Annotated in this window: 57 protein-coding genes (2 of these 57 only partly in view); 18 read left to right on the top strand and 39 right to left on the bottom strand. The window is 59.8% G+C overall.

Annotated features, from left to right (window positions below):
- The 12 genes from rplV to rpsL form a co-directional block, all read right to left on the bottom strand.
- Positions 1-259, bottom strand: the 5' portion of a protein-coding gene (gene rplV, locus DMP17_RS11990) for a 50S ribosomal protein L22 (protein ID WP_337829303.1). The gene continues 119 nt to the left of window position 1, outside the view; 259 of the gene's 378 nt are visible here — the first part of the coding sequence; it begins with the start codon at positions 257-259; its stop codon lies beyond the left edge, outside the window.
- Entirely contained in the window at positions 259-537 is a 279-nt protein-coding gene (gene rpsS / locus DMP17_RS11985; RefSeq protein ID WP_337829302.1) for a 30S ribosomal protein S19, read from the bottom strand. The genes rplV and rpsS overlap by 1 nt, the downstream gene beginning before the upstream one ends.
- Before the next feature lie 3 nt (positions 538-540).
- Positions 541-1,377, bottom strand: a complete 837-nt coding sequence (rplB, locus tag DMP17_RS11980; RefSeq protein WP_337829301.1) for a 50S ribosomal protein L2 — start codon at positions 1,375-1,377, stop codon at positions 541-543.
- A gap of 14 nt (positions 1,378-1,391) precedes the next feature.
- Positions 1,392-1,706, bottom strand: coding sequence for a 50S ribosomal protein L23 (locus DMP17_RS11975; protein ID WP_337829300.1), 315 nt, complete (start codon positions 1,704-1,706; stop codon positions 1,392-1,394).
- On the bottom strand, positions 1,699-2,325 hold the full coding sequence (gene rplD, locus DMP17_RS11970) for a 50S ribosomal protein L4 (RefSeq protein ID WP_337829299.1): 627 nt from the start codon (positions 2,323-2,325) through the stop codon (positions 1,699-1,701). The genes DMP17_RS11975 and rplD overlap by 8 nt, the downstream gene beginning before the upstream one ends.
- Positions 2,326-2,328: 3 nt before the next feature.
- On the bottom strand, positions 2,329-3,087 hold the full coding sequence (rplC, locus tag DMP17_RS11965; RefSeq protein WP_443217857.1) for a 50S ribosomal protein L3: 759 nt from the start codon (positions 3,085-3,087) through the stop codon (positions 2,329-2,331).
- Between the two features lie 243 nt (positions 3,088-3,330).
- Complete coding sequence (rpsJ, locus tag DMP17_RS11960; RefSeq protein ID WP_129403764.1) at positions 3,331-3,642, bottom strand: 30S ribosomal protein S10; 312 nt, start codon at positions 3,640-3,642, stop codon at positions 3,331-3,333.
- 163 nt (positions 3,643-3,805) lie between these two features.
- Positions 3,806-4,996 carry an elongation factor Tu gene (gene tuf / locus DMP17_RS11955; RefSeq protein WP_337829298.1) on the bottom strand — a complete coding sequence of 397 codons (1,191 nt, stop codon included), beginning with the start codon at positions 4,994-4,996 and terminating at the stop codon, positions 3,806-3,808.
- A 116-nt stretch (positions 4,997-5,112) separates the two neighbouring features.
- Positions 5,113-7,206 carry an elongation factor G gene (fusA, locus tag DMP17_RS11950; RefSeq protein ID WP_337829297.1) on the bottom strand — a complete coding sequence of 698 codons (2,094 nt, stop codon included), beginning with the start codon at positions 7,204-7,206 and terminating at the stop codon, positions 5,113-5,115.
- Between the two features lie 5 nt (positions 7,207-7,211).
- Positions 7,212-7,436: a hypothetical protein gene (locus DMP17_RS11945; RefSeq protein ID WP_337829296.1), complete on the bottom strand. Its 225-nt coding sequence runs from the start codon at positions 7,434-7,436 to the stop codon at positions 7,212-7,214.
- A gap of 46 nt (positions 7,437-7,482) precedes the next feature.
- Entirely contained in the window at positions 7,483-7,953 is a 471-nt protein-coding gene (gene rpsG / locus DMP17_RS11940; protein ID WP_337829295.1) for a 30S ribosomal protein S7, read from the bottom strand.
- 23 nt (positions 7,954-7,976) lie between these two features.
- Positions 7,977-8,348, bottom strand: a complete 372-nt coding sequence (gene rpsL / locus DMP17_RS11935) for a 30S ribosomal protein S12 (RefSeq protein ID WP_294035978.1) — start codon at positions 8,346-8,348, stop codon at positions 7,977-7,979.
- Between the two features lie 652 nt (positions 8,349-9,000).
- Here rpsL and DMP17_RS11930 point away from each other — a divergent pair.
- The gene (locus tag DMP17_RS11930) at positions 9,001-9,738 is read left to right on the top strand and encodes a hypothetical protein (protein WP_337829294.1); all 738 of its coding nucleotides are present in this window, start codon (positions 9,001-9,003) and stop codon (positions 9,736-9,738) included.
- 683 nt (positions 9,739-10,421) lie between these two features.
- Here the strand turns inward: DMP17_RS11930 and DMP17_RS11925 are convergent.
- Positions 10,422-10,976, bottom strand: a complete 555-nt coding sequence (locus DMP17_RS11925; RefSeq protein WP_337829293.1) for a thiamine phosphate synthase — start codon at positions 10,974-10,976, stop codon at positions 10,422-10,424.
- Positions 10,977-11,132: 156 nt separating this feature from the next.
- Between DMP17_RS11925 and DMP17_RS11920 the strand changes: the two genes are divergently transcribed.
- Complete coding sequence (locus tag DMP17_RS11920; protein ID WP_337829292.1) at positions 11,133-11,843, top strand: YggS family pyridoxal phosphate-dependent enzyme; 711 nt, start codon at positions 11,133-11,135, stop codon at positions 11,841-11,843.
- A 103-nt stretch (positions 11,844-11,946) separates the two neighbouring features.
- On the opposite strand, the gene DMP17_RS11915 is transcribed toward DMP17_RS11920, so the two are convergent.
- Positions 11,947-14,811, bottom strand: a complete 2,865-nt coding sequence (locus tag DMP17_RS11915; protein ID WP_337829291.1) for a TonB-dependent receptor — start codon at positions 14,809-14,811, stop codon at positions 11,947-11,949.
- A gap of 123 nt (positions 14,812-14,934) precedes the next feature.
- Positions 14,935-15,687 carry a ligase-associated DNA damage response endonuclease PdeM gene (gene pdeM, locus DMP17_RS11910; RefSeq protein WP_337829290.1) on the bottom strand — a complete coding sequence of 251 codons (753 nt, stop codon included), beginning with the start codon at positions 15,685-15,687 and terminating at the stop codon, positions 14,935-14,937.
- 95 nt (positions 15,688-15,782) lie between these two features.
- Here pdeM and trhO point away from each other — a divergent pair, with 95 nt between their 5' ends.
- Positions 15,783-16,658 carry an oxygen-dependent tRNA uridine(34) hydroxylase TrhO gene (gene trhO / locus DMP17_RS11905; protein WP_337829289.1) on the top strand — a complete coding sequence of 292 codons (876 nt, stop codon included), beginning with the start codon at positions 15,783-15,785 and terminating at the stop codon, positions 16,656-16,658.
- Here trhO and DMP17_RS11900 read toward each other — a convergent pair.
- From DMP17_RS11900 to DMP17_RS11875, 6 genes are all read right to left on the bottom strand, one after another.
- Complete coding sequence (locus tag DMP17_RS11900) at positions 16,601-17,719, bottom strand: aspartyl protease family protein (protein WP_337829288.1); 1,119 nt, start codon at positions 17,717-17,719, stop codon at positions 16,601-16,603. The genes trhO and DMP17_RS11900 overlap by 58 nt on opposite strands.
- A gap of 76 nt (positions 17,720-17,795) precedes the next feature.
- Positions 17,796-19,352 (bottom strand): RNA polymerase factor sigma-54, encoded by a 1,557-nt coding sequence (gene rpoN, locus DMP17_RS11895; protein ID WP_337829287.1) that lies wholly within the window; start codon positions 19,350-19,352, stop codon positions 17,796-17,798.
- 8 nt (positions 19,353-19,360) lie between these two features.
- Positions 19,361-20,176, bottom strand: coding sequence for an LPS export ABC transporter ATP-binding protein (gene lptB, locus DMP17_RS11890; protein WP_337829286.1), 816 nt, complete (start codon positions 20,174-20,176; stop codon positions 19,361-19,363).
- Complete coding sequence (locus DMP17_RS11885; RefSeq protein ID WP_337829285.1) at positions 20,173-20,307, bottom strand: hypothetical protein; 135 nt, start codon at positions 20,305-20,307, stop codon at positions 20,173-20,175. Before DMP17_RS11885 ends, lptB begins: the two co-directional genes overlap by 4 nt.
- A 97-nt stretch (positions 20,308-20,404) precedes the next feature.
- Positions 20,405-20,785 (bottom strand): hypothetical protein, encoded by a 381-nt coding sequence (locus DMP17_RS11880; RefSeq protein ID WP_337829284.1) that lies wholly within the window; start codon positions 20,783-20,785, stop codon positions 20,405-20,407.
- Positions 20,782-21,546: an EI24 domain-containing protein gene (locus DMP17_RS11875; protein WP_337829788.1), complete on the bottom strand. Its 765-nt coding sequence runs from the start codon at positions 21,544-21,546 to the stop codon at positions 20,782-20,784. The genes DMP17_RS11880 and DMP17_RS11875 overlap by 4 nt, the downstream gene beginning before the upstream one ends.
- Positions 21,547-21,651: 105 nt before the next feature.
- Here DMP17_RS11875 and DMP17_RS11870 point away from each other — a divergent pair, with 105 nt between their 5' ends.
- Positions 21,652-22,647, top strand: a complete 996-nt coding sequence (locus DMP17_RS11870) for an adenosine kinase (protein ID WP_337829283.1) — start codon at positions 21,652-21,654, stop codon at positions 22,645-22,647.
- A gap of 5 nt (positions 22,648-22,652) precedes the next feature.
- On the opposite strand, the gene DMP17_RS11865 is transcribed toward DMP17_RS11870, so the two are convergent.
- From DMP17_RS11865 to tsaD, 3 genes are read right to left on the bottom strand one after another with little or no spacing between them, the layout of a single operon-like run.
- Entirely contained in the window at positions 22,653-24,179 is a 1,527-nt protein-coding gene (locus DMP17_RS11865; RefSeq protein WP_337829282.1) for a lipopolysaccharide biosynthesis protein, read from the bottom strand.
- Positions 24,176-25,168 carry an NAD(P)H-dependent glycerol-3-phosphate dehydrogenase gene (locus tag DMP17_RS11860; RefSeq protein WP_337829281.1) on the bottom strand — a complete coding sequence of 331 codons (993 nt, stop codon included), beginning with the start codon at positions 25,166-25,168 and terminating at the stop codon, positions 24,176-24,178. The genes DMP17_RS11865 and DMP17_RS11860 overlap by 4 nt, the downstream gene beginning before the upstream one ends.
- On the bottom strand, positions 25,165-26,199 hold the full coding sequence (tsaD, locus tag DMP17_RS11855; protein WP_337829280.1) for a tRNA (adenosine(37)-N6)-threonylcarbamoyltransferase complex transferase subunit TsaD: 1,035 nt from the start codon (positions 26,197-26,199) through the stop codon (positions 25,165-25,167). Before tsaD ends, DMP17_RS11860 begins: the two co-directional genes overlap by 4 nt.
- A gap of 54 nt (positions 26,200-26,253) precedes the next feature.
- Between tsaD and hemC the strand changes: the two genes are divergently transcribed.
- The 5 genes from hemC to metW all read left to right on the top strand — a co-directional run bounded on the left by hemC (position 26,254) and on the right by metW (position 30,934).
- Positions 26,254-27,228 carry a hydroxymethylbilane synthase gene (gene hemC, locus DMP17_RS11850; protein WP_337829279.1) on the top strand — a complete coding sequence of 325 codons (975 nt, stop codon included), beginning with the start codon at positions 26,254-26,256 and terminating at the stop codon, positions 27,226-27,228.
- A gap of 1 nt (position 27,229) precedes the next feature.
- Positions 27,230-27,910 carry a uroporphyrinogen-III synthase gene (locus DMP17_RS11845; RefSeq protein WP_337829278.1) on the top strand — a complete coding sequence of 227 codons (681 nt, stop codon included), beginning with the start codon at positions 27,230-27,232 and terminating at the stop codon, positions 27,908-27,910.
- Positions 27,911-28,089: 179 nt separating this feature from the next.
- The gene (locus tag DMP17_RS11840) at positions 28,090-29,073 is read left to right on the top strand and encodes a hypothetical protein (RefSeq protein WP_337829277.1); all 984 of its coding nucleotides are present in this window, start codon (positions 28,090-28,092) and stop codon (positions 29,071-29,073) included.
- Positions 29,074-29,117: 44 nt separating this feature from the next.
- Entirely contained in the window at positions 29,118-30,320 is a 1,203-nt protein-coding gene (locus DMP17_RS11835; RefSeq protein WP_337829276.1) for an acyl-CoA dehydrogenase, read from the top strand.
- 23 nt (positions 30,321-30,343) lie between these two features.
- Positions 30,344-30,934, top strand: a complete 591-nt coding sequence (gene metW / locus DMP17_RS11830; protein WP_337829275.1) for a methionine biosynthesis protein MetW — start codon at positions 30,344-30,346, stop codon at positions 30,932-30,934.
- A 29-nt stretch (positions 30,935-30,963) separates the two neighbouring features.
- Here metW and DMP17_RS11825 read toward each other — a convergent pair whose 3' ends face one another.
- The 4 genes from DMP17_RS11825 to DMP17_RS11810 all read right to left on the bottom strand — a co-directional run bounded on the left by DMP17_RS11825 (position 30,964) and on the right by DMP17_RS11810 (position 36,660).
- Entirely contained in the window at positions 30,964-31,692 is a 729-nt protein-coding gene (locus tag DMP17_RS11825) for an extensin-like domain-containing protein (RefSeq protein ID WP_337829274.1), read from the bottom strand.
- A 209-nt stretch (positions 31,693-31,901) separates the two neighbouring features.
- Entirely contained in the window at positions 31,902-33,719 is a 1,818-nt protein-coding gene (locus DMP17_RS11820; RefSeq protein ID WP_337829273.1) for an AMP-dependent synthetase/ligase, read from the bottom strand.
- Positions 33,720-33,775: 56 nt separating this feature from the next.
- A complete protein-coding gene (gene ggt, locus DMP17_RS11815) occupies positions 33,776-35,542 on the bottom strand; it encodes a gamma-glutamyltransferase (protein ID WP_337829272.1) in 1,767 nt (588 codons plus the stop codon).
- A gap of 71 nt (positions 35,543-35,613) precedes the next feature.
- A complete protein-coding gene (locus DMP17_RS11810) occupies positions 35,614-36,660 on the bottom strand; it encodes a quinone-dependent dihydroorotate dehydrogenase (RefSeq protein ID WP_337829271.1) in 1,047 nt (348 codons plus the stop codon).
- 511 nt (positions 36,661-37,171) lie between these two features.
- Here DMP17_RS11810 and DMP17_RS11805 point away from each other — a divergent pair.
- Positions 37,172-38,029: an AraC family transcriptional regulator gene (locus DMP17_RS11805; protein ID WP_337829270.1), complete on the top strand. Its 858-nt coding sequence runs from the start codon at positions 37,172-37,174 to the stop codon at positions 38,027-38,029.
- Between the two features lie 46 nt (positions 38,030-38,075).
- Here DMP17_RS11805 and gpmA read toward each other — a convergent pair whose 3' ends face one another.
- Positions 38,076-38,762: a 2,3-diphosphoglycerate-dependent phosphoglycerate mutase gene (gene gpmA, locus DMP17_RS11800; RefSeq protein WP_337829269.1), complete on the bottom strand. Its 687-nt coding sequence runs from the start codon at positions 38,760-38,762 to the stop codon at positions 38,076-38,078.
- 197 nt (positions 38,763-38,959) lie between these two features.
- Here gpmA and DMP17_RS11795 point away from each other — a divergent pair, with 197 nt between their 5' ends.
- Complete coding sequence (locus DMP17_RS11795; protein ID WP_337829268.1) at positions 38,960-39,508, top strand: hypothetical protein; 549 nt, start codon at positions 38,960-38,962, stop codon at positions 39,506-39,508.
- A gap of 27 nt (positions 39,509-39,535) precedes the next feature.
- Here DMP17_RS11795 and DMP17_RS11790 read toward each other — a convergent pair whose 3' ends face one another.
- From DMP17_RS11790 to DMP17_RS11775, 4 genes are all read right to left on the bottom strand, one after another.
- Positions 39,536-40,351, bottom strand: a complete 816-nt coding sequence (locus DMP17_RS11790; RefSeq protein WP_337829267.1) for a ferredoxin--NADP reductase — start codon at positions 40,349-40,351, stop codon at positions 39,536-39,538.
- 8 nt (positions 40,352-40,359) lie between these two features.
- A complete protein-coding gene (locus tag DMP17_RS11785; protein ID WP_337829266.1) occupies positions 40,360-40,806 on the bottom strand; it encodes a hypothetical protein in 447 nt (148 codons plus the stop codon).
- A gap of 407 nt (positions 40,807-41,213) precedes the next feature.
- On the bottom strand, positions 41,214-42,347 hold the full coding sequence (locus DMP17_RS11780; protein ID WP_337829265.1) for a M14 family metallopeptidase: 1,134 nt from the start codon (positions 42,345-42,347) through the stop codon (positions 41,214-41,216).
- 259 nt (positions 42,348-42,606) lie between these two features.
- The gene (locus DMP17_RS11775) at positions 42,607-43,212 is read right to left on the bottom strand and encodes a hypothetical protein (RefSeq protein WP_337829264.1); all 606 of its coding nucleotides are present in this window, start codon (positions 43,210-43,212) and stop codon (positions 42,607-42,609) included.
- 90 nt (positions 43,213-43,302) lie between these two features.
- On the opposite strand from DMP17_RS11775, the gene galE reads away from it, so the two are divergent.
- The 3 genes from galE to DMP17_RS11760 all read left to right on the top strand — a co-directional run bounded on the left by galE (position 43,303) and on the right by DMP17_RS11760 (position 45,241).
- The gene (galE, locus tag DMP17_RS11770; protein ID WP_337829263.1) at positions 43,303-44,280 is read left to right on the top strand and encodes a UDP-glucose 4-epimerase GalE; all 978 of its coding nucleotides are present in this window, start codon (positions 43,303-43,305) and stop codon (positions 44,278-44,280) included.
- A 96-nt stretch (positions 44,281-44,376) separates the two neighbouring features.
- Positions 44,377-44,502: a type B 50S ribosomal protein L36 gene (ykgO, locus tag DMP17_RS11765; protein ID WP_003046794.1), complete on the top strand. Its 126-nt coding sequence runs from the start codon at positions 44,377-44,379 to the stop codon at positions 44,500-44,502.
- A gap of 145 nt (positions 44,503-44,647) precedes the next feature.
- Positions 44,648-45,241 (top strand): HAD family hydrolase, encoded by a 594-nt coding sequence (locus tag DMP17_RS11760; RefSeq protein ID WP_337829262.1) that lies wholly within the window; start codon positions 44,648-44,650, stop codon positions 45,239-45,241.
- Between the two features lie 168 nt (positions 45,242-45,409).
- Here DMP17_RS11760 and DMP17_RS11755 read toward each other — a convergent pair whose 3' ends face one another.
- A complete protein-coding gene (locus DMP17_RS11755; RefSeq protein WP_337829261.1) occupies positions 45,410-45,727 on the bottom strand; it encodes a hypothetical protein in 318 nt (105 codons plus the stop codon).
- Positions 45,728-45,872: 145 nt separating this feature from the next.
- Complete coding sequence (locus DMP17_RS11750; RefSeq protein WP_337829787.1) at positions 45,873-48,158, bottom strand: S9 family peptidase; 2,286 nt, start codon at positions 48,156-48,158, stop codon at positions 45,873-45,875.
- On the opposite strand from DMP17_RS11750, the gene DMP17_RS11745 reads away from it, so the two are divergent.
- The 4 genes from DMP17_RS11745 (at position 48,157) to DMP17_RS11730 (ending at position 53,066) form a co-directional block, all read left to right on the top strand.
- Positions 48,157-49,980, top strand: a complete 1,824-nt coding sequence (locus DMP17_RS11745; RefSeq protein ID WP_337829260.1) for an aminopeptidase P family protein — start codon at positions 48,157-48,159, stop codon at positions 49,978-49,980. The two genes, DMP17_RS11750 and DMP17_RS11745, sit on opposite strands and share 2 nt — an antisense overlap.
- Positions 49,980-50,459 (top strand): acyl-CoA thioesterase, encoded by a 480-nt coding sequence (locus DMP17_RS11740; RefSeq protein ID WP_337829259.1) that lies wholly within the window; start codon positions 49,980-49,982, stop codon positions 50,457-50,459. Before DMP17_RS11745 ends, DMP17_RS11740 begins: the two co-directional genes overlap by 1 nt.
- A gap of 466 nt (positions 50,460-50,925) precedes the next feature.
- Positions 50,926-52,026, top strand: a complete 1,101-nt coding sequence (locus DMP17_RS11735) for a DUF47 family protein (protein WP_337829258.1) — start codon at positions 50,926-50,928, stop codon at positions 52,024-52,026.
- A 26-nt stretch (positions 52,027-52,052) separates the two neighbouring features.
- Positions 52,053-53,066: an inorganic phosphate transporter gene (locus DMP17_RS11730; protein ID WP_337829257.1), complete on the top strand. Its 1,014-nt coding sequence runs from the start codon at positions 52,053-52,055 to the stop codon at positions 53,064-53,066.
- Positions 53,067-53,073: 7 nt separating this feature from the next.
- On the opposite strand, the gene DMP17_RS11725 is transcribed toward DMP17_RS11730, so the two are convergent.
- The 4 genes in view from DMP17_RS11725 to DMP17_RS11710 are tightly spaced (at most 39 nt apart) and all read right to left on the bottom strand, a layout consistent with a single transcriptional unit that may run on beyond the window.
- Positions 53,074-53,373 carry a putative quinol monooxygenase gene (locus DMP17_RS11725; protein WP_337829256.1) on the bottom strand — a complete coding sequence of 100 codons (300 nt, stop codon included), beginning with the start codon at positions 53,371-53,373 and terminating at the stop codon, positions 53,074-53,076.
- A gap of 9 nt (positions 53,374-53,382) precedes the next feature.
- Positions 53,383-54,765: a phosphoglucomutase/phosphomannomutase PgmG gene (pgmG, locus tag DMP17_RS11720; protein WP_337829255.1), complete on the bottom strand. Its 1,383-nt coding sequence runs from the start codon at positions 54,763-54,765 to the stop codon at positions 53,383-53,385.
- A 39-nt stretch (positions 54,766-54,804) separates the two neighbouring features.
- Positions 54,805-55,080 carry a hypothetical protein gene (locus DMP17_RS11715; RefSeq protein ID WP_337829254.1) on the bottom strand — a complete coding sequence of 92 codons (276 nt, stop codon included), beginning with the start codon at positions 55,078-55,080 and terminating at the stop codon, positions 54,805-54,807.
- Between the two features lie 29 nt (positions 55,081-55,109).
- Positions 55,110-55,463, bottom strand: the end of a protein-coding gene (locus tag DMP17_RS11710) for a division plane positioning ATPase MipZ (RefSeq protein WP_337829253.1). Its footprint extends 477 nt past the window's final position; only the last 354 of its 831 coding nucleotides appear in the window; its start codon lies beyond the right edge, outside the window; it ends in the stop codon at positions 55,110-55,112.

The following is a 55,463-nucleotide window of genomic DNA, read 5'->3' as shown; positions in this document are numbered from 1 at the left end:
TGGCTTCCGACACGACAAGGCTGTCAACGTCGAGATTATGGTTGTTTTCCGCGTTAGCGATGGCCGAAGCCAGCACCTTGCGAACGTCAACCGCCATCGCTTTGGTGGAGAATTGAAGAATGTTCAGAGCATCTTCAACTTTCCGACCGCGGATCAAGGCTGCCACAAGGTTAAGCTTTTGAGCCGAACCGCGCACCGAAGTGTTCACGGCCAGCGCTTCCTTGTCACCTACGCGGCGGGGAGCGGATTGCTTGCCCATTAGCGTTTACCCTTCTTGTCAGCAGCATGGCCGGGGAAGAAGCGGGTCGGAGCGAACTCGCCCAGCTTCATGCCAACCATGTCCTCGTTCACCGAAACGGGAACGAACTTGCGGCCGTTATAGACGTTGAACGTCAGGCCAACGAACTGCGGCAAGACCGTCGAACGACGCGACCAGGTTTTGATCGGGCCAGCCTTGGCGCCGGCTTCTTGTGCAGCTTCTGCTTTTTTCAGCAGGTGCAGGTCAACAAACGGACCTTTCCAGACGGAGCGGGCCATGACTTACCTCTTCTTCTTCGCATGACGCGAACGGATGATCATACGATCCGTCGCCTTGTTCTTGCGGGTGCGCGCACCCTTGGTCGGCTTGCCCCACGGCGTCACCGGATGGCGACCACCAGAGGTCCGGCCTTCACCACCACCATGGGGGTGGTCGACCGGGTTCTTTGCAACACCGCGAGTCAGCGGACGACGACCCATCCAGCGGGTGCGACCGGCTTTTGCGAAATTCTGGTTCGCATTGTCCGGGTTCGATACCGCGCCGACGGTGCCCATGCACTCACCGCGAATGTAACGCTGCTCACCCGAGTTCAGGCGAACGATGACCATACCACGATCACGACCAACGAGCTGGGCATAAGTGCCGGCCGAACGGGCGATCTGGCCACCCTTGCCCGGCTTCATCTCGATATTGTGAATGATCGTGCCCACCGGCATTTGCGACAATTCCATCGCATTGCCCGGCTTCACGTCGGTCTTTTTGCCCGCGACAATCGTGTCACCAACAGCCAGACGCTGCGGCGCCAGGATGTAAGCAACTTCGCCGTCTTCATATTTGACGAGGGCGATGAACGCGGTGCGGTTGGGGTCATATTCCAGACGTTCGACAGTTGCCGGAACGTCCCATTTGCGACGCTTGAAATCGATGAAACGATAGCGTTGCTTGTGGCCACCCGCGATACCGCGCGAGGTCACATGACCTTTATTGTTGCGACCACCGGTCTTTTTCTTACCTTCGGTAAGCGCCTTGACCGGCTTGCCCTTCCACAGCTGCGAACGGTCAACGAGGACCAAGCCGCGGCGGGCAGGGCTAGTGGGGTTGTAATGCTTAAGTGCCATTGTCCATCCAGCCCTTAAATTCCGGTGGTGACGTCGATCGTCTGGCCTTCAGCCAGAGTCACAATCGCCTTCTTCACGTCGTTGCGCGTGTAGGGTTTGCCCTTCCAACGCTTAACCTTGCCCTTTTGGACAAGCGTGTTCACCTTGGTCACCGACACGTTGAAGAGCGCTTCAACGGCGGCCTTGATTTCCGGCTTCGACGCGTCACCGGCAACTTTGAACACAACCGCGTTATGTTCCGATGCCATGGTCGACTTTTCGGTGATGACCGGGGCGACAACCACGTCATAATGACGGGTTTCAACCTTCGCTGCTTGCTTCTTAGCCATTGAAACGGGCCTCCAGCTTTTCGACAGCGGCCTTGGTCAGCACCAGCGTGTCATGCTTCATAATGTCATAGACATTGGCACCGACAGCGGGGAGGACGTTGAGCTTGAACAGGTTGGCCGAAGCCTTTTTGAAACCGTCGTTAACGGCGTCCCCATCAATGAACAGCGTCTTACCGGCAAAACCGAGCTTTTCGATCTTGGCCTGCAATGCCTTGGTCTTGGCGTCTTTAAGTTCGAGGCTGTCGACAACCACGAGGTTGCCCGACTTGGCCTTGTCCGAAAGTGCCATTTTGAGGCCGAGAGCGCGAACCTTCTTGTTCAGCGATTGCTGGAAGGTGCGAGCGCGCGGGCCCATAGCCTTACCACCGCCCACAAAGATCGGGGCAGCGCGGTCACCGTGACGGGCAGTACCGCCACCTTTTTGACGACCGAATTTCTTGCCGGTGCGGGCAACGTCGCTGCGTTCGCGAGCGGCGCGGGCCGGGGCACGGCGATTTTCGAGCTGCCAGGTGACAACGCGGTGCAGAATGTCTGCACGCGGTTCAACGCCGAACACGTCGTCGTTGAGTTCGATGTCGCCGCCAGCCTTGGCATCAAGGGTCTGTACCTTGAGTTTCATGGCTTAGGCCTCCGTTGCTTCGGTAGCTTCGGGAGCCGCTGCATCTTCCGCAGGGGTCTCGGCCGGAGCCTGTTGGTTGCTGTTAGCCGCCGACTTCAAGCCTGCGGGATACGGCGCTTCCGGGTGACGGGCAACTTTAACGGCGTCCTTAACGAGGAGCCAAGCGCCCTTGTGGCCCGGAACCGAACCCTTGACGAACAGAAGGCCGCGCTCGGCGTCGGTCTGCACGATTTCAAGATTCTGCTGGGTGCGCTGACGGTCGCCCATATGGCCGGCCATCTTCTTATTCTTGAACACGCGGCCCGGATCCTGACGGTTACCCGTCGAACCATGCGCACGGTGGGTGATCGACACACCGTGCGAGGCGCGCATACCACCGAAGTTCCAGCGCTTCATCGCACCGGCAAAGCCCTTACCGACGGTGTGACCGGTCACATCGACCATCTGGCCAGCGACGAAGTGGTCAGCCGAAATATAGGCGCCCACATCAAGGATCGCATCGTCAGCAACACGGAACTCGACGACTTTCGCCTTGGGCTCGACTTCGGCCTTGGCAAAAGCACCGCGCTGCGGCTTGTTCACATTTTTAGTTTTCGCGACGCCCGCGCCGAGCTGAACAGCAACATAGCCATCCTTTTCAGCATCACGGACGGAAATAACCTGGCAACCTTCAAGGCTCAGAACGGTGACGGGCACGTGGCGGCCGTCGTCCTGAAACAGGCGGGTCATCCCCATTTTCTTCGCGATCACGCCAGTACGCATGATCAATACTCCCAAACAGAGGCCCCGAATGTTCCAACACCGGGGCGTGACACGAAAAACCCTCGAAGCTTTTTAGCAAAGCCTCAAGGGGTCAGCCCGGTTAGCGAATTTTGAAGCACCCCGTCCCGGGCTGGGCTTCCAGATTGTCTCCAATCAGGAAAGACGGGGGACTCAGGACCACGGATAAGTCCGTGCGGTATCCCTAATGTCTTCGAGGGACCCCAAGGAACCCCTCTAACCGGCTTAGGCCAGTTTGATTTCGACGTTCACGCCAGCGGCGAGGTCAAGCTTCATCAGCGCGTCGACCGTCTGCGGGGTCGGCTGCACAATGTCGAGCATACGCTTGTACGTACGGACTTCGAACTGCTCACGCGACTTTTTGTCAACGTGCGGACCACGGTTTACCGTGAACTTCTCGATGCGCGTCGGCAGCGGAATCGGACCGCGAATAAGAGCACCCGTACGGCGCGCCGTGTCGGCGATGTCACCGGTAGCCTGATCCAAGACACGATGGTCAAAAGCCTTCAGGCGAATGCGAATATTCTGCGTTTCCATAATTTCCGTTTACCGATGCGAAAGAGCCAAAAAACAAGCCGCCCCACCCTTCTCCCTTATGGGAGACTGCCGGGGCAGCGAAAATTCTTAATGTCGTTAGACAGCCAGCCGTCCGAATCAGTGAAACGAATCACCGATATGTCGAACGGCTGGCGGCCCTATATTACTTCGTGACGGTGCTGACAACCCCAGAACCGACGGTGCGGCCACCTTCGCGGATAGCGAAGCGGAGACCCGGGTCCATGGCGATCGGAGCAATCAGCTTCACGCCGATGGTGACATTGTCGCCGGGCATGACCATTTCGGTGCCTTCGGGAAGGATAACTTCACCGGTGACGTCCGTGGTACGGAAGTAGAATTGCGGACGATAGTTCGCAAAGAACGGCGTGTGACGGCCACCTTCATCCTTCGACAGAACATAAACTTCTGCGTTGAATTCGGTGTGCGGCGTAACCGAACCGGGCTTCGCGAGAACCTGGCCACGCTCAACATCTTCACGAGCAACGCCGCGGATGAGCGCACCAACGTTATCGCCAGCTTCACCCTGATCGAGCAGCTTGCGGAACATTTCAACGCCGGTAACGGTCGTCTTCGTGGTGTCCTTGATACCGACGATTTCGACTTCTTCACCAACCTTGACGATGCCGGTTTCGATACGGCCGGTCACAACGGTACCACGACCCGAAATCGAGAACACGTCCTCGATCGGCATCAGGAACGGCTTGTCGGTCGGACGCGGCGGTTGCGGGATAAATTCGTCCACAGCAGCCATCAGCGCAAGGATGGATTCCTTACCGATATTGTCGTCACGGCCTTCAAGAGCAGCCAAAGCCGAACCCTTGATCACGGGGATGTCATCGCCCGGGAAGTCGTACGACGACAGAAGTTCACGCACTTCCATTTCGACGAGCTCAAGCAGTTCTTCGTCGTCGACCTGGTCAACCTTGTTCATATAAACAACAAGAGCCGGAACGCCGACCTGACGTGCAAGCAGGATGTGCTCGCGGGTCTGCGGCATCGGACCGTCAGCAGCGTTCACAACGAGGATAGCGCCGTCCATCTGCGCCGCACCGGTGATCATGTTCTTCACATAGTCAGCGTGGCCCGGGCAATCGACGTGGGCATAGTGGCGGTTGCCGGTTTCATATTCGACGTGGCTGGTCGAAATGGTGATGCCGCGCTCGCGCTCTTCGGGAGCCTTGTCGATGTTGGCGAAGTCAACAGCGGTACCGCCCGACGTTTCAGCAAGCACCTTGGTGATTGCAGCGGTCAGCGTGGTCTTGCCATGGTCAACGTGACCGATGGTGCCGATGTTAACGTGCGGTTTGTTCCGCTCAAATTTAGCCTTTGCCATTATTCCTACCTTCTCAAACTTAAACGTATAAAATAGTGAGCGCGCCGCGTTCTCCAAGAGAGTTTCCAGAAATCCGGGCTCCAGCGTCCGGACGCGCTCATAGCATCAAAAATATTTTATGCCAGCTTTGCTTTCACTTCGTCTGCAACATTCTGCGGCACTTCTTCATAGTGGGAGAAGATCATCGAATATTGCGCACGACCTTGGGTGAACGAGCGGAGCTGATTCACATAGCCGAACATGTTAGCCAGCGGAACCATGGCTTCGACAACCTGTGCGTTACCGCGGCTGTCGGTACCTTGGATCTGGCCACGACGCGAGTTCATGTCGCCGATGACGTCACCCAGATATTCTTCCGGGGTCACAACTTCGACCTTCATGACCGGCTCAAGCAGCTTGATACCGGCCTTTTGAGCGACTTCGCGCATCGCACCGCGACCGGCGATTTCAAACGCCAGTGCCGACGAGTCGACATCGTGGTACGCACCGTCGGTGAGTTCGATCGAGAAGTCGATGATCGGGAAGCCGATGAGCGAACCGCCTTCAGCCGTTTCGCGCATACCCTTTTCGACCGACGGGATATATTCCTTGGGAATATTACCGCCCTTGACCGAATCGACGAACTGGATGCCCGAACCGCGTTCACCCGGCGTAACCGTGAGCTTGACGCGACCGAACTGGCCCGAACCACCCGACTGCTTCTTGTGGGTGTAGTCCACATCGACCTTCTTCGCGAGCGATTCGCGATAGGCCACCTGCGGCGCACCGACATTGGCTTCGACCTTGAATTCGCGCTTCATACGGTCAACCAGAATGTCGAGGTGAAGCTCGCCCATGCCCTTGATGATCGTCTGGCCCGATTCATGGTCGGTGGTCACGCGGAACGACGGATCTTCGGCAGCCAGACGGTTGAGCGCAACGCCCATCTTTTCCTGGTCAGCCTTGGTCTTGGGTTCCACCGACAATTCGATAACCGGCTCGGGGAATTCCATGCGCTCAAGGATGATCGGGTGGAGGTTCGCACACAGCGTATCCCCGGTCGTCGTTTCCTTAAGGCCTGCAATCGCCACAATGTCACCCGCGAAGGCTTCATCAATATCTTCACGGCTATTGGCATGCATAAGCAGCATACGGCCGATCTTTTCCTTCTTGTCCTTCACCGAGTTGGTGACGCTGCCCTTTTCCAGCTTGCCCGAATAGATGCGCGTGAAGGTGAGCGAGCCGACGAACGGGTCGTTCATGATCTTGAACGCGAGCGCCGACATCGGCGCGTCATCGCTGGCGGGGCGCTCGTCGGGGGTTTCGCCGTCAAGCTTGACGCCTTGGACCGGCGGAATGTCGAGCGGCGAGGGCAGGAAGTCCACCACCGCGTCGAGCAGCGCCTGAACGCCCTTATTCTTGAACGACGAACCGCACAGAACCGGAACGAACGACTGGTTGAGCGTGCCCTTGCGGATCAGCTTCTTGAGCGTTGCAACGTCCGGTTCATTGCCTTCGAGATAGGCTTCCATCGCTTCATCGTCCTGCTCGACAGCAAGTTCGATCAGCTTTTCGCGATATTCGGCAACCTTGTCGGCCATGTCGGCGGGAACATCGGTATATTCGAATTCGGCGCCGAGGCTTTCATCCTTCCACACGATGCCGCGATTGCTGACGAGGTCGACCAGACCGACAAAGTCCGATTCCGCACCGATGGGGAGATAGAGGACAGCCGGCGTCGCGCCCAGACGGTCGATGATCGTCTGAACACAATAATAGAAATTCGCACCCGTGCGGTCGAGCTTGTTGATGTAGCACATGCGCGGAACGCCGTATTTGTCGGCCTGACGCCATACGGTTTCCGACTGCGGCTCAACGCCCGCCACGCCGTCAAACGCCGCGACCGCGCCGTCGAGGACGCGCAACGAACGCTCGACTTCAATCGTGAAGTCAACGTGTCCGGGGGTGTCGATGATGTTCAGGCGGTGCTCGGGGCCTTTGCCTTCTTCGGCTTTCCAAAGACAGGTGGTAGCCGCCGACGTGATGGTGATACCACGTTCTTGCTCTTGCTCCATCCAGTCCATCGTCGCCGCGCCATCATGCACTTCGCCGATCTTGTAGGACTTGCCTGTATAATAAAGAATACGCTCGGTGGTGGTAGTCTTACCAGCATCGATGTGCGCCATAATACCGAAATTGCGGTATTTATCGAGCGGATGGCTGCGGGCCATATCGGTTACTCCGAAAGAGAGGGTTTAAAAAATGATTCCGGTTCCGCGAGCGCTTGGCTCTTGATGCGTCGCGCGAAATTTTTGCTTACCGTTCCGTCTTCTGATCCAAGCTGTTCCAACACAACATAGGATGTAGCAGTTTCCTGCAATTCTTCAGATGACACTTTACCGGGAAAATATCCCAGCTTCTTTGCAACATGCAAAAGAGCGCGCCGGACATTCTCGATCATACGATCTTGGTATTCTTCCCCTGTCACAGCAGCGCCCTTTACAATATTACCAACGGTAGTGGCTGAAAGCGCGGTTCGCTTCGGCCATACGGTGGGTATCTTCGCGCTTCTTGACCGCGTTGCCACGGTTGTTCGACGCATCGAGCAATTCGCCCGAAAGGCGCGCCGACATGGTGGTTTCGCTGCGGTTACGGGCCGCGGCGATGAGCCAGCGGATCGCCAGAGCCTGCGCACGTTCGGCGCGGACTTCAACCGGAACCTGATAGGTAGCACCACCAACACGACGCGAACGGACTTCGATGCCCGGCTTCACATTGTTGAGCGCGTCATGGAACAGTTCGATCGGGTTCTTCTTGGCTTTGGCTTCGACCGCATCAAGTGCGCCGTAAACAATGCCTTCAGCAACCGACTTTTTACCGTCAAGCATGACCGAGTTCATGAATTTCGACAGAACCAGATCACCAAATTTGGGATCGGGCAGGATGACCCGCTTTTCGGGACGACGACGACGTGACATATGATATATCCCTTCTTAAGCGATTACTTCGGACGCTTCGCGCCATATTTCGAGCGCGACTGCTTGCGGTCCTTGACGCCCTGCGTATCGAGTACGCCGCGCAGCACGTGGTAACGCACACCGGGAAGGTCGCGCACACGGCCACCACGGATGAGGACAACGCTATGCTCTTGCAGGTTGTGGCCTTCACCGGGGATATAGGTAATGACTTCGCGCTGGTTGGTCAGGCGGACCTTGGCAACTTTACGCAGAGCCGAGTTCGGCTTTTTCGGGGTCGTGGTATAAACACGGGTGCAAACGCCACGCTTTTGCGGGTTGGCATCCATTGCCGGAACCTTTGACTTCGCCTTTTGCGGAGTCCGGCCCTTGCGGACCAGCTGGTTAATTGTTGGCATGAAGACTTCACTTTCTTCGAGTTACTTTGCTGCACCCGCGAGGCCCCTGAACCCAAAGGATTCGGTCCAATAGAAAAAGACCCCGGGGGCTGAAAAACCAGCTCCGCAAGGCCCTCACACGCAACAGCAATGTTCAAGCTCTATTTATTTTGCGCGGCCCCCTGCGAAAAAACAGGAGCGGGTGACAGAATCATCCAAGGTCCAAAAGGGCTTCCGGCTGGCGCGCCTATACAGAGGTCGGAAAGCAGCGTCAACCGCCACCATTCTCGCGCCTTCCCTCACCCTTTTCGTGGCATACCGTTACGGCAAGGAAGGGGGTAAGAGGCATCCGTTCCCGATGCCCGGATGCGGGCGGTTCGTGGCGCGCGCGCCCAGCACGCTCTTCTATACCCCGATATTGCCCAAGTGATTCATCTCAGGCTCATTTCGCTTCGGCTAAAAGGCGTCACAATAATGCAACAGTCCCCCCATAAAGCGAGCCCGCAGCACAAGACTCCGGTTGGCGAGTCGGGGGGCAAGTGCTACATGAACAAAGAGCTTATGTGGAGTCGCCCGCGCACGCGATGCTTTCCCCCCGTTTTTATGACGGGATTTCAAGCGGATGCGAATAATGCGTGGAAGCTCCGGAACAGGGAAATGGGTCAGTAGGTCGATGAAACGGCTTGGAAGCATATGGACGGCAAAAAGCGCGCTGCTCGCAGCGACCGCGCTTGTCATGTCGCCCGCCCTTGCTGCCGGTTTTCTCGCCAGCACTGCGGCGCCCAAAGCGCCGCTGACCAGCATCGAAACGCCGATGGGCCGTTTCACGCCGGTGTCGGGCGATCCGGCGCTGATCCGTCAGCTTCAACAAATTTCCCATTCGTCGCACAGCGATTTCCGCTTCACCCCCGCTATGGCGAGCAAGGGCACGGAAAATCGCGCACTGACCGTTGTGGTGCGCGCGCCGTCTGCGCCGTCCGCCATCAACCGCCACCTCGGCGCGCTGAGCCCGACTTTGGGCGGCACGGGCGATACCAAACCGGTCGCAATTGCGCCGGTCGCTTATAATCTGGGCGCGAAGGTGGGCATGGACCGTTTTGCCGTGACCGACCGCACCAAGCTTGATTTGGCCGCAATGCCCAAGGTCAAGCCGGTAACCGCGCCCGCTGGCAAGCCGTCGCGCCTCGACACGGTGATGCGCGTCGATTCGGTTGAAAATGCCGCCACCGACCGTCCGCTCGATGGCGATCGCGCGGTCGAGGTTGATCTCGCCACCAGCTACAAGCTGACGCGCAACCTCAAGGTGACCGCAGGCGTCCGCTATAAGCAAGACAATGACCGTCTCCAGCCGATGACCGACACCCGCCGCGACAGCCAAGCGGTCTATATCGGCACGCAGGTCCGTTTCTAAACATCTCCGTTTTATGGGATGACTACGCCGTGCCCTTGGGTGCGGGCGTTGATGGTCGCCAATATCCAGTCAACTGACCCGCGTCTCGATGATTAACGCGATGGCGTTTGGGGGCAATGGTCCTTTGAAAGCTATTTGAAAACGCTTTTCCGCTCCCACTAAGGATAGGCGGTCAGGCGGCGCATCAATATGCCGTTGGCTGAATCGGCAGCCTAGTCCCTGAAAATGTTCACGCGGAGACGCGGAGGCGCGAAGGGTGGCAATAGGGAATGGTGGGCGATCCATGATTCGCGCCATTTCCAGCTATCATCGTTCTCCCGTAGGGAGGATGCTATTTTCCTACGTTGACAACGGAATTAAGGCTCACCTCAGCCCCGTCCCCCTCCGCGTCTTCGCGTCTTCGCGTGAATCATTTTTTCTCAAAAGCAGTGTGTGATTTGATGCACGCAGAGACGCAGAGATAAAAGAGACGCAGAAGGGGTGCGCCTTTGCCGGATGCAACAGGGGGATAGCCAACATTTGCGCCCGTCGGGCGCAGTCCGAATTATGGGGATCGTCAATAAGATAGCCGAAGTAGAGATAAGGAGAAAAAACCGCACATCCCCACCGCGTCTTTTTCTCTGTTGCCTCCCTTCCTCTGCGTCTCTGCGTGAACCAAAAAAAGCGCCAACACCTTTCCTACCTTATAACTCCGGCGTTTCCTCTTTAACCATCAGCGCATCAATCGCCGCCCAGCCATAGGCTCCATGCTCGATAAGTGCGGCAAAGCGCGCAGGCGTCATGCCGCCCAAGGCGATGACCGGTCCGCGCGCTTTCTGTGCCAAGGCGGCAAAGCCTTGCGCGCCCAACACTGCGCCATCCGGATGCGAGCGGGTCGGATAGACGGGGGACACCAGCGCCACCGCGCCGCCGCGATTGGCGCGCACCATTTCGCTGGCATCATGCACTGATTGGCTAACGCCCAGCCCCAAGCGCCGCGCCCACCGCGCGTCCCTGACCGCGCGCGCGGATTTGCCACTCAAATGCACGCCATCGGCTTGCCATGATAGGGATTTCAAAACACTATCCGCCAGATAAAGAAGGCACCCGCGCTTCCCCTTGCAAAGTCGCAGCGCAGCGCCAAACAGCGCCTTTCGCTCAGCGTCCGGCAGCGTATAGTGGCGGAATATCACCCCCGATCCCGGTGGGAGCGCCGCGACTGCATCGAGAAACCCCGCCCCCATCCGCTCGTCACTCATCAGCCATAAGCGCGGCAAGGGCATAGGCTGTGCGGCGCGGCCGATGTGTGCGCGTTCGACTCTAGCACGCCCGACTCTGGCACGCCCAAATCTGGCACGGTGCAACATAGGGCGGAAGGGCTGGCGGGACGGCATTGCTTTTCCTATAGCGCGGCCATGGAAAAATATGAAACGCCCCGCAAGACCCATGCCGCCCGCGCGCCGCTGGCAACGCTCGCCGACCGTTATGCCGATGTGACGCAGCGCATTGCCAAAGCAGCGGCTCGCGCCAAACGCGCGCCAGACGATGTTATGCTGATCGCGATTTCCAAAACTTATGACGAGGCCGCTATCCGCCCGCTGCTCGATCTGGGCCATACTATGTTTGGCGAAAATCGTGTGCAGGAAGCGCAGGCAAAATGGCCGGACCTCAAGGCCGATTATCCCGATGTTGCGCTCCATCTTGTCGGCCAATTGCAATCGAACAAGGCGGAGGATGCCGTCGCTTTGTTCGACGCAATCCATTCGGTCGATCGCCCCTCGCTGGTGGATGCGCTCGCCAAAGCGCGCGATAAAGCGGGCCGCTTGCCCTTATTGTTCGTGCAGGTGAATATTGGCGATGAGCCGCAAAAAGGCGGCTGCGCGATAGCCGACCTTCCCGCTTTGCTTGAACAGGCCAAGGCCAAGGATTTACCCATTGCGGGGCTGATGTGCGTGCCGCCGGTTGGCACCGAAGCGGCGCCTTATTTCGCGCTACTGCGTAAGCTCGCGCATGATCATGGCTTTAAGCTGCTCAGCATGGGTATGTCGGACGATTTTGAAACGGCGGTTGAAATCGGCGCGACCCATGTGCGGGTCGGCAGCGCGCTGTTCGGCGCACGGGGATAGGTGCAAGGGAATCGGGCGTAGGAGATAGGGACAAATCGGACCCATTAAAAAGGCCCCGTTCCCTTAACGGAAACGAGGCCTTTCTCCCCCCAAAGGAACCGGTTTAGAATTTACCGCGCAAGGTCACCCCATAGGTGCGCGGTTCGGCGAGGAACATACCGAAAATCTGGCGTCCGCCCGGATATTGCGGGTCGGCAAAGGCGGTATTGGCCGCGCCTTCCTGGAAGGGTGCGTTAAACGCGACCTGCGCATAATCCTGATTGAAGATATTCTGTCCCCAGACTTCAACCGCCCAGCGGCCATCCGGTCCGCGCAGACCCACGCGCGCATTGGCGACAAAATAGCCGTCCTGCGCTTTTTGCGGGAACAGGTCGGAACCGGTATTATAATCGCTGGTCATGCGGCCATCGATATAGAAGAGCGCCGACAGGCCGGACGTTCCGACATCGGGCGTCCATGACAGCGATCCGGTCGTAACCAGCTTGGGCGCGTTCGACATCTGGCTGCCGGGCAATTTGCGCAACGCCTGATTGAGCGGCGCGCCATCTTCGGTGCCGACGAGATTCTTCGAATATTTGGTATCCGAATAAGTGAGGCCCAGTCCGACGCGCAGGTTACGCGCGGGCACCAGCGAGGCTTCGAGTTCGACACCTTGCGAGCGCATACCGTGCTTCACATTATCAGGACTGCACGCGCCGCTGGCGGTCGCGCCGGCATTATAATTCGGCGTGCCAGGGAATTTCGACTGGTCGCGATCCGCGCCTTTGAGGTCTTCCGAACAGCCGTTCACATTCTGGACGATATAGACCGACCCGTCGAACGTGTTGAGCTGGAAATTGGTGAAGTCCTGACGGAAAATCGCCATGTTGAGGCTGAACGGCCCGGTCTGGTATTTCGCGCCAAGTTCGAACGCATGGACTTTTTCCGGATCGAATTGGAGATGGCCGACCAGTGCCTGCGCTCCGCCCGCTGCGGCAAAGGTGGTGGACGGCACAAAGGTTCCCGGCGTCGCGCCCGGCACCATCACCACACCTGTCGGCGATTTCAGCGCCGATTTGTCGAGGTTGAAGCCACCCGCCTTATAGCCGCGCGAATAGCTGGCATAGACCATGAGGTCATCGGTCGCCTTGTAAGACAAGACTGCCGTGCCGGTCCATTGGCTGTCCTTGCGGCTATCGGCAATCGACACACCGCTGAGCTCGGTGGTGTTATTGCCCTGACAGGTCAGGCCGATAAGCCCGCCTGCTATCGCGGACAGTGCCGGATTGGTGAGGAACTGATCCATCGCCTGACGCTGCGCAAGACAGGCTGTGTTATCATTATTGAACGTCGCGCTCAGCTTTTTCTTCTCGCTCGTGTAACGCACACCCAAGGTCAGATCGAGCTTGTCGGTGATGTGGACAATATTATGCGTGAACAGTGCCCAGTTTTTGCTGTTCTGATGGAAAATATCGAGCGTTGTGCCCTTGTCGCGCACCGCATCGAGCCGGTCGATGGCCGCAAGGATTGTGGGGCCAAGTTGACCGAAAGCGGCACCCACCGCTTGTCGGCCCGTCGCCCCGCCGAGCGCAGGTATCGGCGTTGTGCCGAGGCACCCTGTTGACCCCGGCGAATATGCGAACGACAGCGCCGTCCCCGAAATCAAACGACAGGTTGCAAAGCGGCCATATTGCGACCCGAACCGCAAATTGTCGGTGAGGTCGAGATCCTCATTGGCATAATAGCCGCCGACGAGCCAATCGAGCCGGTCGTCAAAGGCCGCCCCTTGCAGGCGTAATTCCTGACTGAAAGTTTCGAATTTGCGTTCGTTATTGCCGTCCGGGGCGCGGTAGAGAATATCGACCGCACTATAATCAAGGTCGCCGCCCTGATCGCTCTTATATTTACGCCAAGCGGTAATCGAGGTCAGCTTTGCGCCGCCGAAATTCCAGTTCAGCTCGCCCGAAATCCCCATATCGGTTGTTCTGCCGCCATAGCCCCGGCCCGGCGATACATTGATATTACGGTCATAGCCATTGTGGAACGAGGCGAGCGGCTGGCCCAGATCGCGCAGCACATTGACAATATTATTGCCATTGGGCGAGTTCAGCGGGGTCGCCAGCTCGTTGAGATTGCCGATATAGGGATTGGCGCTGCCATCGACATAGACCGCGCCGCAGCAGCGTTCCTTGCGATTGGTATAATCGCCGATCAGGCGGAAGCTCACATCATCGGACGGTTCGAACAAGAGTTGCCCGCGCACGAAATAGCGGTTGCGGTTGTTGACGTCGGTGTCGTTATTATGATCCTTGTAGAAGCCGTCGCGCTTCACCCACACGCCATCAAGGCGCGCGGCGAGTGTTTCGGTAATCGGGCCGGTGATGCTGCCCGATGCGCGCCACATATCATAATTGCCGTAGGTGAGTTCGGCAGTGCCGCCGAAGGTGAAGCTCGGCTTTTTGGAAATGATATGGATAAGGCCCGCCGACGCGTTGCGGCCGAACAAAGTGCCTTGCGGCCCGCGCAATACTTCGACGCGCTCAATTTCGCCCAGTTCGTTAAGGCCGATGCCCGAACGCGACCGATAAACGCCGTCGATAAATACCGCGACCGAGCTTTCCAGCCCCGGATTGTCGCCCACCGTGCCGATGCCGCGCAGACGCGCCGAGCCATTGGCTTCGGAGCCGGTCGAGGAGACGAGCAGCGAAGGCGCGACCTGATTAAGCTGGCGGATGTCATTGGCGCCCGAATTTTGCAGCGATTCTGCGCTCACCGCCGAAATCGCGAGCGGCACTTCGGACAATTGCTGTGCGCGGCCCTGGGCAACGACGACAATATCCCCGCCGACATCGCTTTGCGGTTCGGCCTGCGCAGCAGCAGCCGTCGCTTCCACAGCATCCTCCTGCGCATAAGCGGGTGCGGACAAGGCCATCAGCCCTGCGGACACCATTAATGTTGACGTGAAAACGCGATTGCGAAAACGCGACATCCTCTTTCTCCCTGTTCCCGGCCCCATTATTCAGGTACCGATATCCTCCATAATGCTTCTACGGTCAGCCTTGTAGCTTTGCTACAATATCAGCTGCAAATCCGCACATTTCTTATAGCTGCGTTATTTTTGCCACAGCGAAAGTTGCGCCTTTTCTTCACTTTCCGCTACGGAAAATGGAAAAGTAACCAATTTGTCGCGCGTCGGGACGAGGGCCTGATAGCCGCGCGGGAATAAAGCGGCGATGGCATCACTCGTCACATCAAGCCCGCCGGTAAGCGCGCCAAAAGCGGGAAGGATGAGGCGCCCACAGCTTAACCCGTTGGAGTCGCACCATTGTCCGCGCACGAAACAGGGACGCGCAATAATCCGCCCCGCAGCGCGGATGCGCGCTTTGGGATGATAATGGCCCGACACTTCGCCGCCTTGCGCAAAGGCTCCGGCTTCATGGCGCAGCAGCAAATCGCCGATGCGTAATTCTTCGGACACCGGCCCCGGCACACGGGCGCCAAGCCCCGGATCATGATTGCCGACAATCCAATGGAGACCATGCCGGTCAGCTAACTCATGCAGCATAGCGCGCGCGGCTTCGGGCAGGCGCTCCACACCGCCATCATCATGGAAATTATCGCCGAGGCAGTAAATATGCGCGGCATCCAATGTCCGCGCCAGACCGGCGAGCCGCTCCAAGGTCGCCATAGAATCATAAGGCGGCAACATCTGCCCGCGTACCGCAAACCAGCTTGCCTTTTCAAAGTGGAGATCGGCGACCAGCAAGGCGCGCGCCTGTGGCCACCATAAGGCGGTTTGCCCGACTACGCTGAAATGCGCACCGGCAAAGGGAAAGCTGCAGAGGTCCGGATCGTCCGACGTCATGACGCCTCTATGTGAGGAACAAACAGGGAAAACAAGGGCGTTGTGCCCGACACAAAACTCGACTTGGGGCCGAAGCGGCGCTATGGGCCTGCGCCATGTCCGCACCGTCCGATCCCCTTGATAATGCCGCGCCGCTGACTGTCGCCGCGCTATACCGTTTCGCGCCCTTTGCCGAACGCGATGCGATTGCAGACAGGTTGAAACAGGTGTGCGCCGATGCTGGCATAAAGGGGACGTTGCTGGTCGCCGATGAAGGGATTAACGGCACGATTGCGGGAAGCGGCGCGGGCATCGCCGCGATCATCGACCATATTCGCACTTTGCCCGGATGCTCGGACCTGGAAGTCAAATATTCGACCGCCGACGCGCCGCCCTTCAAACGGATGAAGGTGCGGCTCAAGAAAGAGATTGTGACGATGGGCGTTGCGGATATTGATCCGGTCGGCGGCGTCGGCACGCATCTGGCGAGCGCAGAATGGAACGCGCTCATCGCCGACCCCGACACTGTCATTATCGACACGCGCAATGATTATGAGGTGGCCATCGGCAGCTTTGAACGCGCGATTGATCCCGGCACGCGCTCGTTCCGCGAATTTCCCGGCTGGTTCGACGAATTTTCGCAAAAGCTGGACAATGCCAATCCGCCCAAAATCGCGATGTTCTGCACCGGCGGCATCCGTTGTGAAAAAGCGACCGCTTATGTGAAGGCCCAAGGCTTTGGCGAGGTTTATCATTTGGACGGCGGCATCCTCAAATATCTGGAAGAGGTTGCGCCCGAACAGAGCCGTTGGACCGGCGAATGTTTCGTGTTTGACGAACGGGTGAGCGTTACCCATGGGGTCGAACAAGGCACCCATATCAGTTGCAAAGGCTGTGGCCGCGCCCTTCCGCCTGCCGAGTCGGGCTCCCCGCTCTATGACCCCGGCAGCGCCTGCCCGCATTGTGCGCGCGCGGCACAACCGAGCGCATAGCGCGTTTCGCTCGCGCGCAGCACGCCGCCCGGCGTGATGAACCGCACCCGACGATTGGTAAAATCCACCTCGACTCGCCGGAACGCGCGCAACGTGTGCATGCCCAGCAGCATGGCGGGCTTTTTATCGAGCTTCAACGTTGTGAATGCCGACGATTCGGCAAATGCGATTGGCATATCGCGTAACGACATATTTCCGACTTCGACCTTGCGCGCCTGTGCCATAGTAGCAGGCAATTGTTGCCCCGTTACGCTGTATAATATCGTCGGAACCGCATTTTTCAGTCTTTTGCGTTTTTGTAACCGTTCAAGCAACGCGATATTGCCGATACTATATTGTGCACCGCTGTCGATCACGACAGTTACAGGAACCCCTTCAACGCTGGCTTCGGTAATGATGAGGCGCCCCATCCTGCGATTAGCGGTGACAACAATTTCACCTTTTTCCAAGGTCGCGGGTCTGCTTTCCCAGCGGGCTTTCTTCACTTCCATACGGTGGTTGTCAAAATCGAACACGACCAGCTTTTCCTGCAAGCTATCGACGCCGATCAACCCGTCCGCCCCCATATCCTCATCTTTGAGAATAGGCGCGACAAATTGCGAAACGCGCACATTGGTGAGGTCAAGACCATTAACATGGGCCGACGGCACAGACATGAAACCAGCGACCCCTGATATCGTCAAAGGCCCCGCAGAAGGAAGGCCGAGTTCGCTCGCCAGCTTATCCGAAATAACCGTGCGCTCTGACCCCGTGTCGACCAGAAAGGGCACCATGTTCCGATTATTTACCCGGACCGTGACCGTCATCCGGTTGGCACGATCATATTCTATGGCAGCGTGCCGTTCTGCTTCCGCCTGTTCGCTCGCCTGTACATCCGCCCGCTGGTTTGTGGCCGATTGTGCCGGGCTGGTTGCAGATTGCGAAGCACTTTGCATATCCTGACTTGCCACCGGTGTGCTTACAGCGAACAAGGCAAATACCGGCACCCCGAATAGCGCCATCATTGCGCCCGACAGCCTTTTCAGACGGGATGCTTCTGTCACACCCAAAGCTTTTTTCATGACAGTCTCTCCTTCACACTGCCAAGATTTACCGGGTGATGATACGCCTCATCCTACGATGATGAAAGGGAAAAACTTACCCCGCAAGCGCCTTTTGCCGCCGGCGCTGGACCGAAGAGCCAAGCCCCATGGATTCGCGATATTTGACCACGGTGCGGCGCGAAATGTCGAAGCCTTTGGCTTTCAGCAATTCGGCTAGTTTTTCATCGGACAGGATAGCGTTCGCATCCTCGCCCTCGATCAGCGCCTTTAGCGCCGATTTGACCGCCGTGGCCGACACCGCCTCGCCGCCATCGGCCGCCTGTATGCCGCTGGTGAAGAAATATTTAAGTTCGAATAATCCGCGCGCGCAGGACAGATATTTGTTCGACGTGACGCGGCTCACGGTCGATTCATGCATTTCGATCGCTTCGGCAATCGAACGCAGGGTGAGCGGCTTCAGATGCGATACGCCGTGGCGGAAAAAGCCTTCCTGCTGCTTCACAATTTCGGTTGCGACCTTGATGATGGTGCGTTGCCGCTGGTCGAGCGCGCGGATTATCCAATTCGCGCTGGCTAATTGTTCGGATAGCCATCCCTTGGATTCCGCCGTGCGCGCGCCGCCCGACAATTCGGCATAGTAGCTGCGATTGACAAGCAATTTGGGTAAGGTTGCGCTATTGACCTCGACTGCCCATCCGGCCTTGCGTTGTTCGACAAACAGGTCGGGGACGACCGCCTGCACCGCGTCAGAGCCAAAGCGTAAGCCGGGCTTCGGGTCATAGCTGCGCAACTCGCGGATCATGTCGGCCATATCTTCATCATCGACGCCGCATATGCGTTTAAGCTGGGCGAGCGCGCCCTTGGCGACCAGATCAAGATGCGCGATCAGCACCGCCATGCACGGATCATAGCGGTCGGCTTCTTTGGCCTGGATGGCGAGACATTCGGCCAAGCTGCGCGCACCGACGCCTGCGGGGTCGAAACGGTGGATGGCGGCGAGCGCCTCTTCGACCATATGGAGCGGCACGCCTAGCCGGTTGGCGACATCGAGCAAATCCGCGTCGAGATAACCGGCCGGGTCAATCTGGTCGATAAGATAGAGCGCGACCGCATGGTGGATGCCAGACAAAGCCTCACCCGCTTGCGCAATCAAATGGTCGGCAAGGCCGATATCGGGCGCGCTGAACATATCAAAGTCGATGCCGTCATCGCCGCCTGCCCCGCCGCTCAGCCCTCCTGCGCCGGACAATCCCCCGGATAGGCCTCCGGACAACCCTAACGCGCCGTCCATGCCCGGCCCTGTGCTGTCGCCCAGCCGGTCCGCAACGCTATCATGGTGGAAAGTGTCCGCGCCCAGATCTACGTCGAGCGTATCGGCAGCATGGACGCCGCGTTCGATCAGCTCGTCGGCGCGGCTCGGATGGTCGGAGGCGAGGCTTGCGCTGTCAGCCTCTGCGCCAGCATCACCCTCGCCGCGATTATCGCCATCATCGCGCACCGCTTCTAACAGCGGATTTTTGTCCAGCTCTTCGGAAATATAGGATTCGATTTCAAGGTTGGACAGCGCCAGCAGGCGGATCGCCTGCTGCAATTGCGGGGTCATTACCAGCGACTGGCTTTGCCGGAGATCAAGGCGCGGTCCAAGGGCCATAGCGGGGCTTAGAGGCTGAACTCCTCACCCAGATAGAGACGACGCACATCGGGGTCGGCGACCAGTTGTTCGGGGCTACCCGCGAACAATACTTTGCCGTCATAGATGATGCAGGCGCGGTCCACGATGTCCAAGGTCTCGCGCACATTATGGTCGGTGATCAGCACACCGATGCCGCGCTTTTTAAGATCTTTGATGAGGTCGCGAATGTCCGAAATGGACAAAGGATCAATCCCCGCAAAAGGTTCGTCGAGCAGCATGATCGACGGATTGGCCGCCAGCGCACGGGCAATTTCCGCGCGGCGACGCTCGCCCCCTGACAGCGCCATCGCGTTCGAGGTGCGCAGCCGCGTCAAGCCGAACTCTTCGAGCAATTGTTCCAGCCGCGCCGCGCGCGCCGCGCGGTCGGGTTCGACCATTTCCAGCACCGCGCTGATATTCTGTTCGACCGTCATACCACGAAAAATAGAGGTTTCCTGCGGCAAATAGCCCAACCCCAAAATCGCGCGGCGATACATGGGCAGGCCGGTAATATCCTGCCCGTCGAGCATGATGCGGCCATGGTCGGGCTTGACCAGCCCCATCACCGAATAAAAACAGGTAGTCTTGCCCGCGCCATTGGGGCCGAGCAGGCCCAACACTTCGCCCTTATCGACCGATAACGAAATATCTTTCAGCACTACGCGCTTGTCATAACTTTTGCCGATCGACACGACCGCCAGCCCGTGCGCCAGATTTTCTTCCGTAATCGGCGGCGCATGATGCAGCGCCGCTTTGGGCTTGGCGTCAGCGTCGGTCGCGGCATCCTGATGGTCGAGTGTCATTGATGATCCTTATTGATGCATAACAAGGCGCGGAAGGTTTGGAACAAACCACCGGCAAGATAGGGCGCGGGATTTAAGTTTACATTATCCCCGCCCGCTTTTGGCAGATATTTTGCTCCGATATTTTGCACCGGTATTATGCTCCGGTATTTCGCGCCGCTACTTTCAAGGCCTTTTGCCTCAAAGCGCGGCGAATGGAAAGACGCGGAGTCTTCAGCGCTTGAGCCCTTACCTTCTAAGTAACACGCTACAGGACGAGGCGGACATGTCGATGCCTGCGCGGTCGCGGGCTTCGGCATAGGTGACGACGGCCTCCGCTCCCGCGCGCGGGGCATAAAGATAGGCGTCGAGCACACAGCGGTCATTGACGAATTGCAGCTTGCGCCCTGCCCCTTCGCGCACATCAAGGCGCGGCTTGCCGAACAGGTTGCCGAGCGCGCGCGCATCCTTTCCCGCCAGTTCCACCGGCGCGCCGGGGCCTGCGCCAAGATAGGGATTGGGCGCGGGCCGCACCGCTGCGGGTGCCGTCTTGGGCGGAGGCACCGCCGCGCCGCACGCCGACAAAGCCGCCATCGCGACCAGCGGGACAATCAGGCGGGAAGGCGTCATATCATATCCTTTCGGGAAATCCTGTCCGTTCGGGTGGACGCACGGCCCTCTCGCGCATGAACGAGATGCACCGCCATCGCCGCCCCCAACACGGGCGCGAGCAGATTGACGAACGGCACCAGAAAAAGCAGCGCAACGATAAGGCCGAGCGCGATGCGCGTCGGGCGCGCGAGCGGGCGCATCATCGCGTCAGGGCTTATTTCATCCCGGCTTATGCCGCTCTGGCGTCCTTGCCCGCGCTGCTCGCCGCGATGGCGCGCCATCACCATATCTTGCAAATCGCGCCCCAATAGCAGGCCATTCACTGCAATCACCGCGACAATCATCCCGACGCCGGTCACCAGCAACCCGATATATACGGGCAGCGCAAGCAGATTATAGCCAATCGCGCGGCCTGCGGAGGCAAGGCCGAGCCTCATCCCCCGACCAATGCCGACCGGCTTGGCCCGCGCGGCAGCAGCGGGGAAATATTTGCGCTCGACCAAGTCGACCACCTCGTCGGAAAAAATCCCCATGACGAAAATCGCGATCGCGCGGAACAGGAACCAGCCTAGGCCGAACGTCACCAGAAAGGCGATCAGCGCCGATTCGCCCTCGCCCATCTTGTAGCCAAGCTGCGGTGCGACCGCGAGCAGCGCATAATAGCCCGCCACGCCCAGCAAAAGGAACAGGCCAAGCGTCAGCAGCACGACTTTGGCCACCACCCATAAAATGCGCGGTTCGAATAATTGCCGCAAGGCGAGAAGAAAGGCTTGCACCATCACGGCTTGGAATGACCCGCTAATAGTCAAAGGTCAACAATAGTTGCGATAATCGGCGACACCGCTTAGGGGCGGACAAAAGTTTTAACCGAGGTGATCCTGTAAATGACTGCTCCCCGTTATGACATTGTCGCCGTCGGCAATGCGATTGTCGATGTTCTGGCCCGCGCCGAAGATGCTTTCATCGAAGAACGCGCACTCGTCAAAGGCTCGATGCGCCTGATTAATGATGAGGAAGCCGCCGACCTTTATGACGCGATGGGGCCGGGCATGGAAATGTCGGGCGGTTCTGCCGCCAATACGCTCGCCGGCATGGCAGCTTTGGGGGCGCAATGTGCGTTTATCGGGCAGGTCGCCGATGACCAGCTTGGCGGGGTGTTCCGCCATGACCTGACCTCGCTCGGTGTCGCTTTCGCGACAGCCGCGCGCGCAGGCGAACCGGCCACCGGCCGCTGTCTCATCCTTGTGACGCCCGACGGGCAGCGCACGATGAACACTTTCCTTGGCGCAGCACAATATCTGCCCGAAAGCGCGCTTGATGCCGATGTGATCCGCGCAGGCGATATTCTCTATCTCGAAGGCTATTTGTGGAACGCGCCGCAATCGCGCGCCGCGATGGAAGGCGCCATTGCTATCGCCAAACAAGCGGGCCGCAAGGTCGCTTTCACTTTGTCCGACACTTTTGTCGTGATGGGCCATCGCGACGAATTTCTGGCGCTGATGGACGAAGGCAAGATCGACATCATGTTCGCCAATGAACATGAGCTGGCAGAGCTTGCCGGCACCGGTGATTTTGACGCAGGCGTTGCGGCGGTCGCGGCAAAAGTCCCGCTGCTCATCGCCACGCGCGGGGCCAATGGCGCGGTCGCGGTAACGGGCGGCGAACGCTATACGGTCAAGGCCGAACCGATTGATGCGGTGATCGACACCACCGGCGCGGGCGACCTGTTTGCCGCAGGTTTTCTGGCCGGTCTTGCGCAGGGCCGCTCGATTGACGATGCGCTCACCATGGGTGCGGTCAGCGCCCGCGCGGTCATCGCCCAGGTCGGCCCGCGTGTGCAGGGGGATTTGAAGGCGTTGGTCGCGAACGGGTTAGGCTGAACGCCTTACGCCCCGTTCGTCTCTTCGGTGATTTTGGAGCCTTTGCGGAATAGCTCGCGGTCGGTCGGGCCGAATCCGCGTGTCCAGATCCACCAGCCATAAACCGCCAATATCGTCGGGATACCGAACAACAGTTCCGCCCATTCGGGAAGATAGGTGAAGCCTATCCCGACGACGCTGGCAAATAGCGCGGCGACGACTAGCGACCAGCGCCAATTATTGACGCTCGCACCGAGCAAGTGAGTGAGCAAGCGCGCTTTGACGATCGAGGCAAAGGCGAGCGCGCACATGAGGGCCGCAGCGACCGCAACCGCCATCAGGATCGGCATATCGGGTTCGACCCGCTTGGCGACCATGATGAAAATGACCGACAATAAGGCCTGCAATATCAGCATCGCGACCGAGATCATCAGGTTGCGGTGGCGCGCGACATAGACCAGCACCGATTCGCTGACGACGGCGGTGGCGGCGACCACTTCGGCGGCGAGCAGGAAAGCGAGCGCGCCGGTGCCGATGACAAATTCGCGGCCCACAAGCCCCATCACCCCTTCACCGGGGATGCCGAGCGCGAGCGCGATTCCGGCCTGCATCGCGATAATCCAGAAACCGACCTGGCTTACTTGTGCGGCAATTTCCTTGAGCTTGCCTTCCTTGAGGTTGCGCGTGATGACCGGCCCCAAAATCGGGTCAAAGCTGGTTTTGAGCTTTTGCGGCAGCGAGGCGACTTGCTGGGCGACATAATAAATGCCGACCACCGCAGGGGTCGCAAACAGGCCGAGAATGGCAAGGTCTAGGCGGCGCGAGCCCCATTCAATCGCATCGGCAGCGGCAAGCGGCGCATTTTTGCGCGCTATCTCCCAAAGCCGGGAGGGACGCGGTTGCCAGTTGCGCGGAAAGCCATAGCTTTTGAGCATCGGGATGAGCGCAGTGACGAACGCCGCGAGCATCGCGACGACATAGGATAAAATAAGCCCGTCCCGCAGCGAATAGAAAGCAAAGCCGAACGCCGCGAGGCTGATCGCCCACGGTTCGACCACCGAGCGCGCGCGCACGGTTGCGCCGATATCGAAGCGATAGGCAAGCGCCGCCAAGGCAATATCCGCGCCCGAAATCGCAAAGATGATGAGCGGGAAGAAACGGTCGAAATCGTTGATCCGGCTGTTCGGGAACATGATGTGCGGGAACAGGATCAATATGCCGCCCGCGACCACCGAGACGATGAAGGCGAGCAATATCCCGTCCCAGACGACACAGGCCGGATCGCGGTCGGTCGAGGATAATTGTTCGGCAAGGCCGCGCTTCAACCCTAATGTCGCAAGCTGGGCGGCCAGTTCGACCACCAGCACCGCATAGGCAAACCGCCCCAACGCTTCCGGCCCGTACCAGCGTCCGGCGAAATAGAGGAAGGGCAAACGCGCGGCGAGGCGGAGCAGAAAGCCCAGAAAATTGGTGCGCCCGCCCTTGGCCAACGCCTTGACGTCGCCGCCCTCCATTTCGGTCGGATCAGGCGGGATCGGTTTGGCCGTGGTCAAGCGTTTTCGCTCCGAAGCGGACGCGCTTGCAGGTCGGCCATGACCGTGCGGACATCGGCTTCACCCGACAAAAGCTGGTTCACCGCCTCGACAATCGGCATGTCGATGCCGAGCGCATCGGCCGCTTCCAGCACCACCGGCGCACTATGCGCGCCTTCGGCCACGGTGCGGCGGTCGGCGAGCAATTCGGCGGCACCTTGCCCTTCGCCCAAGCCTTTACCGAGCGAGAAATTGCGCGACGAAGTGGACGAACAGGTCAGCACCAGATCGCCCAATCCGGCTAGGCCCGACAGGGTTTCGGCCTTGGCACCCTTGGCGAGACCGAAGCGCGTCATTTCGGCAAAGCCGCGCGAGATTAAGGTTGCGCGCGCATTTTGGCCCAGCCCCGCGCCTTCGGCAACGCCGCACGCAATCGCGATGACATTTTTGATCGCGCCGCCAATTTCCGCGCCAATCACATCGCGGCTCAAATAAGGCCGGAAGGCTGCGCGGCGGATCGCATGGGCGATGTGCGCGCCCAAAGCCTCATCTTCGCAGGCGAGCGTGACCGCGGTCGGCAATCCGGCGGCAACTTCATGCGCGAAGGTCGGGCCGGACAATACGAGAATCGGCGCGTCCGGATGCACCTCGGCGGCGACTTCGCTCATCAACAAACGGCTGCCCGCTTCCATGCCCTTGGAGCAGAGAATGAGCGGGCGCGCGCCGACTTGGAAGCGTTCAAGGCTTGCGCGCATATGCTGCGCAGGGGTGACGACGAGGAGCGCACCCACATCATCAAGATCGCGCACATCGCTGGTCGCAACAATCGACGGATGAAGCTGTTGCCCCGGCAAATAAAGTTTATTTTCATGGGATTCGGCAATATCGGCGGCGAGTTCCAGTTCGCGCGCCCATAGCGTCACGCGGCTGCCGTCAGAGGCCAGCATTTGTGCGAGCGCGGTGCCCCAAGCACCCGCGCCGATCACTCCGAAGCTCACCCCTTCGCTCATGCCTTGACCCCGGCTCCCCTTACCTTATCCGCATCCGGATCGAGCGGCCAACGCGGCCGCGCCATGACGTCAAGCGGATCGGTCAAACCGAGCGCGAAGCGTTCCGCGCCTGCCCAGCCGATCATCGCCGCATTGTCCGTGCATAGCCATAAAGGCGGCGCAACGAAACCGAGCTTATGCTCTCCCGCCAGCTTTTCAAGCGCTGCGCGCACCGACGCATTGGCCGCAACCCCGCCCGCGACCACCAGAGCGGTGACATCGCCGCTCGCCTGCAAAGCCCGCTTTGTGCGGTCGATAAGGCAATCCACCACCGCCTGCTGGAAGGAGGCGGCAATGTCTTCGGGCTTATATTGCCCGCTTTGCGCCGCGCGCATCACCGCGCTTTTAAGGCCGGCAAAACTGAAATGCGGTTCGCTGGTGCCGACCAAAGGCCGGGGCAGCGGCACCGCTTTAGGGTCGCCTGTACGCGCGGCTTTTTCTACCGCAGGCCCGCCGGGAAAACCGAGTTTCAGCAATTTAGCAGTCTTGTCGAACGCTTCGCCCGCCGCATCGTCAATCGTGGTCGCAAGCCTTTTATAACGCCCGACGCCTTCGACCTTCAAAATCTGGCAATGCCCACCCGACACCAGCAGCAGCATATAAGGATAGGCCAGAGTCTGGTCCGCCAAACGCGGCGATAAGGCATGGCCTTCGAGATGATTGACCGCAATTAACGGCTTGCCCGCGCCATGCGCGAGCGCCTTGGCTGTCACAAGGCCGACAATCACGCCGCCGATGAGGCCCGGCCCTGCGGTCGCGGCAATCGCATCGACATCGGCAAGACTCAATTCCGCATCGGCCAATGCGCCTTCGATGAGCGGCCCCAATTTTTCGACATGCGCGCGCGCGGCAAGTTCGGGCACCACCCCGCCATAGGGGCGATGTTCTTCTTCCTGCGTTGCGAGACGGTGCGCCAATATCCGCCCGTCGCTTGAGACAAGCGCGGCGGCGGTTTCATCGCAACTGGATTCAATGCCGAGAATGATGGCCATCAGCCCCTTTAGCGCCCCCTTCCGTTCCGACGCAACTGCCGCTAGGGGGTGGTCATGCCTGTCCCCGACTTGTCCCCCCTCCATGCCGCTGATCTTTCCGCCCGTTTTCCGTTGCGATTGGGGACGCGCGCGTCGCCTTTGGCGATGGCGCAGGCGCATCAGGCCAAGGCCGCGCTGACGGCCAAGCATGGCTGGGCGGACGATGCGGTCACCCTTGTCCCGATGACCGCAAGCGGCGACAAAATCCAGGACCGCGCGCTCGCCGAAGTCGGCGGCAAGGCCTTGTGGACCAAGGAATTGGACGCGAGCCTTGGCACCGGCGAGATCGACTTTTCGGTCCATTCGATGAAGGATGTCGAAACCATCCGCCCGACCATGTTTGTCGTCGCAGCAATGTTAAAGCGCGCCGATGTGCGCGACCGGCTGATCGGCGCGGAGAGCATCGCGAGCCTCCCCCAAGGCGCGACCGTCGGCACCAGCAGCCCGCGCCGCACCGCGCAGCTTTTACGCCTGCGCCCCGATTTCAACATCATCCTGTTTCGCGGCAATGTCGCAACAAGGCTCGGCAAATTGGCCGCAGGCGAAGCGGATGCGACCTTGTTGGCCGCAGCAGGGCTGGACCGGCTCGACATGAGCGATACCGGCGCTGCTATCAGCATAGACGAAATGCTCCCCGCGCCCTCGCAAGCCGCGATCGGCCTTGAGTGCCGCGCCGACGATGCGGTGGTGCGCGCCGCGATCAGCGCGGTCAACCATGCGCCCACTTGCATGGCGGTCGAAGCCGAACGCGCCTTGCTTGCGGAACTGGGCGCGGATTGCCAATCGCCGGTCGCCGCGCTTGCGGTGCAGCAACAAGGCGGCGCGCTCAAATTACGCGCCGAGCTTTTGTCGCTCGACGGCCAGCATCGGGTCGACGGCGAAATATTGCTTGGCAGCACCGCTGACGCCACCCCCGAAGCCCTAGCGCGCCTATTGCTCGACCGCGCGCCGCCGCCGGTGCGCAAGCTGTTTGCGGGGCGCGCGAACTGATATGGCACTGCCGGTCATCATCCTGCGCCCCGAACCCGGTGCAAGCGCGACCGCCGCACGCGCGCACGCTTTGGGCTATCACAGCATCGCCGCGCCCTTGTTTAGCGTCGCGCCTATCGCTTGGACGCCGCCAGCGCCCGACCGGTTCGACGCGCTATTGCTCACCAGCGCCAATAGTGCGCGCGAGGCGGGTGCGGCCTTGGCCCTTTATGCCAATCTTCCTTGCCTGTGCGTCGGCGAAGCGACCGCCAGCGCCGCGCGCGCAGCGGGGCTTGACGTTGCGTGGGTCGGCGATAGCGATGGCGGCGCGGCTTTGGCCGAAGCGAGCCGCCAGAACTGGCAACGCCTACTCTGGCTATGCGGCAAGCAGCATACCCCGCTCGTCCATCCGCGCATCAGCTTGACCGTCGTGCCGGTTTATGAAGCCGCGATGTTGGAGCCCGCGCCCGAACTCGAAGCCGCGCTCGCCCATCCGGCGATTGTGTTGTTGCACAGCCAGCGCGCGGCTTGGGCGCTCGCAGACCTTGTAAAAAGCCGGGCGCATCTGGGGCTTATCGCGATCAGCCCCGGCGTAGCGGCGGTCGCGGGCGAAGGCTGGGCGTGGGTGCGCTGGCCCGATGCGCCCAATGACCAAGCAATGCTGGAATATATGCACGCACTGTGCAACAACGCGAAGCCATGAACGATAGTCCGGATTTTTCATCGGCGAATCCGCCTGCCAACAACCCGTCTGCCAGCCCGTCCAACCCTGCGGGCAGCGCATCATCCGGTGGGCCTTCCTCCGGTGGGCCTTCTTCCGGTGGAGCTGCCTCCCATGATAGCCCCGGCGCATCGCGTCTGTCGCCCGCTTCGTCCAGCTATGTGTCGCCGCGCCCTGTAGGCAAGGGCCGCACCACCGCTGCGGTGCTGGGCGTGACCTTGCTCGCCGGAATGGTCGGCGGGGCATGGCTGATGAAAAGCTATGGCCCGCGCGGCGTGGTCGAAGTGCCAATAGCGGGCAGTGATGCGGCGGGCAGCGATGCGGGCACCAACCCCGCTGCGGCCCAAGGCGGCAGCGAGCCTTTCGCTTATGCAGCGCCCGCAAGCAGCGCGACCGGCGATAGCACCGCGGGCAATACAGCAAGCGGCACCGTGCCGCCGTCGTCCGAAACCGTCTCCGCCTTTGAAAGCGGGCGGATAGCCGCGCTTGAACAAAAGGTTGACCGCATCAATGTCGCATCGGGTGATGCTGGAGCCAACGCCTCGCGCGCCGAAGGGCTGCTGGTCGCTTTTGCCGCGCGCCGTGCGGTCGAGCGCGGCCAGTCTTTGGGCTATATCGAAAGCGAATTGCGCCAGCGGTTCGGTAGCGCAATGCCGCGCGCGGTCGCGACCATTATCGAAGCGTCGAGCCTCCATGTCACCGCCGACAAATTGCGCGAGCGGCTGGAAGTATTGGAACCGGCGCTCATGAGCGCGGACGGTGCAACGCCGGGTTTCTGGTCAACCTTGTCCAACCTGTTTGTCGTGCGGCCTGAAAATGCGCCGTCGGTCGATCCGACCCAGCGTATGGCGCGGGCCAAGCGCGCACTCGACATCGGGCGGGTCGACCGCGCGATTGTCGAGGTGGAACAGCTTCCCGGAGCCAAGCGCGCCGATGCCTGGCTGGTCCTTGCCCGCCGCTTTAACGAAGCGCAAAAGGCGCTCGACCTGATCGAATCGGCTGCCATCCAGGATCCGCGCAATTTGCAGGATTATGGCGCGCCCAATCCGCTCGCTCCGGCGGCGACACCGCCTGCCGCGCCTGCGCCCGCACCATCGGGGGCGCGCGACAAAGCAGGCAGCAAAGCGGGCGGCGCGGCCCGATAGCATCCGGTTACACCCCCTTATTTTCGCATTTTTCGAGGAACTTCATGGCGCACGATCCCAACCCCACCCCGCAGGCTTTGAACTGGGCCGACCCGTTCCAGCTTGATGGCCTGCTCACCGATGAAGAGCGGATGGTGCGCGACACCGCGCATGATTATGCGCAAAGCCGATTATTGCCGCGCGTGACCTCGGCCTATCTCGACGAACGGTTTGACCGCGAGATTATGAGCGAAATGGGCGCATTGGGCCTGCTCGGCGCGACCGTGCCGGTCGAATATGGTGGCGCAGGCCTTGGCTATGTGAGCTATGGCCTTGTCGCGCGCGAAGTCGAGCGCGTCGATTCGGGTTATCGTTCGGCCATGTCGGTGCAAAGCTCGCTCGTGATGCACCCGATCTATGCCTATGGATCGGAAGAACAGCGCCACAAATATCTCCCCAAGCTCGCGACCGGCGAATGGGTTGGCTGTTTCGGCCTCACCGAACCCGATGCAGGCTCCGATCCTGCCGGGATGCGTACAAAGGCCGAAAAAATCGACGGCGGCTATCGCCTGACCGGCAGCAAAATGTGGATTACCAATTCGCCTATCGCCGATGTGTTCGTGGTGTGGGCGAAATCCGCTGCACATGGCGGGGCGATTCGCGGCTTTGTGCTGGAAAAGGGCATGAAGGGCCTGTCCGCGCCCAAAATCGAAGGCAAGCTTTCCTTGCGCGCGTCGATTACCGGCGAAATTGTGCTCGATGGCGTCGAAGTGCCGGAGGACGCTTTGCTCCCCAATGTCGAAGGATTGAAAGGCCCGTTCGGTTGTTTGAACCGCGCGCGTTACGGCATTGGTTGGGGCGCGATGGGCGCAGCCGAAGCCTGCCTTGCCGCCGCACGCCAATATACGCTCGACCGCAAACAATTCGGTCGCCCGCTCGCCGCAACGCAATTGGTGCAATTGAAACTCGCCAATATGCTGACCGAAATCAGCCTTGGCCTGCAAGCGGCCTTGCGTGTCGGTCGCCTCATGGACGAAGGCCATTTGTCGCCGGACATGATCTCGATCATCAAGCGCAATAATTGCGGCAAGGCGCTCGATATTGCCCGCGTCGCGCGCGATATGCATGGCGGCAACGGCATTTCAGCCGAATTCCATGTGATCCGCCATGCCGCCAACCTTGAAACGGTCAACACCTATGAAGGCACGCACGATATTCACGGCCTGATCCTGGGCCGCGCGATTACGGGGATTCCCGCGTTCGGCTGAGCGCGCTTTTACCGGTTTGCCTCATGACCAAGCTGCGCCCTGACCTTGCGATCATTGCCGACCATGTGCGTGAAGGCGCGCGCGTGCTCGATGTCGGGTGCGGCGATGGCGCGTTGATGGCGGCTCTACGTGACACCAGACAGGTGGATGCGCGCGGGCTGGAGCTGGAACCGGCCAATGTGTCGGCAGCGGTCGCGCGCGGGCTTTCGGTGATACAGGGCGATGCCGACACCGACCTTGCGGACTATCCCGATAATAGTTTCGACTATGCGATTTTGAGCCAGACGCTCCAGACCACCAAGCGGCCCGACCTTGTAATGGACAATTTGCTGCGCATCGGCGCGCGCGCCTTTGTGTCCTTCCCCAATTTCGCGCATTGGCATATCCGCATCGCGCATATGTTCGGCGGGCGGATGCCGGTCACCGAAGAGCTTCCGTACCGCTGGTATGATACGCCCAATATCCACCATGTGACGATCGACGATTTCCGCGCCTATCTTGATAGCCGCAAGCTTAGGATCGAAGGGCAATGGTTCCTGTCGGGCAACCGGCCGCGCGGCAAAGGCATGGCCAATCTGTTGGCCGAACATGCGGTGTTTTTGCTGAAACGATAAGATAAAAATTCGCGCAAGCGCGCTGCGTCCTACCGGCAAAACCCCTTGCCGCTCATGTCGAAATGGAAATGGTCGGCATGGGCAGCATTATATTCGGGCGACAATACGGTGCCGAATCGGCGACAGGCGGAGCCGTGGATCAGGCGCAGGAATTTTTTTTCGCGCGAGCCGCCTTCCCAGTCATTAAGCACACTGACGCGCCGCCCGTCGGCAAGGATGAAGGCCGACACATCGACCGCATTGGCAAAAGCGTGCTGCGACAATCGCCCCGACCGACCTCCATAAATGTTGCGGCAGCTATAGGTGCCCATCGTTTCAATCTTCACCACCGGGCTGCCGAAGGTCATCTGCGCGGCGGGTTGGACCGCATAGCGCGCCCAAGCCGCGAAATTTTTGGCGAGCGGGCAGGTCATCGCGGTTGTGTTGGTGGTCGGCGTGCCGAAATCCATCACCTTAATGCTGTTGATCGTGCTGCAACCGCTGCCTTCATGCTTGTCGGGGAGCGGGGTGAAGCGCACGCCTGCAGCATGGAGCTCGCTCACGCATTGGCGCGCATCGGCGGTGGCAAAAGGCGCGTTGGGGATGGCCGCCCCTATGCGTGGGCGCGCGGCTTGTGACGGGCTGGTGGGCATCCGCTCGGCCTTGGATTGCGCGCGGCGCGCTTCCTTGCCCTCGGGCACCAGCGACCCACCCGCGCAACCGGCCAACGCAAGTGCTGCGCACATGGTCAATGATAAATTAAGCGGTTTCGGTGTCATTTGATTGACCCTAACGGTTCACCATCACCATATTTTTAAGGAATCAGGTTAATAAATCGTTACCATCGCTCTTTGGCGGGACACAATGGTTAATGGCTGAGCGGAATATGCGGGCTTTTACCCACACCTACCGCACGCTCCAGTCGGATAATATCGGGCCGTCTATACCGACAGGCTTATATAATAGGCCTGAAACTTAAGGTCAGGACCTACTCCTTACCGCCATAGAGCGCGGCGATTTTGTCCGCATAGACCTGTTTCAGTATATGGCGGCGGATTTTCATCGAGGGGGTCATCTGTTCATTTTCGATGGTGAAGGCTTCATCGGCAAAGTCGAATTTGCGCACTTTTTCCACCACCGACAAATTGGCATTGACCCGGTCAATCGCGGCGCGCACGGCGGCGCGGAATTTGTCATGCTGTTCGAGCAGTTTCAGATCGGTCGGAAGCCCGTGGATTTCGGCCCATTCCTTTGCCCATTCGGGGTCCGGCACGATGATCCCGACAATGTGCGGGCGCTTGTCGCCATAGACCATCGCCTGCAGGATTTCCGGCTGGAGCGTCAGCATCCCTTCGACCCGCTGCGGCGCAACATTGTCGCCCTTGTCGTTGACGATAAGGTCTTTTTTTCGGTCGGTAATGACGATGCGGCCCTGTTCGTCAAAATGGCCGATGTCGCCGGTGTGGAGCCAGCCATTGACCAGCACGCGGTCGGTTTCGGCCTGATTGCGCCAATAGCCGTGCATGACGAGTTCGCCGCGCACCAATATTTCGCCATCTTCGGCAATTTTGACCTCGGTATTGAGCATCGGCGGGCCGACTGTGTCCATCTTCAAACCGGCGGCGGGGCGGTTGCAGCTAATCACCGGCCCCGCTTCGGTCTGGCCATAGCCTTGCAGCAAGGTCAGGCCCAAGGAGTGGAAGAATATCCCGATATCCGGATTGAGCGGTGCGCCGCCCGACACCAACGCCTTGATGCGTCCACCGAATTTCTGCTGGATTTTGGGCTTGAACAAGCGGTCCACGGCAAATTGCACCGGCTTGTCATAGAAAGGCAGGCCGCCCTTGGTATAGCTTTTTTCGCCCAGGGTGAGCGCGCGGTCGAGCAATATATTGGCAAGCTTGCCCTGCTTTTCGACCGCCTTCAACATGCGCGCGCGGATGACTTCGAACAGGCGCGGCACCACGACCATGATGGTGGGTTTGACTTCCTCGATGTTGGAAACCAGCTTTTCCAGCCCTTCCGAATAATAAATCTGCCCGCCCAAAGCGATCGGCAGGAATTGCCCGCCCGAATGTTCATAAGCGTGGGACAGCGGCAGGAAGGACAGGAACACCTCATCATCCCAGCCGAAATCATTCTCGATAATGTCGATACAGCCTTCGACATTGTGGAGGATCGCGCCGTGATGCTGGCGCACCCCGCGCGGCGCGCCGCCGGTGCCGGAGGTATAGATAAGGCAGGCAAGCTCGTCGCGCGTGACTTTGGCGGCGCGGTCGCGGATCGCGGCAAGATGCTTTTCGCCATCACTGACCAGATGATTCCAGTTGCGGATTTCGACATCGCCTTGCTGGCCGATGCGCAAATCCTGCATCCCGATGGCCAGCCTTGCATTGGAGCGCATGACCGCGGGCATCAAGGTTTTGGCGAGTTTGGCATCCGACACAATCACCGCGCTCGCGCCGCTATTGTCGAGGATATGCTGGTGATCGCGTTCGGTGTTGGTGGTGTAGGTCGGAACGGTCACGCACCCCGCTGCCATGATGGCAAGGTCCGAAATACACCATTCGGGCCGGTTTTCGCTGACCAGCATGATGCGGTCGCCATTTTTGAGGCCCAGTTCGTTGAACGAATGGGCGAGCGCTGCGACCATATGCGCTGCCTCGCGCCAGCTTATCGGCGTCCATGCGCGGTCCTTTTTGGCCCATAGGAAAGGTTTGTCGCCCTCTTCTTCGGCGCGGGTGAAGAACATCGAAACCAGATTGGGAAAGCGTTCCATCGGGCGCTCTTTGGTGCTGCGCTTCATTGATTTTGGCCTTTATCCATGGGGAAGAGGGGTAAGCGGACGTGCGCGGGCGGCATTTATTGCGCCAGCGCATTGCCTTGGCTGCGCGGATCGGCCGCGCCGGTCCATCCCGACGCGGTGCGTTCGGCGGTGGTCAGTTTGGACCCCAGATCGATCACCCGCACTTTCTGCCCGAAGGCCGAAATGCGCGGCGCGAGACTGTTACCGAGCGGAGAATTTTCCATCTGCAACCCGTCCTTGTCATAGAAAATATTGGGGAGCGCGATGGCTTCGCTGGCGGGCATCCCGAAATCAAGCACACCGACCAATGTTTTGGTAACGTGCATGATGATGCGCTTGCCGCCTGCCGAGCCGACCGCGAGGATCGGCTTGCCGTCGGGACCGTAAACAATGGTGGGGGCCATTGACGATAAAGGCCGCTTGCCCGGCTCGACGCGGTTGGCGACCGGCGCGCCTTTTTCTTCGGGCGCAAAGGTGAAATCGGTCATCTCGTTATTGAGCACCACGCCGTTGGCGACCAACTGGCTGCCGAATATGCCTTCGATGGTCGATGTCATCGAGGCAAGATTGCCCGCTTTGTCGCTCGCGACGAAATGGGTGGTGCCGGAAACTTCACCCGGAGGCGCGGCGGTGCGCGGCTTGGCGCCCGGCGGCGTCCCCGCCTCATAGGTGCCAAGCGCCCGCAACGGCGAAATCAGATGCGCACGGCTGGCTATATAGCTTTTGTCGAGCAGGCCCTTGACCGGCACATCGACAAAGCCGGGATCACCCAGATATTTGGCGCGGTCGGCATAGGCCAATTGCATCGCTTCGCCGATCAGATGCCAGCTCATCGGGCTGTCCTTGCCCATCGCCTTCATGTCATAGCCTTCCAGCATCCCCATAATCTGGAACACTGTGGTCGCACCCGACGAAGGCGGCCCCATGCCGCATAATTTATATTGGCGATAGCTGGTGCAAACCGCTTCGCGGTCCACCGCCTGATAGCTTTTAAGATCATCCAGCGTCATCACCGCCGGATTGACCGACGCCTTGCCGACTGCATCGACAATCGCCTGCGCATTGCTGCCGGTATAAAAAGCGTCGGGGCCTTTGTCGGCAATGTCGCGCAGCAATTTTCCAAGCGCGGGGTTGTGGATGGTCACGCCTTCGCCAATCGGCTTGCCGTCGCGGAAGTAAAGCGCGCGGGTGGCGGGCTGTTCGGCGATGGTTTTGGCGTTCATCGCAATTGCGGCGGCGGTCCAGGCATTGGTGACATAGCCTTGTTCGGCCAAACGGATGGCTGGTTGGAACAAGGCTTGCCATTTTAGCTTGCCCCATTTTTTATGCGCCATTGCCGCCAGCCGGATATTGCCGGGAACGCCGACCGACTTGCCGCCGGGATAGGCTTGGACGAACGGGATGGGCTTGCCGTCTGCGCCCATGAACAGGTTGGGGGTAGCCGAAGCGGGGGCTTTTTCGCGCCCGTCAATCGTGCCGGTGGTGCCGGTGCTGGCGTCATTATAGACAAAGAAACCGCCCCCGCCGATGCCGCTCGATTGCGGCTCGACCACGCTCAAAGCGAGCATGGTGGCGATGGCCGCATCCGCCGCAGACCCGCCTGCGCGCAGCATCTCTTGCCCTGCGGCGGTGGCGCGCGGATCGGCGGATGCAACGACAGCGGCCCCGCTCGCGGTTTTGGCGGCGGGCAAGGTGGCGGCGGTTTGCGGGACCGTATTATTGGGATCGATTTGTTGGGCGTAAACGGGCTGTGCGAGCATTGCTATTGCAACGACGCCCATGCCTTTCATCCCCTGCATTTTTGTCATTTTCATGCGCGCCATAAAAGCAGCGTCCCGCGCCAAGGGCAAGCACCTAATGGTGTAACAGAATAAGGAGGCGATGATGCGCGGGCTTATGCGCCCACGGCATCGGCCAGCCGCGCAAAGCCGTCGCGTTCGAGCAGGCGCTTCAAGCCTCTATTGATGCGGCTGGCGAGCATCGGTCCTTCATAGACCATCGCGCTGTAAATTTGCACGAGCGATGCCCCGGCACGGATGCGGGCATAGGCTTCCTCTGCGCTCGCGATACCGCCGACCGAAACGAGCGGGATGGTCCCGCTTCCGGCTGCGACAAAATCCTTGAGCCGCTGGCGGGACAGGGCGCACAGCGGCGCGCCGGATAGGCCGCCTGCTTGTTGCGCATGGGACGAACGCAGGTCGGCAGGGCGGCTGATCGTCGTATTGCTGACAATCAGCGCATCGAGCCGATGCTGGTGGGCGAGGGCAATAATATCGTCAATATCGGCAGGCTCCAGATCGGGCGCGACCTTGAGGAAGACGGGCGGGGCGTCATTTCCCCGCGCCGCCATGACCGCAGCAAGAAGCGCGTCCAGCGCCCCCTTATCCTGCAAGGCGCGCAGCCCCGGCGTGTTGGGCGAGCTGATATTGACGGTGAGATAATCGGCGAGCGCGGCCATGTGTTCGACCCCGCGCACATAATCTTGCGCCGCGCGGCCCTCGGCGGTGCTGTCCTTGTTCGCGCCGATATTGATGCCGATGAGCGGCACCGGTCCGGAGCTACGCAAGGCCTTGATGCGCGCGGCGGCGGCCTCTTGCCCGTCATTGTTAAAGCCCATGCGGTTGATAACCGCGCGGTCCTCGACCAGCCGGAACAGGCGCGGGCGGTCATTGCCGCTTTGCGCGCGCGGGGTGAGCGTGCCGACCTCGGCAAAGCCGAACCCCAGCGCGGGCATCGCGTGGATGACCTCGGCATTTTTATCGAAGCCGGGCGCCAAGCCCACCGGATTGGGAAAGTGCAGCCCCGCAACCGCCATCGCAAGCATCGGGTCGGCAGCCAATGGCCGCGCGCGGTGACGCAGCTTGAGCGCCTTGATCGTCAGGCTATGGGCATTTTCCGCATCGAGGCCGAACAGGACGGGCTTGGCAAGACTATAGAGCATCGCCGCCCCATGCGGGAGGTAGCCCGCTAATGCAAGCGGTCATACCGGACGGGCAAGATGCGCAAGGAAAGCGGTTCCGATACAATAATGTTGCCGAGTCGCGCCGATCGATGAACGATAGTTGACCGGACAAAAATGAATGAATGATTACGCGAAAACGTAATAATCAGCCATATCCCGTGCTATCCACTACATAATCATTGTGAGATTCCGCACCATGTCGATTTTATACAATACTTTGAAAGGCGACTCGCTCATATCCGCCCTGCGACCCGAAGGGCTCTGGCGTCGTTATACGACAAGAGGGACCTTTTCCCTTAAGACCTGATCCGGCACCCGCCGGTTCAGGTCTTTTTTTTCCGGCAGAACACGCGCGCTTTTACGCAGGGGTAAAGCGCATATCAGCCGCATTATTGTAAACGCATGTATAATGTAGAAATCGTGCAAATATCATGCTATAGCGCGCGCTTCTCGACGGGTCGCAACCTTAGTCGAACAGGGACCATACCCCATGGAGCAGAAGCTGGTTTATGCCGCGCCTGCAGAAGATGTCCGGGACATTGTCTCGGCTTATTATTTTGCCGATTTTCCGCGCGAAGCTTTGCCCGAAGGCGGCATAATCGCGCATGAACGCGCCGCGATTGCGCAAATCCGTATCATATTCAGCGGGTCGGCGATTGTCATGCCGCCGGGCGGCGCGCGCATCTTTGTCGACGGCCCGGTCGTGGTCGGGCCTACGACCGGCCAGACAAGTTATGAAATTGTCGAAGGCGTGCGGCTGGTGGGGGCGGGGTTGCTGCCATGCGGCTGGCACGCGATGACGCGGCGGTCTGCGGCGGACTATCTCAACACCACCATCGCCATCGACCGGCATTTCCATCCGATGATGCACGAAGCGGTCGCCAAATTGCGTGGCATGACGGACTTTGCCGACATGATACGCCTGCTCGACGAAGGCGCGCGCGCGCTCAACCATTATGTCGATCCCGATGTGCGCCAGTTCGTCCATATCGTCGATAATTGGCTGATCAGCAGTATCGCGCCCGAAGTGGGCGATCTTTACGAAAAATTCGGCCTGTCGCGCCGCCATGTCGAGCGGCTGGTCAAACATTTATACGGCGTCCCGCCCAAAATGCTCGCGCGCAAATATCGGGCGCTCAGGACCGCCAAACTGCTCCACGCCCGCAACGCGCCGACCGAAGATTATGCCCACGCCTTTTACGACCAATCGCATATGATCCGCGAAATCAAGCATTTCACCGGCCAGACCCCGCGCGAAATCCGCTTCGACATGACCGAATTCAGCCGCACCTTGGACGCCCGATCAGACCTTGTCGGCCAAATCCACCCGCTGACCGCTTTGATTTGAGGCCCGGATTGGAAAAGGGCGCGCTTGGCGCCTCACCCTTGGCCCTTTACCGTTCGTTCAGATAATAACGGTCCACCGCGTTCAGATTGTCGTCCAGTTCATAGACAATCGGCTGGCCGGTCGGGATTTCCAGCGACGTGATTTCATCATCGGGAATGTTCGACAGATGCTTGACCAACGCGCGCAGGCTGTTGCCGTGGGCGGAGATGAGGACGCGCTTGCCCGCTTTGAGATCAGGCGCAATATTCGCCTCCCAATAAGGCAACACGCGCTCGATTGTATCCTTGAGGCTTTCGGTGTCGGGAATGGCGATGCCGTCATAACGGCGGTCCTTGCTCAAATCGAATTCCGAACCGGCCTCCAAAGGCGGCGGCGGAATGTCGAAGCTGCGGCGCCAGATATGGACCTGTTCATCGCCATGCTTGGCCGCGGTTTCGGCCTTGTTGAGACCGGTTAGCCCGCCATAATGGCGCTCGTTCAAATGCCAGTCCTTTTTGACCGGCAGCCATAAACGGCCCATTTCTTCGAGCGCCAGATTGAGCGTCTTGATCGCGCGGCTTTGCACCGATGTGTAGCAAATGTCGAAATCGAGGCCCTTATCCTTCATCAAACGGCCCGCCGCGCGCGCTTCTTCTGCGCCCTTTTCGGTCACATCCACATCCCACCAGCCGGTGAAGCGGTTTTCCAGATTCCATTGCGACTGGCCATGACGGATGAGAACGAGGGTGGGCATGAACTAACTCCTGTGATGCAAAACGCACGCGCCAGCCCATAACGGCGCGCAGCCTGCCCGCCAAGAGGCATATCGTGTCCGGCTCCAAGGCGGGGCCTTAAGCCCGACGATAAGTTGAGGCATGGTCATTGCCACAAGCCTGTATTAAGAAACGCAAAAGCATAGGTTTTTCAACGCCACATGGGGAGACAGGCAGAATGATGAAGGCAATCCGGACGGCAAACAGAAGAAGCGCGCGGGCCTATCTGGGCGGCGCATTGGCGCTTGGCCTGATGGTCGGCGGCCTTGCGGGGGCGGGTGCGCTCGAAGCTAAATCGCCAGCCAAATCTTCGGCCAAATCTTCGGCCAAAGCTGCGGCCAAAAAGCGGGTAGTGAAGCCGCGGCCTATCCACCCCGCTGGCACTTATAAGCGCAGCAGACCCAATGGCGGCACCTTGACCATCACCCGCCAAGGCCATCAATGGCATATGTTCGTGACTGCGGGCGGCTTGCCAAATGGCGGGGCAACCGCCGCCGATTGCGAAGTGGCCGCGCTCGGCGCGCTGCACGCCGCCCGCATCACCGCCCGCCCCGTGCCGTGGCGCAGCGAACGCATCACCATCACGCCCAATGATCTGACCGACGTGGACGGCACCGTAACCGTAAGCTTCGTCAAAGGCGGGGTGCAGCTCAACGCGGTCGGCATCACCGGACCATTATGCCCGCCGGGCTCCAGCTTTGACGGCTTTTACCGCCGCGTGCGCTAAGGCTTTGAGGGCCTTAAGGGCTTGATCCTAGCCAGCAAACGCGCGTTCGATCACATAATCGCCGGGCTTGGCGTTCGACCCTTCTTCAAACCCCAGCGCGTCAAGCCGCGCGGACAGGCTGCGGATCATATCCATGCTGCCGCACATCATTACCCGGTCCTGTTCGGGGTCGAAACGCTCCGGTCCCATCAATCCCGCGCGGAACAATGCGCCACTGTCGATCAGCCCGTCAATCCGGCCGGTCGTGTGGAACGGCTCGCGCGTGACGGTCGGCACATAGGTGAGTTGCAGCAATGCCTGATCCTGCACCAACGGGTCGCCCGCCAGTTGCGCTTCGAGCAACGGGCGGAACGCAAGGTCGGAGACATGGCGCACACTATGCACCAGCACAATCGCGCCGAACCGTTCGTAAATATCGGGATCGCGGATGAGGCTCAAAAATGGCGCAAGACCGGTGCCGGTCGACAGCAGGAATAATCTTTGGCCGGGCTTTAACGCATCCGTCACCAACGTGCCGGTCGGCTTACGGCCCAGCAAAATTTCATCACCCGGCACGATTGTCTGCAGTCTTGATGTCAATTTGCCATCCGGCACCTTGATCGACAGAAATTCCAGCTCGTCGGCATAATCCGGGCTCGCAATCGAATAAGCGCGCAGCAAAGGCCGCCCTTCATCGGGAAGGCCGATCATCACAAATTCGCCCGAACGGAAGCGGAAGCTTGGCGGGCGGGTGATGGTGAAGCTGAACAGATGGTCGTTCCAATGGCGCACCCCGCGCACATGTTCGATGGTGAGCGCGCTCGACGGCGCAAGGCTGGCGGTGGCGGACAGGCGGTTACTCATGGATTTTCTCAACAAGGCTTTCGGGTTGGAGGATGGGACAGGCGGGCAAGCATGATGCCCGCGCGGGATAAGGCTGTGACCGCTTCGGCAAAGGCATTCAGCGCCGTATCGACCAGATGGGCAGGAAGCAGCAACGCGAGCGTCGCGCGGGCATGACCTTCTTCGCCGCGCGCGCAATGCCGCCATAAGGCCAGAAACACCGCCTCGCCTTCGCCCACCAAGGGCGTGCCGGACGCATCTATTTCCAACGGATGCGCGGCATCGAGCAGCATGATCGCCATGACCATATGCACCGGCGCAATCGCCGCAGCGCGCGGGCCGACAAACAGCGGCATCAGCGCCGCTGCCGGACAATGATGCGCGCGATACGCCTCCCGCCACAGCCGCATCGCCCCCAAAAGCATCCGGGCCTCTCCGAGCAAGGAGAGCAAAGGGCGGTCGACAAAATGATACATGGGTCGCGGAGGCGCTTCTTGTGATGATATTGCGAATGACTCGCAATTACACGCGCGGGCGTGACTGTCAATATGGTTGCGGCGGGGTGATGGGGAAAAGGCGCGGGGGAGGCGTGGTTAGGCGGCGGGGCTTTTGGGGTGTCGCTGCTCCATCGCACGCATCCTCTCTGCGCCTTCCCTCCCTCTGCGCCTCTGCGTGAACCAAGATAAAAGCAATCAACCCCCCGCACGCGCGTTCGCTGAGACTGGCCTGCCTCGCCAACCTCCGTTCGTCCTGAGTAGGCTCGAAGAGCCGTATCGAAGGACCGGTTGCGCGCGCAGCCTGTCCTTCGATACACCGCCCTTTCAGGGCGGCGCTCAGGACGAACGGAAGGTGGGGATGTGCTTGGACATTAAGGCGCGAAAATTTACACCTCGTCGACCAACTCCGCGAGCGTTGCCAGACAATCGCGGGCGAGTTGCATCGAGCGTTCGGGGGACCAGCCATGTTCTTCGTCCGCAAGGAATTTATTATCCTTGAACGGCATTTCGAGCGTCATCGCGGTCGCGCCGAAGCGTTCGGCGAGCTGGTTGGTGGACATGGAAAGATTGGCGGTGCCGGGCTGTGATTCTTCATAGCCCAGTTCAATCTGGAAATCGGGCGTGCGGCGCGCGAGCGCATCGCGGAAGCGGGTGAATTTGCCATATTGCGCATCACTCCACGACGGGATGCCTTCGAAACCGGCAAAGAATACCGCCGGAATCGCTTCATCACCATGCACGTCGATGGCGAAATCGACGCCGCTTTCGTCCATCGCATTGCGCACGCACAAGACTTCGGGGCTTTTCTCCTTGGTCGGATTATCCCACTCGCGGTTCAAATTCACGCCTGCATAGTTGGTGCGCAAATGGCCGCGATAGCTGCCGTCCGGGTTCATATTCGGCACGATATGGAGGCGGCAGGTCTGGAGCAACTTGCGCGCATGGGGGTCTTGCGGATCGGTGAGCATATCCAAGGCTCCTTCCATCCACCATTCGGCCATGCTTTCGCCGGGATGCTGGCGCGCATAGAGCCACACCTGCTTGTCGCCTTCGCCCATTTCGAGACAGTCGATCGGGCGGCCTTCAAGGCTGGTGCCAAGCTGGCGCAGGCGCACGCCCTCATGCGCCGCTGCATTGGCGACGAGGTCATAATGGCGTTCGAGCGAATAGGGCGCGAAATAGGCGAACCACACCACATCGCTGGTCGCTTCCCAGCGGAAGATGAGCGTCCCGCCATCGGCGTCGGGGTCATAATCGGTGGTCGCGCGCGCCCAATATTCGCGGTCTTCGGACACGCATACCTTATAATCGACCCAACCATCCGGATAGGCCGATTCGGCAAGGCCGGTAATATGGAATTCCAGCGCATCGCCAACCGAACAGGCGACGCGGAAATGGAACCATTGGAAAAAGTCCGATTCGCGATCCTTGCGGATGGCAAGGCGCGCGGTGGTGCCGGTGATCTGGTTTACAATGATGTTGCCGCTGTCGAAAGCCGCGTTAATTTGAATATCGTTCATTTGGGCAGTGACCTCACTATTAGCGCGGTTGAGGCGTCAAAATGGCGAAGATATCGGAGGAAAATGTCCGCCGCAGATAGTCATTCTATCTGCAAGGGCATTTTGCTTCGAGATCGAAGCCATTTTGACGTCCTGAGGGATTTGACCGATTTTGTCCATTGCCGCGTCGGCAAGGCTCGAAATATCTACATATTCACAGCGCCTTGCCTCCTTGCACTGAACAAAATCGCTTCAAACCTCAATCGCGCTAATAGCGAGGTCACTGCCCTACTCTAATAGACTTACCGCTCTCGCCGGGGAAGCCCCTGAACAAGGCTTCGGCCATTTTTGCCGCTACGGCGGAGGGTTCTGCCGCAGGGGTGCCTTGTTTGACGGTGGTGGAGGCGCGGCCTTCCCACATGACGGCCTTGTCGCTGTTGCGCAGGATTTGCACCGACAGGTCATTGCCGATGCGCGGTTTGGGCGGGCCGGACAGGTCTATGCCAATGCCAAGCCCGACGCCGCTGCCATAGCTGCCGGTCGAGCCGCCCACGCCGACCGATACGGGCGAGCGCCGTCCGCGCAGGGCGGGATCAATCATGCCGCGGCTTTGTGTGACCTTGACGCTATAGCTCGCGCGGCTGCCATTTTCGCGGGCAAAGCCCAAACGGTCGAGTTCGCGTGCAACCGCTTGCGTCCATACCGCGCCCTCCAACCCTTGCGGCGAATAAGGGCTGGCGGCATCAATCGTGTAAGAGCCGGGCGCGAAGGCGGCCTGATCGGCGCGGTGGAAGCGGGTGACATCGACGGGGCCGGAACCGCTGGTCGCGCAACCGGCCAAGGCGGCGCCCATCAACAGGAGGGGCAAAAGCGGGGTGATTTTCATAATGGCAAACCCTAGGTCAAATGTGATGAACTGTCATTTAACTTCTTTCTGCTAGGACTACGCGCCATGACACAGAAATTTCCCGTTCTCGTGACCGGCGGTGCCGGATATATCGGCAGTCACGCGGTCCTGGCCTTGCAGGATGCAGGTTGGCCGGTGGTGGTTATCGACAATCTCGTCACCGGATTCCGCTGGGCGGTGCCGCACGATGTGCCGTTCGTCGAGGGCGATGTGGCCGATATGGCGCTGGTCGGCGACACCATCCGCCGCCATAATATCGGCGCGATCCTGCATTTTGCAGGGTCGGTCGTGGTGCCGGAGTCGGTCGAAAATCCGCTGAAATATTATCGCAATAACACCGCCGCGAGCCGCAACCTTATCGAAGCTGCGGTGGCGTCAGGGGTCAAGCATTTCATCTTTTCGTCAACAGCGGCGACCTATGGCATCCCCGATGTGTCGCCGGTCACCGAAACGACGCCGCAGCGCCCGATCAACCCTTATGGCTGGTCGAAGCTGATGACCGAACAAATGCTTGCCGATACTGCGCTTGCGGAAGATGTAAACTATTGTGCCTTGCGCTATTTCAACGTCGCAGGGGCCGATCCGCACGGGCGCACCGGCCAATCGACGGCGGGCGCAACCCACCTCATCAAAGTGGCGGGCGAAGCGGCGCTCGGCAAGCGCGCATCGGTCGCAATATTCGGCAGCGATTTCGATACGCCCGATGGCACCGGGGTGCGCGATTATATCCATGTGAGCGATTTGGCGGCGGCGCATGTGCTGGCGCTCAATGCTTTGGTCGCCGATCCGGCCACCAGCCTGCGCTTGAACTGTGGTTATGGGCGCGGCTTTTCGGTGCTGGATGTGCTGGACGCAGTGGACCGGGTGGCGGGCGTTACGCTCACCCGCGAAATGCAGCCGCGCCGCGCGGGCGACCCTGATTCGCTCATATCCGACAATCGCGCCATCCTCGCCCGATTCGGCTGGCAACCGCGCTATGATGACCTCGACACCATTGTCGGCCATGCGCTGGCGTGGGAAAAGTCGCTCATGGCGCGCGCATCTTAGGGAAAAATCCCCCGAATCGGGTTGACTTTATCCCGTGCGCCCCGTAACTGCGCGCCTTCACATTCAATGTAACCTTTTATTTGGAAGCGTTTCGCCATGAAGATCCGCAACAGCCTTAAGTCGCTCAAAGACCGTCACCGCGACAACCGCGTGATCCGTCGTCGCGGCCGCACTTATGTCATCAACAAGACCAACCGTCGTTTCAAGGCGCGTCAGGGCTAATCGCCCACGCTTATTGATTCGAAGGTATAATGTTGAAGACCGCCGTTCGGGAAGGCCCGCGCGGCGGTTTTTGCGTGCCTGAAAGAAGGGCTGACCGATGCCGGACAGGATAGCGCCTCTTCCAGCGCCACCTACAGTCACGACCGTGATTTTCGATGTCGGCAAGGTGCTGGTCGAATGGGATATAAGAGGGTTGTATCGCCCGCTGATCGCCGATCCTACCGAACTGGAGCGGTTCGTGGCGCAAGTGGTGACGCCTGAATGGCATTTCCAGCATGATGCCGGACGCAGCTTTGCCGATACCAGCGCGGAATTGATCGCCGCCCATCCGCAACATGAAGAATTGATCCGCCTGTTCGGCCCGCGCTTTGGCGAGACATTGGGCGCGATATTGCCGGGGATGCGGGCGCTGGTCGGCAGGCTCGCCGCGCGGGATGTGCCGCTCTATGCTATCACCAATTTCAGCGCCGAATTCTGGCCCGCCTTTGAAGCGCGCGAAGCCGAACTATTCGCGCCGTTCCGCGATATATTGGTGTCGGGCGCAGAAAAATTGCTCAAACCCGATCCGGCGATTTACCGGCTGGCGATTGAGCGGTTCGGCGTCGAGCCGGACGCGTGCCTGTTCGTCGATGACCGCCCGGAAAATGTCGCGGCCGCCGAAGCGCAAGGGATGCGCGGGCATGTGTTTGCCGGGGCTGCCGGGCTGGAACGGGAATTGCGGGAGTTGGGGTTGTTGTGAGGGTAACTACCCCCTCCCGATCGGGAGGGGCAACGGAGCCTTAATGACCCAGAGCGCAGCGAAGGGGAATTTAGGCGAAGTCGGGGAGGGCTTTGGTTTAAGCTGAGGGCGTTGGCCAATTCAAACAGGCCCTCCCCCGGCCCCTCCCTAAAGGGAGGGGAGAAGGGTTTACGCCGCTTGCGCGACCGGCTCCACGGCGAGCAACGTCACGCCGGCATATTTTTCGGCCTGCGGTTCAAACAGTGCATTGGGAGCAAATTCTTGCTCCACCAGCGTGAGGTCGCCAAGGCCGTCCAGTTTGAACGTGCCGATCTTCACTTCGCGCGGCGGGTTGCCGTCGCGGTCGATGGTGGTGGCGTCGATGTAAAGCTCGTCATGGCGCGTATATAAGATATGCGGCGCAAGCGTGACGACCCCGCGATTATAGGTCGCGGTAACACAGCGCAAACGGGCGATAGCCTCCAAGGCGATTGCGGGTGATGACATAATGGCCGCGATATACCGGTTCCGGGCGGGCCTGTCTAATATTTTGTGCGTTGCAGCATGAGGCGGCAAAGATAAGTTGTCCGGACTGCTTTTGCTCCTGCCCGAACCCCAGTCCGAACCCCTATCCCTTACCCTGCCCGCGCGGCTATTTCACCATCCCCATCTGGCTGAGGATGAAGGCTTGTTCTTCCGCATCTTCGCGCAGCGATTCAAACCGGCCCGATTTGCCGCCATGTCCTGCACCCATATTGGTTTTAAGGAGCAACAGATTCTTGTCGGTCTTGGTCGCGCGCAATTTGGCGACCCATTTGGCTGGCTCCCAATAAGTGACGCGCGGGTCGTTGAGCCCCGCCGTCACCAGCATTGGCGGATAGGCTTTGGCGGTGACATTATCATAAGGCGAATAGCGCCACATGGTTTCAAACGCGGCCTTGTCCGTAATCGGATTGCCCCATTCGGGCCATTCGCCCGGAGTCAACGGCAGGCTTTCGTCCATCATCGTATTGATGACATCGACGAACGGCACATGGGCGACGACCGCGCCCCAGAGGCTCGGGTCCATATTGACGATAGCGCCCATCAGCTCGCCGCCCGCAGAGCCACCCGACGCCGAAATCTTGCCGCGCCCTGTATAGCCCTTATCGACCAAGCCTTGGGCCACATCGACAAAATCGTTGAACGTATTCTGGCGCTTGTCGAGCTTGCCCTGCAAATACCAGTTGCGCCCCAGATCATCACCGCCGCGAATATGCGCGATGCCGTAAATATAGCCGCGATCGACAAGGCTTAGCCGCGTGGTCGAAAAGCTCGGCGGCACCGCATAGCCATAAGCGCCATAGGCATAAAGATGGAGCGGGGCGGTGCCATTTTTGGCCAGTCCTTTTTTATAGACCAGCGACACGGGGATCATCGTCCCGTCGCGGCCCTTAATCTCGACCCGCTCGGTCACATAGTCCGCCGCATTATAGCCGCTCGGTATCTCCTGAACCTTCAACGTGGTGAGCGCGCCTGTATCGACATCATAATCATAGACCGTGTCGGGCGTGACCATCGATTCATAAGCGAGCCGCAGCGTGTGCGTGCCATATTCGGGGTTGCTGTCGAGCCCCGCCGAATAGCTTGCTTCGGGGAAGGGGATGCGCGTGACTTTGGCGGGATCCGCATAAGAACGCACCTCGATCTGGTCCAACCCGCCCTCGCGGCCTTCGACCACATAATAATCGCGGAAGGCCGAAAAATCGGTGATGTAGAAATTCTCTGCTCCCGCAATCAGCGTAGTCCACTGGTCGGGCTTGGCGAGGCTTGCGGTCGCGATGCGGAAATTGGGGTGGGTGTCATTGGCGTGAATATAGAGCGTGCCGTCATGTTCTTCGACGCTATATTCGCGGCCCTTTTTGCGCGGCGACACAAGGATCGGCGTGGCGAACGGATTGTCGCGCGGGATGAGGCGGACTTCGCTCGTTTCATTGTCACCGGTCGCAATCACCAGATATTTTTCCGAAGCGGTCAAGCCGACATCACAGGAAAAGCCGATATCGGCTTCCTTGAAAATCTGTTTGTCGCTGCTCACCGGCGTGCCGAGCTTATGGACATGGATATTGTCGGTGCGCCAATTTTCATTGGCAAGGCCGTATAACACCATCGCCGAATCCGCCGACCATTCGATGCTCGACAAGGTGCCGGGGATAGTATCGGGAAGCAGCGTCCCGGTTTCGAGATTTTTGAAGCGCACTTCAAACCGCTCGGAGCCATTATCATCGACCGAATAAGCGAGCAGCTTGCCATCGGGACTCACCGAAAATTCGCTGAGGCGGAAATAGTCCTTACCCTTGGCCAGCGCGGGTTCGTCGAGCAGCAAAATCGCCTCGCCCACCCCCTTGCCATCCGGTCCAGCGGCGCGGCGATACCATTTCTTATATTGGCCGCCCTTTTCAAATTCGGTCCAATAGACCCACGCACCATCTTTTTGCGGGACCGATTTTTCATCTTCCTTGATGCGGCCCTTCATTTCCTGAAACAGCTCTTCGACCAGCCCGTCATAGGGTTTCATGCTGGCGGTGAAATAAGCATTTTCCGCGTTGAGATAGGCAAGGATTTCGGGGTCATCGACCTCCGGATAGCCGGGGTCGCGTAGCCATGCCCACGGATCATCCCAGCTTTTGCCATGCGCGCTTGCGCGGTGCGGCTTTTGCGCAGCCACTGGCGGGGTCGGGGTAACAGCTTGCTTTACATCATGATTTGTCGTCAAAACCGGATCATCTTTCGCACTATTTACGTCCGCACCCTCAAGGCTTGCACAGGCAGCGACCAGAAAGAGGAAGGGACTAGCCATTACGGCCATGCCTCGCCTAAAGGATATGGTCATATGCCCTGCCCCCTTCGTATCGCCCGATGCGGTCAAGCGGCCATGGTGAAACAAGGAATGATTCATGTCCACCCTCGAACAGCATAAAGCGCGCCTTGCGGCGCTGCGCACCGAACTCGCCGCCCGCGGCCTTGATGGCTTCATCGTCCCCATCGTGGACGAATATATGTCCGAATATGTAGGCAGCTATGCCCAGCGCATGGCCTGGCTCACCGGCTTTGGCGGTTCGGCGGGGAGCGCGGTGGTGCTGACCGGCAAGGCAGGCGAAAAGGCTGCCGTGTTCGTCGACGGACGCTATACGTTGCAAGTCACCGAACAGGTTTCGGGTGAGGATTATGACTATGTCGGTATCCCGCAATCCAGCCCTGCGGCTTGGATTGAAGCCAATGCTCCTTCCGGGGCCAAGATCGGTTTCGACCCGTGGCTCCACACGATTGACTGGGTGCGCGGGACGCACGCTTTGCTCGACGCCAAGGGCATCGAACTGGTGCCGGTCGATAGCAATCCGCTGGATGCGGTGTGGGACGACCAGCCCGCGCCCTCGATAGCGCCCGCGACCGCGCATGGCGATGAATATGCAGGACGCAACGCCGCCGACAAGCGCGCGGAAATTGCCGACTGGCTGACCTCCAACGGGTTGGATGCGACCATTGTGACCGCGCTCGATTCGATTGCGTGGCTGCTCAATATTCGCGGCACCGATGTGACCCATACGCCGGTTGCGCTTTCTTATGCGATCCTCAATGCCGATGGCACGGCCGACCTGTTTATCGCGCCCGAAAAGGTGACGCCGCAGCTTATCCAGCATCTCGGCAATGCGGTGCGTATCCATGATCGCGACGCGTTCGAGCAAGGCTTGGACACCCTTAAAGGCAAGAAGGTCGCGGTCGATCCCGAACGCGCGGTTTCGGCGATTTTCTCGCGGTTGGAGCAAGCCGGTGCAACCATCCGCCGCCACCGCGATCCGACCGTCTTAGCGAAAGCCGTCAAGAACCCCGTCGAAATGGCCGGACAGCGCGCCGCCCAAGCGCGCGACGGCGCGGCCTTGTCGCGCTTCCTGCGCTGGGCACAAAGCGCGCTTCCCGAAGGCGGACAAACGGAATTATCCGCCGCCGCCCAACTGTTGCGCCTGCGCGAACAGACCGGGCTTTTGAAGGATTTGTCGTTCGACACGATTTCGGGTTTCGGTCCCAATGGTGCGAGCCCGCACTATCGCGTCGATGAGTCGAGCAATCTCCCCATCACCAGCGGCAATCTCTATCTCGTCGATTCGGGCGGCCAATATGAAGATGGCACTACCGATGTCACCCGCACCATCGCGGTCGGTGTGCCGAGCGATGAAATGATCCGCCGTTATACGCAGGTCTTGAAAGGCCATATCGCGCTCGCGCTCGCGGTCTTCCCAGAAGGCACGGCAGGGTCGCAGCTTGATACGCTCGCGCGCCAATATTTATGGGCGGATGGCGTCGATTATGCGCATGGCACCGGTCATGGCGTCGGCAGTTTCCTCGCGGTCCATGAAGGCCCGCAACGCATCGCCAAATCATCGGGCGGGCAGGCCGGCACCGAAGAACCGCTCAGGGCGGGCATGATCCTGTCCAATGAACCGGGCTATTATAAGACCGGCGAATTCGGCATCCGCATCGAAAATCTGGTCGTGGTCGAACCGCGCGAGATTGCGGGCGCGGAACAGCCGATGCTCGGCTTTGAAACGCTGACCTTCGCGCCGCTCGACCGCACGCTGATCGATTCGTCGATGCTGAACGAGGCCGAACGGTCATGGGTTAATGCCTATCATGCCAAGGTGATGGACATACTCGGTCCCGAACTGGAAGCCGATGACCGCGCTTGGCTCGCTAATGAATGTCGCCCTCTGGAGGCCCGTTAATGGATCATGCTTTGTGGGAAATGCCGCGCGACGAATTCCCCGTCACACACAGCGTGCGCGTGCGCTATAACGAGATAGACGGGCAGAAAATCGTCTTTAACGGCAATTATTTCATCTATGCCGATATTGGCGTCACCGAATATTTCCGGATGCTCGGCGAAGGCCAGCCGGGGCCGTTTTTCCACCAATATGGCACCGACATTTTCGTGGTCCATGCCGAAATCGACTATCATGCGAGCGCCGTGCTTGACGATATGATCGACATTGTTGCGCGCGTGAGCCGCATCGGGCGGACCAGCTTTACGTTGCACGTCGCAATCTTCCGCGGGGCCGAGCGGCTGACCGACATCACCATCATCTATGCGCATATGGATTTGGACAGCGGCGAAGCCACCCCGCTCCCCGCAAGCTTCATCGCCGATGTCAGAAGCGCCCAAAAAACGCCGCCCGCGCAAGATCCGGCGAAACAGTGGGGGTAACTACCACACCCCTCCCGCCTGCGGGAGGGGCAATGAAGCCTTAATGAGCGCAGCGAATTTAGGCGCGTGGGGTGGGTCGAGGTTTAAATTGCGTTTGCGAACAGACCCACCCCCAATTCAGCGAACGCGAAACTTCCCCCGGCAGTTTCGGATTGTGCCGGGGGCACAATTCTGTTCGCTCGCAAACGGGAGGGGAGATAAATGATAGCCCTCCTCCTAGCCGCTACTACCGCACCCCATCCGCGACCGCATCGAGCGCCGCGCCATCGCGTAAAAATTTGTCCGCACTCTTTTCGACACGGGTTTACGATAGCATAAACCGATGAGTCGCAACGTGCCCTTGTTCGCAAGGGGTTGCGTGCGCTTTGCTATCCGCTTGCACCCGACCGCGCGCGGGGATAAAGCGCGTGTCATAAAAATGTCATAAATCTTTACCGGGACTATCATTATCAACCAGATTGCAGCCTTGCCCTATCGCACCACCAGCGATGCGATTGACGCGCCGGTCGAGATCATGCTCGTGACATCGCGCGAGACGAAACGCTGGGTGCTGCCTAAAGGCAATCCGATTGCGGGCCTGTCCGCGCACGCGTCGGCCGCGCATGAGGCGGAGGAAGAAGCGGGCATCCGTGGGGCGGCCTGTCCCACCCCCATCGGCCATTATAGCTATCGCAAAAAGAAACGCACCGGCGCGTCCTTGCTGCTCACCGTCGATGTGTTCCCCGTGCTGGTCACGACCGAACTCGACGATTGGGAGGAAATGGACGAGCGCGAACGGCGCTGGTTCCCGCTCGCCGAAGCCGCCGCTGCGGTGGACGAGCCGGACTTGAAACAACTGATTCTCCATTTCCGCGCCAGCGATGTGACGCCCGCGCAAGGCATCATCGCGTCGAGCGCCAAGGAACTCAAAAAAGGAACAGGGATGTTCAACTGGTTTCAGGCCCTGCTTCCCAAGCAAGGCAATTTCTTCGACCTGTTCGAAGCCCATGCGGTGACGCTGACGACGGCGAGCGAGGCGCTTGCGCGCCTGTTCCAGGGCGGTCCCGGCATGGCCGACCATATCAAGGAAATCGAACAGCGCGAACATGATGCCGACGACATCATCCGCGAAGTGTTGCAGACCGTGCGCCGCACCTTCCTGACGCCGTTCGACCGGGGTTCGATCATCGATATGATCTCGGCGATGGATGATGCGATTGACCAGATGCAGCAGACGGCGGGCGCGATTGACCTTTATGAAATCACCGAGTTCGACCAAGGGATGCGCGATATGGCGGCGATTATCGTCGATGCCGCGCGCGTGACCGCCGAAGCCTTGCCGCTGCTGCGCGACATAGCGGGCAATGGCGCGCGGCTCCACACCTTGACCGAACGGCTCGTCCATCTGGAAGGTCAGGCGGACAAGATCCACGCGGCGGGCCTGCGCGCATTGTTCCACCAATATGGCGCGACCGACACGCTCAAATTCATCGTGCTGCGCGAAATTTACAGCCATTTGGAGCGCGTCGTCGACCGGTTTGAAGATGTCGCCAATGAAATTGACGGCATCGTCATCGACCATAGCTAACGCACCGGGACAGGACATAAGCGCCCATGCATGAACTTGCCTTTCCGCTGCTGGTCGGCCTCATCATATTGGCCTTGTTGTTCGACTTTCTGAACGGCCTGCATGATGCGGCCAATTCGATTGCCACGGTGGTCGCGACCAAATTGCTGAGTCCGGTGAAGGCCGTGCTGTTCGCGGCCTTTTTCAACGCGGCGGCCTATTTCCTGATGCTCGCTTTCCCCTCGCTTCATAAAGTTGCGGAAACCATCGGCAAGGGGCTGATCGACAAGGATCTGGTGACCCCCGCCGTAGTGTTCGGCGCGCTCATCGGTGCGATGTTCTGGAATGTCGTGACCTGGCTTAAAGGCATCCCCTCTTCGTCGAGCCATGCGTTGATTGGCGGGATTATCGGCGCGGGTGTCGCCCATTCCGGCTTTGGCGCGATTGAATGGGCGGGGCTGAACAAGACGCTCATCGCTATCGTGCTGTCCCCGACGCTTGGCATGATGCTGTCGATGGCGATCATGCTCGTCACAAGCTGGCTCTATAAAGGCGCGACCGTGCGCCGCGCGGACCGCGATTTCCGCTATCTCCATCTGATTTCGTCCGCGACCTATTCGCTGAGCCACGGGCTTAACGACGCGCAAAAGACGATGGGGATCATCACCGTGCTTCTCTATTCGACCGGCTATCTGGGCGGCGAATTCCATGTGCCGCATTGGGTTGCGATTAGCTGTTATGTCGCCATCGGCCTCGGCACCTTGTCGGGCGGATGGAAGATTATCGAGACAATGGGCTCGAAAATCACCAAACTGTCGCAGCATCAAGGGTTCAGCGCGTCGATGGGCGGATCGATCATGGTGTTTGCCGCAAGCGCAATGGGCATCCCCGTCTCGACCACCCACACCATCACCGGGTGCGTCATCGGCGCAGGCACCGCCAAGCGTGCGTCCTCAGTGCGCTGGAGCGTCACGGGCAATATCTTCATGGCGTGGATTATCACGATCCCCGCGTCAGCGAGCGTTGCGGCGATTTTCTATTATCTGACGCGGTTATTTTGACCTGAGGTTAGGTTTCAAGCGGCGCGCCGACTTCATAAAGCTGAAGCCGACGATCACCGATCCCCAGCTTTTCCCAAGACGCGCGCCAAAGCTTGATGTGATCCGACGCGAAATGCTCATCTAGCGCAGGTTGGTCGCGCCAGATTTCTTTGACGTGGATAAGCCCGGGATCAAACAAGTCCTCGGCATAGCTATATTCAAAGCAGCCATCTTCGGCGCGGCTGGCTTCAACCATAACGCGCATGGGGCCCCGAGCTTCATCAAGGTTTTCCTGGGGCAGACGAACGGTTCCGACAATCAACAGCATAAAAGCCGCCTAGTGTCCCGCCTGCGGGCCGCGCTCTAATCCAGACAACGCCAGTTGTTCGTCGATTTGCGCTAGCAGTCGCTCCAACCCCGGCTCATCCTTGGCTTCGGCGCGCGCGACCAGCACGTCTTGCGTGTTCGATGCGCGCAGGAGCCACCAGCCGTCTGCGGTGTTAACCCGCGCGCCGTCGGTGCGATCCACCGCCGCGCCATCGGCTTCTAGCCGCGCCAGCACTTCATCGACCACCGCAAATTTGCGGGCCTCATCGACCTGAAAGCGCATTTCCGGCGTGTTGACCATCGCGGGCATCTCGCCGCGCAATTGCGTCACGCTCTTGCCCAGTAAATGCGACGCTTCGATGAGCCGCACCGCCGCATAAAGCGCGTCGTCAAACCCGTAATAGCGGTGCTTGAAGAAAATATGCCCGCTCATCTCGCCCGCGAGCGGCGAGGCGGTTTCCTTCATTTTGGATTTGACGAGGCTATGCCCGGTTTTCCACATGACAGGCTGCCCGCCCAATTCGGCCACGCGGTCGAACAAGGCTTGCGAGGCTTTGACATCGGCAATGATGGTCGCGCCCGGCAATTCCTTGAGCACGGGTTCTGCAAAAATGGACAGCAACTGGTCGCCCCAGATGACGCGCCCTTCACCGTCAATCGCGCCGATACGGTCGCCATCGCCGTCAAAGGCAATGCCAAAATCAAGGCCTTTATCCGCAACCAGCGCCTTCAAATCGGCAAGATTTTTCTCTTCGGTCGGGTCGGGGTGATGGTTGGGGAAAGTGCCGTCCACTTCGGTGTAGAGCGTGAAATGTTCGCCCGGCAGTTTCGCAACCAGCTTTTCCAAAGCCGGACCCGCCGCGCCATTGCCTGCGTCCCAACCGATGCGGAAGGTGCCGCCTTGGAAATCTTCGACGAGCCGGTCGACATAGCGGTCCATAATATCGACGGCTTCCGACCCTGCGCTGCCTTCATCCCAATCGCCGCTTGCCGCCATGACGCCCAGTGTCTGGATGTCCGCGCCATAAAAGGGGCGGCCCTGGAACACCATTTTGAACCCGTTATAATCGGGCGGATTATGGCTGCCGGTAATCTGGATACCGCCATCGACGCCCAAGGTTTCGCTGCCATAATAAAGCATCGGGGTCGGCCCTTCGCCGACGCGCACCGCATGGATGCCGCTCTCGTTCAACCCCTTGACCAAGGCCGCTTCGAGGATCGGCGAGGAGGTGCGGCCGTCATAGCCGACCGCGACCGCCTTGCCGCCCGCGCGCGCAACCAAAGTGCCGAAGCCGCGCCCGATGGCATAGGCGTCGGCCTCTCCTAAAGTTTCGCCGATAATACCGCGAATATCATATTCCCGAAGGCTGGTCGGGTGGAACTGGTGGGTCACAAAATATCCTCTTATCGGGGGAGGGAAGGAACAGGAAATTCAGCGCAGCGGGGGCTGCTGGTCGAGCGCGGCGAGCATCGTATCGCGCGCGCGGTTAACTTTGGCGGCAAGCGCGGGCGAGCCGCCAGTGTCGGGATGGACGCGCTCGATCAGGCTGCGATGCGCAGCGAGAATAGCCTCGCGGCTCGCATCGGGGCGCAGGTTGAGGAGGCGCGCTGCCTCGCGCACATCGGCGGAGGCCGCGCGGCGCTGGCCATTGGTCCAGAACCACCACACCGCACCCGCCAGCACTATCAGGATAAGCAGTTTCGCCACGATGCGTCCGCCTTGCGTTTAAAGGAATATCAGTTTGCCGCGAGGACCGAGGCGGCAAAGGGGTTGAGGCCGTTGGGGCGCGGCGCTTCTTCACGGCGCGGCAGTTGCAGCCCCGCAATCATTTCGCGCAATTCCTGACGGGCCGCGACATGGCTGATGCCAAGGTCGCCGAGCATCCCCTTGTCGAGCAAGGTGAGGCCCGACGGGAATAGCTCGCGGTAAATCACGCGCTCGCCAAGCCCCGGCAGCACGCGGAAACCCACGCGCTTCGACAATTCGGCCAATGCTTCCCCTACGCGGCGCATATTGCGCGCTTCGATATGCTGGAGGCGGTTGCGCATCAGCACCCAATCGACGCTGCGCCCATCGGTCTTGGCGCGCTT

This window comes from Pseudonocardia sp. TMWB2A, from assembly GCF_017312135.1.
Note: the sequence above shows the minus strand (reverse complement) of the source record. Positions and strands in the feature narration are given on the sequence as shown.

Excerpts from the sequence above, each read along its gene's own strand:
- gpmA (WP_337829269.1), bottom strand. The coding sequence starts at position 38,762 with ATGCCCACCCTCGTTCTCATCCGTCATGGCCAGTCGCAATGGAATCTG.
- trhO (WP_337829289.1), top strand. The coding sequence starts at position 15,783 with ATGTCCGCACCGTCCGATCCCCTTGATAATGCCGCGCCGCTGACTGTC.
- DMP17_RS11725 (WP_337829256.1), bottom strand. The coding sequence starts at position 53,373 with ATGCTGTTGATTGTCGGAACCGTTCGTCTGCCCCAGGAAAACCTTGAT.
- rpoN (WP_337829287.1), bottom strand. The coding sequence starts at position 19,352 with ATGGCCCTTGGACCGCGCCTTGATCTCCGGCAAAGCCAGTCGCTGGTA.
- fusA (WP_337829297.1), bottom strand. The coding sequence starts at position 7,206 with ATGGCCCGCAGCCATCCGCTCGATAAATACCGCAATTTCGGTATTATG.
- rplB (WP_337829301.1), bottom strand. The coding sequence starts at position 1,377 with ATGGCACTTAAGCATTACAACCCCACTAGCCCTGCCCGCCGCGGCTTG.
- DMP17_RS11750 (WP_337829787.1), bottom strand. The coding sequence starts at position 48,158 with ATGAATCATTCCTTGTTTCACCATGGCCGCTTGACCGCATCGGGCGAT.
- DMP17_RS11810 (WP_337829271.1), bottom strand. The coding sequence starts at position 36,660 with ATGCTCTATAGTCTTGCCAAGCCCGTCCTGTTCGGCCTCGATGCGGAA.
- rpsG (WP_337829295.1), bottom strand. The coding sequence starts at position 7,953 with ATGTCACGTCGTCGTCGTCCCGAAAAGCGGGTCATCCTGCCCGATCCC.
- DMP17_RS11730 (WP_337829257.1), top strand. The coding sequence starts at position 52,053 with ATGCATGAACTTGCCTTTCCGCTGCTGGTCGGCCTCATCATATTGGCC.
- rplC (WP_443217857.1), bottom strand. The coding sequence starts at position 3,087 with ATGCGTACTGGCGTGATCGCGAAGAAAATGGGGATGACCCGCCTGTTT.
- DMP17_RS11745 (WP_337829260.1), top strand. The coding sequence starts at position 48,157 with ATGTCCACCCTCGAACAGCATAAAGCGCGCCTTGCGGCGCTGCGCACC.
- DMP17_RS11880 (WP_337829284.1), bottom strand. The coding sequence starts at position 20,785 with ATGACGCCTTCCCGCCTGATTGTCCCGCTGGTCGCGATGGCGGCTTTG.
- DMP17_RS11975 (WP_337829300.1), bottom strand. The coding sequence starts at position 1,706 with ATGGCTAAGAAGCAAGCAGCGAAGGTTGAAACCCGTCATTATGACGTG.
- DMP17_RS11915 (WP_337829291.1), bottom strand. The coding sequence starts at position 14,811 with ATGTCGCGTTTTCGCAATCGCGTTTTCACGTCAACATTAATGGTGTCC.
- lptB (WP_337829286.1), bottom strand. The coding sequence starts at position 20,176 with ATGACACTCGACCATCAGGATGCCGCGACCGACGCTGACGCCAAGCCC.
- rpsS (WP_337829302.1), bottom strand. The coding sequence starts at position 537 with ATGGCCCGCTCCGTCTGGAAAGGTCCGTTTGTTGACCTGCACCTGCTG.
- DMP17_RS11870 (WP_337829283.1), top strand. The coding sequence starts at position 21,652 with ATGACTGCTCCCCGTTATGACATTGTCGCCGTCGGCAATGCGATTGTC.
- ykgO (WP_003046794.1), top strand. The coding sequence starts at position 44,377 with ATGAAGATCCGCAACAGCCTTAAGTCGCTCAAAGACCGTCACCGCGAC.
- pdeM (WP_337829290.1), bottom strand. The coding sequence starts at position 15,687 with ATGACGTCGGACGATCCGGACCTCTGCAGCTTTCCCTTTGCCGGTGCG.
- DMP17_RS11740 (WP_337829259.1), top strand. The coding sequence starts at position 49,980 with ATGGATCATGCTTTGTGGGAAATGCCGCGCGACGAATTCCCCGTCACA.
- DMP17_RS11900 (WP_337829288.1), bottom strand. The coding sequence starts at position 17,719 with ATGAAAAAAGCTTTGGGTGTGACAGAAGCATCCCGTCTGAAAAGGCTG.
- rpsJ (WP_129403764.1), bottom strand. The coding sequence starts at position 3,642 with ATGGAAACGCAGAATATTCGCATTCGCCTGAAGGCTTTTGACCATCGT.
- DMP17_RS11825 (WP_337829274.1), bottom strand. The coding sequence starts at position 31,692 with ATGACACCGAAACCGCTTAATTTATCATTGACCATGTGCGCAGCACTT.
- DMP17_RS11875 (WP_337829788.1), bottom strand. The coding sequence starts at position 21,546 with ATGGTGCAAGCCTTTCTTCTCGCCTTGCGGCAATTATTCGAACCGCGC.
- DMP17_RS11860 (WP_337829281.1), bottom strand. The coding sequence starts at position 25,168 with ATGAGCGAAGGGGTGAGCTTCGGAGTGATCGGCGCGGGTGCTTGGGGC.
- DMP17_RS11920 (WP_337829292.1), top strand. The coding sequence starts at position 11,133 with ATGGAAAAATATGAAACGCCCCGCAAGACCCATGCCGCCCGCGCGCCG.
- DMP17_RS11835 (WP_337829276.1), top strand. The coding sequence starts at position 29,118 with ATGGCGCACGATCCCAACCCCACCCCGCAGGCTTTGAACTGGGCCGAC.
- tuf (WP_337829298.1), bottom strand. The coding sequence starts at position 4,996 with ATGGCAAAGGCTAAATTTGAGCGGAACAAACCGCACGTTAACATCGGC.
- rpsL (WP_294035978.1), bottom strand. The coding sequence starts at position 8,348 with ATGCCAACAATTAACCAGCTGGTCCGCAAGGGCCGGACTCCGCAAAAG.
- DMP17_RS11805 (WP_337829270.1), top strand. The coding sequence starts at position 37,172 with ATGGAGCAGAAGCTGGTTTATGCCGCGCCTGCAGAAGATGTCCGGGAC.
- ggt (WP_337829272.1), bottom strand. The coding sequence starts at position 35,542 with ATGGCGCGCATGAAAATGACAAAAATGCAGGGGATGAAAGGCATGGGC.
- DMP17_RS11795 (WP_337829268.1), top strand. The coding sequence starts at position 38,960 with ATGATGAAGGCAATCCGGACGGCAAACAGAAGAAGCGCGCGGGCCTAT.
- DMP17_RS11820 (WP_337829273.1), bottom strand. The coding sequence starts at position 33,719 with ATGAAGCGCAGCACCAAAGAGCGCCCGATGGAACGCTTTCCCAATCTG.
- DMP17_RS11785 (WP_337829266.1), bottom strand. The coding sequence starts at position 40,806 with ATGTATCATTTTGTCGACCGCCCTTTGCTCTCCTTGCTCGGAGAGGCC.
- DMP17_RS11780 (WP_337829265.1), bottom strand. The coding sequence starts at position 42,347 with ATGAACGATATTCAAATTAACGCGGCTTTCGACAGCGGCAACATCATT.
- DMP17_RS11930 (WP_337829294.1), top strand. The coding sequence starts at position 9,001 with ATGAAACGGCTTGGAAGCATATGGACGGCAAAAAGCGCGCTGCTCGCA.
- rplD (WP_337829299.1), bottom strand. The coding sequence starts at position 2,325 with ATGAAACTCAAGGTACAGACCCTTGATGCCAAGGCTGGCGGCGACATC.
- DMP17_RS11945 (WP_337829296.1), bottom strand. The coding sequence starts at position 7,436 with ATGATCGAGAATGTCCGGCGCGCTCTTTTGCATGTTGCAAAGAAGCTG.
- DMP17_RS11775 (WP_337829264.1), bottom strand. The coding sequence starts at position 43,212 with ATGAAAATCACCCCGCTTTTGCCCCTCCTGTTGATGGGCGCCGCCTTG.
- DMP17_RS11845 (WP_337829278.1), top strand. The coding sequence starts at position 27,230 with ATGGCACTGCCGGTCATCATCCTGCGCCCCGAACCCGGTGCAAGCGCG.
- DMP17_RS11790 (WP_337829267.1), bottom strand. The coding sequence starts at position 40,351 with ATGAGTAACCGCCTGTCCGCCACCGCCAGCCTTGCGCCGTCGAGCGCG.
- DMP17_RS11925 (WP_337829293.1), bottom strand. The coding sequence starts at position 10,976 with ATGAGTGACGAGCGGATGGGGGCGGGGTTTCTCGATGCAGTCGCGGCG.
- metW (WP_337829275.1), top strand. The coding sequence starts at position 30,344 with ATGACCAAGCTGCGCCCTGACCTTGCGATCATTGCCGACCATGTGCGT.
- DMP17_RS11755 (WP_337829261.1), bottom strand. The coding sequence starts at position 45,727 with ATGTCATCACCCGCAATCGCCTTGGAGGCTATCGCCCGTTTGCGCTGT.
- hemC (WP_337829279.1), top strand. The coding sequence starts at position 26,254 with ATGCCTGTCCCCGACTTGTCCCCCCTCCATGCCGCTGATCTTTCCGCC.
- tsaD (WP_337829280.1), bottom strand. The coding sequence starts at position 26,199 with ATGGCCATCATTCTCGGCATTGAATCCAGTTGCGATGAAACCGCCGCC.